The sequence below is a fragment of the Streptomyces tibetensis genome (assembly GCF_007655005.1).
GTDB lineage: Bacteria > Actinomycetota > Actinomycetes > Streptomycetales > Streptomycetaceae > Streptomyces > Streptomyces tibetensis.
In genome coordinates, this window is record NZ_SZVW01000002.1 from 55,839 (window position 1) to 111,521 (window position 55,683).

A 55,683-nucleotide genomic window follows, 5' to 3' on the forward strand; every position below is an offset into this window, starting at 1 on the left:
AGTCCTGCTCGATCGCCGGGAAGGCGACGTTCACGATCATCATGTCGAGGCTGGTCAGCACGAATCCGCAGCACAGGACGGCGAAGACGATCCCCCGGCGGCGGTCGGCCGTCTTGTCCACCGGGGCGGTGGGGGTGGTGGTAGGCGTGTCGGCGCTCATGACAGGTTCTTTCGGTCGCGTACGGACGGGGTGTTCCGGAGCGGCGAGGTCAGCGGATGACGCCCTTGGTCCTCATGAGGTGTTCGGACAGGTAGCCGTCGTGCGGCACCCCGGGTTTCATCCAGGTCGTGGTGTGGGCGCCGAGGTAGACGTTGGCGATGCCCGGTTCGTCGAGCAGCCGCCTGCCGAATTCCATGTCCTCGGTGATCGCGGCGACGACCAGTGAGGAGGCCAGCGGTGCGATCCCGTCGGCCCGGCGGAACGGCGCGACCCAGACGCAGGGGAAGGGCAGTTCCACGCCCAGCACGGGGGCCTCGGCGTCGGCGGCGACCCGGACGACCGGGTGCAGCACCGCCGTTCCGGGCCGGACCGTCTCGACGATGTCGTCCCGGCCGTAGGGGGTGGTGCCCTTCCCGGCCTGCTCGACGTAGTCGGCGAGTTGACGGGCCGTCTGCTCGGGCAGTTCCGTGCGGTGCTTGCCGGCCTCGACCTCGGCGAGCCGGCCGGCGAGGGCGGCGGCGAACGCGTGCGCCGTCGCCAGGTCGCCCTCGACGAGCACCGCGGTGGTGCAGGTGCAGGCGGCGCCGCCGAGGTTCGCCACCGAGGCCGCGATCGTGTCCAGGTGCTCGTGCCAGTCGACGTCGTCGGTCACGACCGTCTTCGAGCGCCCGGGCCCCTGGGTGAGCACGGCCGGATCGGCGGCGTACTTGTCCACGACGGACTGCCCGCCGTAGACCAGCGCCCGGTCGGCCTGCTCGATGAGGACGTCGGCGACGTCGTGGTCGGTGGGCAGCAGGGCGACGTGCGAGGCGAATCCCGCTTCCCGGAACGCGCGCACGAGTCGTTGCGGGGTGAACGGCTCGCGGCTGGACGGCCGGACAGCCACCGCGTAGCCGAGGGCCAAGGCGCTGGGCCACAGGCTGTGCACGCCCGGGGTGTTGCCGGAGGCGTGGACCGCGAGGGTCCGGCCCCGGCGCGCCCAGTACGCCGCGCCGTCCCGGAGCCGGGGGTCGTCGAGGTCGGTGACGGCGCCCCGCGGGATCTCCTGGGCCAGCGTGTCCGGCAGGGCGCGCAGCGTCCGGGCGATGGCGGCGACCGAGGCGTGCGCGATCGCGCGCGGCACTCCGGCGCACAGGCTCACCAGGTCGAGGTAGTCGTCGACCGACTGCCCCTCGAGCACGGCGTTCTCGAACAGGTCGGCCGCTTTGGCGAGCATCTCCAGCCGTGTCGCGTAGGGCAGCACCGGAGCCTGGGCCAGCCGGCCGAACGCGCGGGTGACGTAGAGCCGGGGGACTTCGCTGAGGGCGCCGATCTCCCGGCCGTCCGGCAGACGGAGCGGTTTGCCCGCCCGGGCCCGGTACTCGCCCGCTTCGGTGATCGCGTCGACACGGGCGAACACGGGGGCGCCTTCGGAGGCGGTCATCGTCAGTAGACCCCTTCGGTGACGCGCGTGCCCTCGAAGGTCTGCACCGGCGCGACGTCGGCGACCGCGTCACCGATGTGGCCGTCCTCGGCCGGCACCCGGATCGCGGTGTCGCGTTCCAGGTTGTTGGGGATGAGCGCGAACTTGGTGATGTGGTTCATGACGATCTGCCCGCGCTCTCCGTAGGGGACGGGCCGGCCCGTGTCGGGGTCGACGACCCGGAAGAACACGTACGGGGAGAACGGGTCGAAGGTCGCGAGGCCCGAGGGCTGCTCCTCCTTGCGTTCGACGGCGACGCTCAGGATCGTCGTGCTGCCGTAGCCGCCGACGATCGGGATGCCGGGGAAGACCTCCTCGCGCAGGATGGCGCGGGTGTCCGGGTCCATGTGCGCCCCGCCCCAGGCGATGCGCTTGACCTTGGAGCGGACGAGCTCGACGAGTTCGGGGCGCTCGGCGATCTTCGTCAGGAGGATCGGGATGGTCTGGATCATCCCGATGTCCTGGGTCGCGAGGATGTCGGCGGTCTGGTCGACGAGATGGTCGACGTAGGCGCGCAACTCCTCGGTCTGGCCGCGCTCGATGAGCTTCTTCACCCAGCGTGGGTCGATGTCGATGCTGAACCGCTTGCCGCCCAGGGCGTGCGACTGCCGGACGGTGACCTCGCCGATCATGTGCGGGCCGGACGGTGTCGTGGCGAGGAGGTTGATGCCCGAACCGCCGAGTCCTGACGCGGCCTTGCGGCCCGCCCAGGCCAGGTAACGGGTGAACCAGTCCTCGAACATGAGGAACCGCTTGGGCCGGCCCGTCGTGCCGCCGCTCTCGAAGACGGCCGCGATCTTCGGTGACTCGCCGAGGCCGCGCGGGACGAGGTCCTCGGCGGCGATGTCGCGGAACTCGTCGACGATGTTGGGGAACAGGGCGAGGTCCTCGGCGGACTTCACGTCGGTGAGCGGGTCGAAGCCGAGGGTGGCCCTGCGCTTCAGCCAGAACGGCGACCCCGTCTCGGGCCCGAAGTGCCACTGCATGAGGGTGCGCACGTACGCGTCGGCATCGGTGACGGTCTGCTGCAGCGGATCGACATCCAGGATCGACCAGTCGTGGGCGCCGGGGTCAGACATCGTGGGTCCTTTCAAGGGGGTCGTGCGGGGTGGAGAGGGGTGCGGGGGCCGGGTGCGGGGGCCGGGTGTGTGTGGGGGGCAGGACGCGGGGTCAGGTGCGCGGCGTCGCGGGGCCGAGCTTCTGCACTAGCGCGGCCGACCAGGTGAAACCGCCGCCGCCTCCGACGACGAGGGCGTACTGCCCATCGGCGATGAGGCCGGTGCGCCGCAGATGGTCCAGGTTCGCGAGGAAGTCGCCCGCGCCGAGATGGCCGGTCGTGTCGCGCTCGCAGTGCAGCGTCGGCGTGAGCCGGGGATCGATCGCCTCGGAGTACATGAGGTCGAGCACCTTGGGGCTCAGCCGGGGAAGCATCGTCGCGGCCACGTCGCCGATGCCGACACCGGCCCGGTCGATGACCCCGGCGACGAGTTCGCCGATGGTCTTGACCGCGACGTCGCGGAACTCGGCGGTCCCGCCGGAGCGTTGGAAGAAGGCGCGCTTGGTGGCCTTCACGTCGACGGCCGCCCGCAGGGCGTGGGGCGTGGTGCCGAAGGCGTCGCCCTCGCGGTACATGGCCTCGAACTGCGGCCGGGCGCGCGAGTCCAGGGCGAGTACGCCGAGGGCGGGCCCGGTCGTGCGGTCGGCCCGCGGGGACAGGATCACGCAGGTGGCGCCGTCGCCGTACACGGTGTCGTAGTCGCTGCCCCACCGGTCGAAGCCGTCACCGCCGAAGGTGTCCGCCGTGGTCACCACGCTCAGGGCCGGCGCTCCGGGGACCGTGGAGCGGACCCGCTCGACGGCGATGTCGAGCGCGGCGGCACCGCCGTTGCACATCTGCCCGATCGACATCGGGACGCACGCATCGAACCCGGCCTCGTGTGCGACGAAATGGGCGGGGGACCAGAAGTCGTGCCCCTGGTAGTAGGTGTGGGCGTGCAGCAGGTGCGCGACCTGGTCGGGTGCGGCACCCGCCCTGGTGGCCGCGGCGCGTGCCGCGGCCGCGGCGAGTAACGGCGCCGGCTCGTCGGCGACGTGTACCCGCGTCACGCCCAGCCGCTCGCGCTCCGATTCGGTGATGCGTCCGGACCGTACGGCGTCCTCGGCGGACTCCGTCGCCGGTGGAAGCACGACGGCGCTGCCGATCACGAAGGCGCCCGGCTCAGCCGGTGACGGCATGCGACGGCTCCTGTCGTGCTTGGGTTGTGAAGGTCGTTGTCCCGTTCACCGGACTCGGGCCCCTGCCGGGATCGTCGCGCCGAGCTGGCCGTACAGGTCGAGCTGGTCGTCGCTGAGCCAGTACTCGGCGATGCGCCGGTCCTCGAGCCGCAGGATGTCGACACCGCAGAGGGATACCTCGGTGCCGGGCGGTGCGGTGGCCGTGGCGGGGACGCCCCCCTGCCATGTCCCGGTGAAGCGCCAGCGGGCCACGACGTACTCCTCCCCGACGAGCCAGGGGCCGAGTTCGGCGGCGAACCGTGCGCCCGGGCGGTAGCAGCTCCGGAAACCCTCGATCCAGCGCGTGACGTCGTCCCGGGTGGTCAGCGACGCCGAGGGCGGCATCCCGAAGACCGGCAGGTGCACGGTCACGTCGTCGGTGATGAAATCCGCCGGGTCGGACCCGCCGGTGCCGTTCCACAATCCCGTCCAGAATTCCCAGATCGCCTGCCCGAGGTCGGAGGTTTTATTACCTGCCGAGCCAAGTGTGGGTCGCATCGTTCTTTTCCCCCTGCGCATCGCACGAACGGGTTGAGGGCCGTGGAAGTCATGATGACGCCTTGCGCGTCCGGTGACGGGAAGACGGAATTGCGGGTGAATTGCTCGGGGATTTGGCGCATTCACGCTCATCGGCCATTTCCATCCCCCAGCTCACGCCTCCCGGGAACGCCCTGCCGTGGCCGCGAGGCCCCGGCGGGCGGCGACGGCCTGCCCCCGGCAGCACCGACCATAGCCCAGCCCGACCCTCTCCGCAACCCTTAAGTAAGTAGGTGCATACAACTGACTACCCGGCTGTGACAGGGGGTTGAGACTCTCCTGGGGAAGGTTAGTTAGCGCTAGCATCCAAGCTGCCACCGCTGCCGTCGGCACCACCGGGCCGGGCGCGGAGCCGGCACCGACGTGTCCCACACGCCGAGGAGCCCTTCGCGCGGATGTGACACAATGAACTATGCAAAAAATCCGCATGTCAGCAGCGCAGCGACGAGCTCAGATTCTCGAGATCGCCATGCTGGAGTTCTCCCGTACGGGACTCTTCGGTACCCCTGTCGATGTGATCGCCAAGGCGGCGGGTGTGACGCAGCCGTACGTTTTCCGGCTATTCGGCAGCAAGACGAAACTGTTCACCGAGTGCGTGCGCATTTCATTCGCGCAGTCGACGGCCCGGATGCTCGACGCGGCCGAAGGACTGTCCGGTGTGAACGCGCTGGTGGCGATGGGCAACCAGTACCGGTCGAACCTGGAGAACAATCCCGATGTGCTGATCCAGGTCCAGGCCTTCGCCGCGTGCGCCAACGACGAGGTGCGCGAGGCCGTCCGGGAGTGTTACGGCGACCAGTGGCAGCAGCTGGCCAAGCGGGCCGGCGTGGACCCGGTGCAGATGAAGATCTACATGGCGCTGGGTCTGCTCCTGAACGACCTAACGATGATCGGCGCCAAGCCGGGGGCGGGCATGCACGAGCAGTGGGTGGAGGACGCCTACACCGTCATCGACGCGTCGGTCTTCGCCGCGCTGGAGACGGCGCGCGACCCGGACGCGTGACCGCGCACGGCTTTCGCCACATCGCTGCCCACGCGGGTGTATCCACCGCAGCCTCCGCGGCCTCTGTAGGGAGGCCGGCGGGACGACACCCGGACAGGACGTCCCCCGGTGACCGGACCGCAGAGGGCCGTGAGCGGCCCCGTCTCATCGAGGGAACCGTACGTGGAGAAAACCGTGGTCATGCCGGACAGCCGGCGTCGTGTCGTCATCGTCTCGGGGGGATCGCGCAGCATCGGACGCGCCATCGCCGTCCAGCTCGCCGCGGAAGGGCACGACATCGCCTTCTGCGGCCGCAGTCGTTCCGCCGCCGCGCAGGAGACGGCCGAACTCGTCCGCGCGCAGGGAGCGGCCTGCTTCCACGCGCCGTGCGACGTCGCCGACCACCAGGCCGTGGAGACGTTCGTCAAGCAGGCGGAGCACGAACTCGGGCCCGTGTACGGGCTGGTGAACTCCGCGGGCATCGTCCGGGACAGCCACCTGGTGATGATGCCGGTCGAGGACTGGGGGGCGGTCATCGACACCAATCTCACGGGCACCTTCAACTTCTGCCGCACAGTCGGCTTCGGCATGCTCAAGCGGCGGGCGGGCGTCATCGTCAACATCTCGTCCGTGGCCGGCGTCTACGGCCATGCCACCCAGGCCAACTACTCGGCGTCCAAGGGCGGGGTGAACAGCCTGACCCGCACCCTCGCCAAGGAACTGGCCCGGCAGGGTGTCCGGGTCAACGCCGTGGCCCCGGGGTTCATCGACACCGACATGACCGATGAGATGAGCGACAAGGCACGCAAGGAGGCCGTCGCCGCGGTTCCGCTGCGCCGCTTCGGCACCGCGCAGGAAGTCGCCGACCTCACCGCCTTCCTGATGTCGGACAAGGCCGGCTACATCACCGGGCAGATCCTTCAGGTCGACGGCGGCGTGGCTCTGTGACCCCACCGCGCTCCCGACCGCGGCCCGGCGAGCTGCACGTGTGGTGGCTGCCGGTGCCGCCGGGCGCGTCCCCGGGACAGGCCGGCTCGGTGCTCGACGCCGCCGAGTCCGCGCGCGCCGGACGGTTGCGCGTGCCGGAGAGCCGGAACCGCTTCGTGCTGGCCCACGCCGGACTGCGGCTGCTGTGCGCCCGGTATCTGGGCACCGGGCCCGGCGAGGTGGCCTTCGAGCGTGCGCCGTGTCCGCGCTGCGGGGCCACCGGGCACGGCCGGCCGCGGCTGCGCGGCGGAGCCGGCCCGGAGTTCTCCATGACGCACTCCAAAACCGCCGTCCTGTACGCGTTCGCGGCCGCCCCCGTGGGCGTCGACCTGGAGGCGGCACCGGCTCGACCGGGACTCGAGCGGACCGTCGGCGGGTGGCTGCACCCCGGCGAAGGACGGGTGCTCGACGCGCTCCCCGAGGCCGAACGCCCGGGCGCGTTCCTGCGGACGTGGGTGCGCAAGGAGGCCTATCTGAAGGGGGTCGGCACGGGCATCGCCCACGGCGTGGACGGCCGGCCGGGCTCGGACGACCCCGCGTGGACGCTGCTGGACCTCGACGCTCCCGGCGGGTTCCTCGCCGCGGCGGCCGTCCGGGACGGCGCGCCGGGCCGGTTGCTCAGCAGCACGCTGCCGGTGTCGGTGGTGGCGACGACGACCCGCCGGTGAGGAGGCACGCGATGTGGCACGACGGCGAGTCGGAGCTCTCCGCGGACGAGGAGTGGCTGACGGCGATGGTGCGGCAGGCGGTCGGGGAGGTTCCACGGCGGCTACGGACGGAGGTGGCGAGCTGGCCGGCCCCGGTCGGCACACCGCGGCACACGCCGTGCCCGGGGCCGGAGCCGGAGCCGGACACGGCGAAGCCCTGAGGGGCGAAAGCCGGAACACGGTCGCATCGGTCGCACAGAGGCGGCCGGCCCAGGACGGTATACCTCGGCACAGGCCGCACTCGGAGCCGGAGCCCCGGAACCCTCGGAGATCTGACGGGGTCACACCTCGGCTGCGGCCGCCACGCCCTGGGCGCGAAGCCGGTCGGCGAGCCGGCGCAGGGCGCGGGCTCGCAGCGGTCCCACGGAGCCGCGGGCGATGCCCAGCCGGCGGCTCACCTCGTCGTAGCCGGGCGGGGGGTCCGCGCTGAGCAGGGACAGCAGAGCCCGGTCGCGGGCGGGCAGCCCGGACAGCGCGAGGAGAACCTCGCAGCGGCGCTCCCGCGCGAGCAGGGCGCCCTCGGGCCCGTGTTCCGCGGCGGGGCGGTCGAGAACCGAGCCGTCGCCGACCGGCACGTACCGGCCCGCCTTCCGACCGTGCCTGAGGCTCTCCCGCCGGGCGCAGGTCGTGATCCAGGCGGGGAAGCGGTGCGGGGAGTGCAGCCGGGCCAGGCTCTGGTACACCCGCAGCCAGGTGAGCTGGTACACCTCCTCGCAGTCGTCGGGGTCGAGGCGGTGCGAGCGGGCCACCGTCCACACCAGTGGTGAGTACTGCTCGACGAGCGCCGCCCACGCCCGCTGGCTCCCCGCCAGGCAGTGGGCGACGAGTTCGGCGGGGGAAGCGGGGGCGGTGCGCGGGGCGTCACAGGTACGCGGCACGGGAGCGGTGTTTCCTTCCAGCCGTCGGGCGACGAGGCCGCCTTCGCCGGCACAGGTACGCGGCACGGGAGCGGTGTTCCTTCCCGGTGACGGGCGACGAGTGCGCCTTCGCCGGGCGGCGGGTGCCGTGCCACGGCACGGCGGCACGGCACCCTTCGAGGGATCTGCGGTGCGTCAGGCGAGGACGCCGGACTCCAGGACCGCGCAGCCGACGTTGCCGTCCCGGGCCACGGCGGTGACCAGGGCGAGTTCGCCGGCCGGGGCGGCGGTGTGCCGCCACGCGCCGAGCAGTCCGGCGATCTGCAGCACCCCTGCGGCGCCGAAACACTCGCCGACCGACTCCTTCACCCGGACGCCGCGGCCGGGTGTCCGCCCGCCCAGGGCCGCTCGCACCCCGCGTTCCTCGATGCGCTCCAGGCCCGTGAGGCCCGTGGCGCCGTACGACACCGCGCCGACCTCCTCGGGCCGTCGGCCGCAGCGCTCCAGGGCCGCGGTGACGACCGAGGCCAGCGCGTCGGCGAGCCGGCCCCGAGGGCCGTATCCCGTCTCGCAGGCGAGGATCCGGGCGAGCACCGGACGGCCGGCGTCGAAGGCCGTCGCCTCCTGCTCGACCATCAGCATGGCGGCGCCCTCCCCCACGGGCACGTCGACGCCGAGCGCGCCGGAGAGGTGCCAGCCCCAGGCGCTCTGCGGGCAGAACTCCTCCACGCCGCCGACCAGGATGCGGTCGGCGTGTCCCTGACGCAGGGCGTTACGCGCGTACTTGAGGGACTGGACGCCGGAGAGATGGCCGCCCGCGATCGTGGCGTTCACGCCGTGCAGTCCGTGCCGGATGGCGATCTGGCCGGCCGCGCAGTTCATCACCGTGTTCGGGAAGAGGCTGGGATTGACCAGATACGGCCGCTCCTGACGCAGGGTCTCCATGGAGAACTCGCTGGAGCTGCGGATGCTGCCGGTGCTGGTGCCCAGGACGACTCCCGAGCGTTCTCCGGCCCGGCCGGGGTAGGTGTCGAGCGTCAGCCGGCAGGCCACCAGAGCCAGTTTGGTCGTCCGGTCCAGGTGCCGAGTGCCCTTGCGGCCGATCAGCTCGGCCACCGGCAGATCCGGGACGACCCGCACCGGCCGGGGCGGCAGGCTCTCCTCGCTCAGCCCCGTGGGGTCGGCGTGTCCGGCGATGCCCTCGACGACGGCGCGTCCGAGTGCCTGAAGTCCGATGCCCGCGGCGCTCACCGCGCCGACCGCGGTGACGGCGAGCGGCGTGGCGGACGGCACCGGGCCGGCGGCCGCGGGGGCCGAAAGGGCTGCGGCCGAGGTCATGCGACCCTCCCGAGGATCGTGATGGCGTTGTTGCCGCCGAAGGCGAAGCCGTGGTTCTCGACGATCCGCGGCCGTGCGTCACGTGCCCGGCCGGGTATCGGATCGACGCCCGGGCCGAGGTCGGGGTCGGTGCGCTCCACACCCGCGGTGGGGGGCAGGAAGCCGTCGTACAGCGCCCGGCAGCAGATGAGCGCGCCGAAGCCGCTGGCCGCCCCCATGGTGTGGCCGATCATGGACTTGATGGAGCTGATCGGAGGGATGCGGTCCCCGAACACCTCGCGCACCGCGGCGACTTCGGTGGCGTCGTTGGTGCGGGTGCCGGTGCCGTGGGCGCAGATGTAGTCGATCTGCTCGGGCTCGACCCCGGCGCTGCGGTGGGCCGCGCGGATGCAGGCGGCGATGCTCGTCGGGTCGGGGTGCACCATGTGCTCGGCGTCGCAGTTGACGCTGTAGCCCAGCACCTCGGCGTAGATCCGGGCGCCGCGCGCGACGGCCCGTTCGTAGGGTTCGAGGAGCAGCGCGACCCCGCCCTCGGCGGTGAGGATGCCGCTGCGGTCGGCGTCGAAGGGCCGGCAGACCTCCTCGGCGAGGGCGCCGAGCCGGTAGAACCCGGCGTGTGCCCAGCGGTTGAGCGAGTCCGCGCCGCCCGCCAGCATGTACTCGGCCTCGCCGTCGGCCACCATGTCGAACGCGTAGCCCAGGGCGTAGTTGCTCGCCGAGCAGGCGGTGGCCAGGGTCAGCGCCTCCCCGGTCAGGCCGAGTTCGCTGTTGACGGCGGCCGCGATCCGGCCCGCCGGCACCGAGCCGACCACGTCCGGGGATAGGGACTTGAGGCCGTCGGCGGCCCAGGCGCCGACGAGTTCCTCGATGACGGCGGACTCGCCGCTCGTCGTGCCCATCGCCGAGCCGGCCCGGGTGCGGGCCAGGTCGTCGGCGGCCAGTCCCGCGTCCTGGACCGCGAGCCTGGCGGCCGAGGCCGCGAACTGGCCGCTGCGGCCCCAGTGCGCGGGGTCGATGCGCTCCAGCCACCGGCGGGGCTCGAAGTCGTGGACCTCACCGGCGTGGACGTGCGGGAACCCGCTGGGGTCGAAGGACCGTACGGGGGAGGTGGTGCGTCGCCCGGCCCGGATGGACTCGGTGAACTCGTCCGCGCCGATGCCCGCGCTGCTCACCGCGCCGAGACCGGTGACGACCACCCGGCGTGCGCCGCGCTCAGACATCGCGGGTCTCCTTCAGGCTTCGGGACACCACGGCGCGCACCCCGTCGAGGTTGGTCATCTCGGTCAGGTCGTCCTGGGGGATGGTGACGCCGAGGTCCTTCTCGATGCGGGCGAGGATCTCGATGGCGAGCAGCGAGTCGGCGTCGTGGTCGTCGATGAAGCTGCTGGTGTCGGTGAGCTCCTCGGGCTCCAGCTCCAGGACCTCGATGACGATCGCGCGGAGGACTCCGTCCTGCTCGGCGGTGAGGACGGAAGCGGTGCTGGTCATGATGGCTGCCTTTCGTGACAGGAGCGTGGTGTGGTGCGTGCGGAACGCGTCGTGACGGACCGGGCCAGGGCGGGCCGCGGGCATCAGCGCAGCGGGCCCGCGTCGGCCACCGCCGGGCGGGCGGGAGTGCCGCGGTGGCGGAGGTTGACCGCCGACGCCCGGGCCAGGGCCACCGGGTTGAGGAACCGCAGCGGGCCGATGAGGCGGGAGGCGAACATGTGCATGTGCCGGGCCATGGCCTCGTCGCGGGCCGCGGCCGAGAACATCAGCCGCTCGAAGGGGTTGAACGGACGGGACGTGGCATAGTCGGCCGCGAGGTGCTGGTGGCCGGCCAGGGCCTTGCGGTGCCGGCGCCGGTAGGCGCCGAGGGCGGCGGTGAGGTCTCCGCGTCCGGTCACCGCGTCACCCACCGTCTCGGCGAGCCACTGCCCGGACTGCAGGGCCCAGCCGCAGCCGACGCCCCACAGCGGGTCGCCGCACAGGGCGGCGTCGCCGACGAGGGCGACACCGGGCGCGGTCGGGCGCCTGCTGTGCAGGGGGTAGTTCACCGTGCCGGTGATCTTGGTGATGCGCTGGGCGAGGTCGATCGGCGGCGCCTGCGGCAGGTCCCGGACGAACTGCAGGAAGCTGCCCTCGAGATCGTCGCGGAAGGCGGGGAGGCGTTTCTTGTCGGGGATCACCGCGACGACGGTGACGCCGTCGTCGTTCGGCATGGCATAGGCCATGTCCGGCTCCAGGAACCAGGAGTGGGTGATGCCGTCCTTGAGCGGCAGGTCCCGGAAGTGCGCGAAGTAGCTGAAGCGGCCGTTGGCGTGGGTGCGGCCGGGCACGCCGGCGAGCCGGGCGACGGCCGAGTCCTTACCGTCGGCGCCGACGACGAGCCGGGCGCGGATCTCGCTCTCGCCCTCGTCCCGGTGGGTGACGCGCACGCCCACCGCACGGCCGTCCTCCTTCACCAGGCCGGTCACGGCGTGCCCGAGCAGCAGGTCGACGCCCGGGGTCTCGGCGGCGCGGTGGCGCATCATCGGGTCGAGCGTGCTGCGCCGCACGTTGTAGGCGTACGGCAGCTCCGGGCCGCCGGGGGGCGCCTTGGGCTCGATCCAGCCCCACCGGGTGTACCAGCGGGCCTCGTTGCGCACCGCGCCCGCCTTCTCCAGTTCCCCGATCAAGTCGAGCTCGGCGAGCACCGGGTGGGCGCAGGGCTGCAGGTAGTGGGTGCACAGCACCTTGTGGGCCGCGGGGTCGGAGCGGCGCTCCAGCAGGGCGACCCGGGCTCCGCGCCGGGCCAGCAGGATGGCGGCGGTACTTCCCGCGATGCTGGCTCCGCTGATGACGACGTCGTAGGAACGGTTCTGCAGGGTCATGCGCTGAGGGCCTCCGTGTCGGGCTCGTACAGGCCGAGCCGGCCGAGGAATTCGACGATGTGCGCCGCGACCGCCTCCGGCGCCTGGACCTGGCAGAAGTGCCCGAAGGACGGGTCCTGCGTGGCCTCGGCCGCGGGGAGGCGCCGCAGGAGTTCGCGCACCGCCTCCGGCGGCGCGGACGGGTCGTGCTGACCGCTGACCAGGCGCACCGGGGAGCCGATCCGGTGCAGCGGGAGCTCCGCCACGCGGGCGAGGGTGGCGTAGAACTGCAGGAAGCCGTGCGGTTCCACGCGCTCGCGGACCTTGCCGGTCATCGCCTCGATGATGTCCGCGGGGACGGTGGCGGCGCGCCGTCCGAGCCGGCCGCGCAGCCCCTCGCCGAGCACACCGCGGAAGCGCCGTACGGCCTCCGCGTAGAACTCGGGGTCCAGGGGCCGGTCGTGCGGCCGGTAGACGGGGGCCACGAGGACGGCCGGCGGCTGGTGGAAGGCCGGGCGGCGGGCGAGCAGGTCCAGCAGGGTCGTGGCGCCGAACGAGTGGGCGATGATCGCGTCCGGCCGGCCCGGCACCAGGGCAAGGGCCTTTTCCAGCCAGAGAGCCGGTCCGCCCTCGTCCGCCCAGCGGTGGGACGAACCGGAGGACCAGGGCAGTCGGAGGGCGTACAGACGTAGGTGTGCGGGGAGTCGCCGGGCCAGGGGCGACCAGGTGTCGGGGCCGTCCTCGAAGCCGTGCACCAGCACGAGGACCGCCCCGCCGGGAGAGGCCGCCGGCCGCTCCAGCACGCGTAACGACTCGCCGCCCACCACACGCTCGGTGACCGGCCGCCAAGCCTCACCCTTCGGTGAGCCGTGGTCTGCCAACAACACTCGCATCACTCCTAGAGCGGGTCCCCGGGAGGCGTCCCGGCGGGATCGGACGCGGCCAAAGCTACGAAGTCCGCTCGTGGTGCGGGAGTTGCGTAGCGTGATCGTGGAGCCACGCTTTAGAACGGCTTTGGAACCCCTTGCGGAAGAGGCGGCTCCATTTGGAGGGTGTGCCAGATGGGCGCGGCTTTCCGGGAGTTGGGCCGGCCGCGCCAAGAAGGAGTCAAGGGCGGGGAAACCGGCCCGGGAGGGAAGCGGGCAATGCCGTGGTGCGGCCAGGGTCAAGACTTGGTCACCCGGCCGATCGTCGTTGACAGCAAAGAAGCGGATTTCTAGGCTCGACTAAGTGGTAAGTAACTACTAATCACAACGGGGGACAGCATGGACATTTACATACTCGGACCATTTGACGCGCGCATATCGGGCAGAAGACTCACGCCCACCGCGGCCAAACCCGCCAAGCTGCTCGCCCTGCTGGCCGTCGAGAAGGGCCGCACGGTCGCGCTGGACGACTGCATCCGCGAGCTGTGGCCCGGCCGCGTACCCCGCACGGCCAACGCCGCGATCCACACCTACGTCAGCAAGATCCGCGAAACACTCACCGCCGCCGCACCCGGCACGGACCCCAAGTCGATCCTCAGGACCCGGCCCGGCGGATACATCCTGACCCCGCACTCCTGGAGCAGCGACCAGGAGGAGTTCGGACGGCTGACCGAGCGCGGGCACCGGGCCGCAGCCGCCGGCGACGACGCGGCGGCCTCCGCCCAGTTCCGGCGCGCACTCGGGCTCTGGAAGGGCACGGCACTGTCCAACCTCGAGGCGGGCCCCCTGCTGGAGCTGCGCCGCACCGAGCTGGAGGAACGCCGCAAGGCCGCCTACGAACGCTGCGTCGCAGCGGAGTTGCGCCTGGGCCGGCACTACGAACTGCTGGGCGAGCTGGTCGCCCAGGCCGCGGCCGACCGGACGAACGAACAGCTCCACGCCCACCTGATGCTCGCCCTCTACCGCGTCGGGCGGCGCGTCCAGGCCCTGCGGGTGTACCGCGATCTGCGCCATCAGCTCGTGAAGGAACTCGGCCTGGAGCCCTCCCCCGCCATCCAGGCCCTCCAGCGCGCGATCCTCTCCGCGGACCGCTCCCTCCACCACGCCTGGACTCCCGCGCAGGACCGCAGGACGGCGTAGGCCCACGGCAGACCGCCGCGCCCGGCCGCGGATACGTCCGGACGCGGGCGTATCCGGCGGCGGGTGCGCGGGCCCCGCGTCACGGGAGCAGGGCGTGCCGGGGCGTCCCACGCCGAGCGGACCGACGTCCGCGACCTCGCCGAGCGCGGCGCCGGCCACCTGTCCGGCGGGCAGGTGCAGCGGGTCCGGCTCGCGAGCCGCCTCGCAGGGGCGACATGACACCCTGAACGGCCATAAATGAACAAACCCCCTCGAAGGTGCCTGTTGTATGGACGCACACACAACGGGAGCGAGGGAGCATGGCCAAGGACATCACGGACTCGGGCCCGCCCCCGGAGGCGAGCCTGAAGCCCGACGCCATCGGGTTCGTCGACGCGCTGGTCATCGGGCTCAACGCGACCTCCCCCGCGTACTCCGTGGCGGCGGTGATCGGCCCCGTGGTGGCGTTGGTCGGCATCTACGCCCCGGGCGTGATGCTCGCGTCGTTCGTGCCCATGCTGCTGATCGCCTCGGCGTTCTACTACCTCAACAAGGTCGACCAGGACTGCGGCACGACGTTCTCCTGGGTCACCCGCGCCATGGGGCCGTGGGCGGGCTGGCTCGGCGGCTGGGCCATCACGATGACGGGCGTCCTGGTCGTCGGGTCGCTCGCGGACGTGGCCGTGACGTTCTTCCTGCTCGCCGTCGGCCTGGACAGCTGGGCCGACGACGACGTGGTCCGTCAGGTGCTGACGGTACTGCTCATCCTGGTGATGACGGCCGTCTGCGTGATCGGCACCGAGATCTCGGCCAAGGTGCAGAACGTCCTCATCCTGGCGCAGGTCGCCTGCCTGCTCGCCTTCGCCGTGGTGGCGCTCTACCGCGTCTACGCCGACACCGGCACCCTCGACGCCATCGACCCGGAGTTCGGCTGGCTCGACCCGTTCGGAGCCGGCGGAGCGTCACTGACCGCGTCCCTGCTGCTGGGCGTGTTCATCTACTGGGGGTGGGAGTCCGCGGTCAACCTCACCGAGGAGGTCGAGGACTCGGCCACCGCCCCGGGCAGGGCGGCCGTCTGGTCGACGGTGCTGCTGCTGGTGACCTATGTCGCGGTCGCCTTCGCGGTCGTGGGCTACGCCGGTACGGACTACCTCGCCGAGAACGCGGCGGAGGAGGAGTTCATCTTCGCCCTGCTCGCCGAGGAGGCCATGGGCGGCTGGGACTGGGTGGTGCTGCTGGCGGTCTCGACGTCCGCCCTCGCCTCCACCCAGACGACGATCATCCCCGCGTCCCGCACGGGCCTGTCGATGGCCCGCCGGCATGCCCTGCCCGCGCACTTCGGCCGCATCCACCCGCGCTTCCGCACCCCCGACGTGAGCACCTGGTGGGTCGCGGGCATCGCCATCGTCTGGTACCTCGTCCTGTTCCACATCAGCGAGAACGCGCTCTTCGACTCCCTCACCGCCCTGTCCCTGCTGATCGCGTTCTACTACGCGCTCACGGGGCTCGCCTGCGCGGTCTACTACCGCCGCCAACTGACCCGCAGCGCCCGCAACTTCCTCCTGATCGGCCTCGGGCCGCTGATCGGCGCGGGACTGCTGGCGTGGCTGCTGGTGGAATCCGTGGCGGACATGTCCGACCCCGACAACTCCTACAGCGGCGTCTCGTGGTTCGGGTTCGGCCCGCCGCTCGTCATCGGCATCGGCATCGTCGCCGCGGGCGTGATCCTCATGGTCGTGTGGCGGCTGATGGCGCCCGCCTTCTGGTCGGAACACCCGAGCGTGGTCGACCCGGCGCTCGTCGACGGCAAGGAGTCCTGAAGATGCCGGTGGTCCTCGGCTACGACAAGTCCCCGGGCGCCCTGAGCGCCCTGCGCGTCGCCATCGAGGTGGCGACCGCGTACGACGAACCCCTGGTGATCGTCCACGGCGTCGCCGCCCCCGGCGTCACGGGCGAGGAGTACGGCGCTCATCACGAGGCCGTCCGCGAGGCCGGCAGCACCGCGCTCGCCCATGCGGTCCGGGTGGCCGACGAGGCCGGGGTGCGGACGTCGGTGGAGCTCATCGACGAGCGGCCCGCGCAGGCGCTGATCGAGGCGGCGGCCCGTCATGGTGCCAGGGTCATCGTGGTGGGCACGTGGGGCGAGAGCCCGGTGCGCGGCGCGCTGCTGGGCTCGACCCCGCACAAGCTGCTGCACCTGTCCAGCGTGCCGGTGCTCTGCGTGCCCGCGACGGAGTCCTGACGCTCCCGTCACCCCGGCCGTGTCATGCGGCCCGTGTCATGCGGCCCAGGTCGTGAGCCTTGTTTCGCCGGCCCTGCTTCATGAGCTGCCGGCGGCGCGTTTGGTGAGCGGGCTGAAGACGTACAGGCCGAGGATCTCGGGCACCGGCGCGACGCCGGGGCCGCCCGCCCGCACCCAGGAGACGACGTCCTCGGTGGCGGCCGGGTCGTTGACCAGTCCCAGCCACACCGGACGGCCCCCGGCGGCCCGGCCCTCGGCGGAGGGCTGGACGACGATGACGTTGGCCTGGTCGCAGACGTCGAGGCAGTCGGAGACGCGTACCGGTGCCGCCTCGCGCAGGCGGTCGGTCTGGGCGGCGTGGTCGACGCCTCTGATCTTGCGGGTGCCGCAGCAGCAGTCCCGGCAGACGACGATGCGGCAGGGAAGCCCTGCGTTCGGCGTCGCGGACATACCGTTCCCTCCCTCGCTGCGTGTGGTGATGATCATGTCACGCGGGTGCCGGGCCCGGCGGGTCAGGTCCCTTTCCCGAGCGGGTTGGGCAGGGGCCGGTAGCGGGCGTCGGCACCGTCCGCGCCGGTCCAGCGCAGCAGCAGGTTGGTCTTCGCGGGGAGGGTCGGCGAGGTGAGCAGGGCGGCGACCTCGGGGAGGTCGTGACGGGCGAGTTCGCGACGGGCGGCGGGCCAGGGGTCGAACCCGGGGTGCCGTTCGGTGAGGGCGCCCGCGATCTCGATGAGGTGATTGACGACCAGGCAGTACACGAGCCGCTCCCAGCCGGCCTGCCGCGTCACGTCCGGCAGCAGCTTCACGCCCTCGGCGTCCCGGTACAGCGCCTGCACCGGCAGCCCGTCGGCGTCCACGGCGACCAGCGTGTTCTGCAGATGGGCCTCGATGACGACACCGTGCTCGGCGAACGCCGTCAGCGCCGGGGGCACGACCTGGGCCAGGTACGCCGCCCACCAGGCCCCCGGGTCGGCTGCGCGGTCGAGGGGGCTGCCGTCGAAGCCCTCGACGAGGGCGGCGGCGAGCACCGGGACCGCGCCGGGCAGCAGGCGGTCGGCGAAGCCGTCGCGGACGAGGACGGCCAGGGCCTCGAAGGCGAAGTCGGCGGTGCGGTAGCCGCGGTCGCCGAGCCAGGCCGAGGGCCCGCCGAACGTCTCGAAGGCGGCGTACACGGCCGCGTCCGTCCTGCGCAGGGCGAGCAGGTCGTGGCGCCACAGGCGGCGGATGTCGTTGGTGATGCGCACGTCCAGGCTGAACTTGAGGAAGAGATCCCGCTCGGGCGTGTAGAGCGTGCGGATCGCGGCCGTGGGCCAGGCGTCCCAGGCGGTGGTGCCGAGCCGGATCAGCCTGCCGTCCGCGAAGGCTCCGGTGAGTTCCTGCGCGGCCAGATCGAGCTGCCAGGGGTGGGCCGGGAGCAGCCGGTAGCCGGGCGGGGCCGTGCCGAGGCCATCGAGGGCGGAGGTGTCGCCCTCCTCGACGACGGCGTCCTCGCGCAGCCCCAGCAGGGTGATCGGGAAGCGGGCGTACGCCTCGGGCGCGTACGGCAGCCAGCGGGCTGTGGGGCCGCCCCCGCGCGCCTTGGGCGCCGGGTGGTGGGTGTGGCCGGTCAGGAGGGACTGCTCGGAACGCAGGTAGAGGTCGTCGGGCGGGGTGGCCCGGGCCCGGGCGGCGAGCAGGGCGGCCACGGCGTCGCGGCTGTCCAGCATCTCGGCGGGCAGTTCGTGGTTGGACAGCCCGGTGTGCCGTCGCAGTTCCTCGGCGACGAGCTTGACCAGCTCGGTGTGGCCGACGCGGTGCCAGGCGCCCGCGGCCTCGATCTCCGGCTCGGCGGGCCGCCGCGCTCCGCGCACCCGCAACAGCCGGTCCCCGCCGGGCAGCCGATGAACGCGCCGGTCGCCCTCCCGGCGCACCGGCCGGGCGACCTCCCGCAGCAGGCAGTTCAGCAGGGGCACGGCGGCGTACGCGTCGGCGAGGGCTCCGATGGCCGGGTCACCGCCGTGGGCCGAGTCGTCGTCGGCGGGCGGGGGCATGAGGTCCACGCGTTCCACTCGTCCCTATGGTCGTTCCAGCGTGCCGGGCGGAGATGATCAGTATGTCGGTCGTCGCCGTTCCGCTGTGACGCCCCTATTCGTACCCGAGGAGCCCGCCCGTGCACCGTCCCCCCACCGCCGAGGCCGAGGTCGCCGACGAGCTGTCCGTGGTACGGCCCGGGCTCCTGCCGCGGTACGAGGCCGAACTGCCCGGTGCCCGGTCGGCCGTGCTGTCCCGGCTGTGGCGCGGTCTCGCCCATGAGCCGCTGCCCTGGGTCATGGGCCGGGAGCAGACCCGAGACGGTCTGGCGCTGTCCCTGTCCGACGGCCGCCGGCTGCACGGTCCCCGGCCGGATCCGTACGCGACCGGCGCCTACGTCACCGTCGTACGGCTGGACGGGGCGGCGTACGCGGATCCGGCGCGGCTGATGACGGACCTCGCCGTACCGCACTCCGCTTCCTTCGCCGCCGAACTCGGGCACAGTGTCGCCTCGTTGGCGCTGTCGCGGGCGGGGCAGGAGGGTGACGGGGAGGACTGGCCGGAGAGCGACTGGGAGTGGGAGCAGCGGATCGTCGACGGGCATCCGTTCCATCCGACGTGCCGGTCCCGGCCGGGCTTCTCGGTGGCCGAGCAGCTGGCCTACGGGCCCGAGCACCGGGCGGTCGTGGAGCTGGGGCTGGTGCCGGTGCGGGCGGAGGAGTGCCTGGTGACGGGCGTGTGGCCGGACGAGCTGCGGGACGGGGGGCGGGTGGTGCTGCCGGTGCATCCGTGGCAGGCGGCGCATGTGCTGAAGCGCACCTGTGAGCAGCGGCGGCCCGCGCATCCGCTGATGTCCCTGCGGACGCTGGCCCTGCCCGGCGGGCCGCAGGTGAAGACCTCGCTGAGCGCCCGGCTGACGTCCTCGGTACGGGACATCTCCCTGCCCTCGGTCGCCGCCTCGGCGGTGCTGTCGGACTTCGCGGGGGCGCCGGCGGCGCGAACGGACGGTCTGCTGCACGTCACCCGCACGCTGGGCGCGGCGGCGGCCGGTTCCCCGGACTTCGCGGCCGTCCTGCGGGAGTCGCCGCAGACGTACGCGGGCAGCGGTGAACGCATCCTGCCGGTGGCGGCGCTGGCCACCACCGACCTCCCCCGCTCCCCCGCCTGGCTGGCCGGTTTCGCACGGCTCACGCTCACGGTCGGGCTGCGGCTGCTGGAGCTGGGCGTGGCCCTGGAGGCGCACGGCCAGAACCTCCTGGTGGTCCTCTCGGCGGCGGGCGACCCGCTGCGGCTGGTCTACCGCGATCTGGCCGACATCCGCGTCAGCCCGGCCCGCCTGGCCCGGCACGGCATCACGGTGCCCGAGCTGCCCGCCCGGATGGTCACGGACGACGAACGCGCGCTCCGCCGTAAACTGTTCGGCTCGCTCGTGGCGGGCGCGCTGGCCGGCACGGCCGGGTCGGGCCCGGCGCTCGGAGCGGCGCTGGAGACGGCCGTCCGGGACCTGCCGCGCACCCCCGACCTCGCGGCACTGTGCGCCGATCCGCTGCCCACGAAGGCGCTGACGCTGATGCGGCTCTCGCCGCAGACGCCCGGGGACCAGTGGGCGGAACTTGCCAACCCCTTGCGGTGAAGCCCGTTTTGGAACCGGAGGGGGGTGATCAATAGGATCCGGCGATGATCACAAGAACACGGCTGGCGGCAGGGGTCTGTGCCCTGCTCGCCGCGCTGACGGCCGGGCTCGCCTTCCCGGCCGGGGCGGCCGCCGGTGAACCCACGGGCCAGGACGCCCCCAAGGTCGACCTCGTCCTCGATGTGAGCGGCTCGATGCGGGCCCGGGACATCGACGGCCAGTCGCGGATGGCCGCCGCGAAGCAGGCGTTCAACGAGGTGCTCGACGCGACGCCCGAGGAGGTCGAGCTCGGCATCCGCACCCTCGGCGCCGACTACCCGGGGGACGACCGGAAGACGGGCTGCAAGGACACCGCGCAGCTCTACCCGGTCGGCCCGCTGGACCGCACCGAGGCCAAGACGGCCGTCGCCACCCTCTCCCCGACGGGCTGGACGCCGATCGGCCCGGCCCTGCTGAAGGCGGCCGGCGACCTGGACGGCGGAGACGGTTCCAAGCGCATCGTGCTGATCAGCGACGGCGAGGACACCTGCGCCCCGCTCGACCCGTGCGAGGTGGCCCGCGAGATCGCCGCCAAGGGCATCGGCCTGACCATCGACACCCTGGGCCTGGTCCCGACCGCCAAGCTGAGCCGGCAGCTGAGCTGCATCGCCGAGGCCACCGGCGGCACCTACACCTCGGTCGAGCACCAGGACGAACTCACCGACCGGGTCAACCAGTTGGTGGACCGGGCGGCCGATCCGGTGGTGACGCCGGTGCCGGCGGAGGGTGCCGACCGGTGTGCCGCGGCGCCGACGCTGAAGTCGGGCCTGTACACCGACCGGGAGGAGTTCGGGCAGCAGCGCTGGTACCGGGTGGACGTTCCGCCGGGCAAGGAGCTGCGCGCCTCGGTGAGCGTCGCCGCGGACCGGGCGGTGAACCCCGGCTACGGCGTGCTGATGCAGGCCGTGACGTCGAAGGGCCGCGAGATCGTGCGCGGCGAGGCGGCGGGCAACGGCCGTACGGACGTGATCTCGACGGGTCTGCGCTACCCGAAGGCCGAGAGCGACGACGAGGACGCTCCCGCGGAGGCGGTCTGCCTCGCCGTCTCGCACTCCTTCTCGGCGGCCTCCGGCGTGAAGGCCACGCCCGGTCTGCCGCTGGAGCTGACGGTGGACGTCGTGGACGCCCCGAGCCAGGCGGGCGACGTGGCCGCCTTCGGTCTCGGCCGCGGCTGGTGGCTGCTCGGCGTGCTGATCCTCACCGGCTTCCTCGCCGGTCTCGTCTGGGGCTGGCTTTCGCGCTGGCGGGTCGCGGTCTGGAGGACCAACTGATGCGAGTGGTACGAGCGTTGAGCGCGGCGTTGCTGACCCTCACAGTGGCGGCCGGCCCGGCCGCTGCCGACGCCTCGCCGAGCCCGTCGCAGGACGAGGCGTCGGCCCCCACCCGGGCCGGTACGTCGTTCCGCACGGCGACGGAGATCGAGCAGGGGCAGCGGGCCACGGCGAGCGGCTCCACGGGTGACTACCTGTACTGGTCGTTCCCCGCCGACACCGGGCAGCGCCCCACGGTCGAGGCGACGGTGAAGCTGCCGGAGACCCACGCCTCCCAGACCTGGCAGATCGACGTCTGGGACGGTCTGCGCCGCCGTCAGGCCTGCCGGTACGGGGCGCAGACGCGCACCGCGGAGGCGGACACGTCCTCCATGAAGCTGACCTGTGTGCTGCGCACGGTCCGGGCCTGGTCGGAGCCCTGGGGGAACGACCCCCTGCCGGGCACCTACTACGTCCGGCTGACGGCCACCGGCGTCGCCACCGCCGACCTCGGTCTCCCGGTCGACACCGGGATACGGGTGGACTCCAAGGACATCGGCGGATCCGCGGCGGTGGACGGCTCGCTCGCCGAGCCCCTGGTGCCGGGGATCGCCTCGAAGGCCGAGGAGGAACAGGAGGACGCGGCGGTGCTGGCCGGCCTCGAACCCGAGGACGGCTGGACGTCCGGCTGGTGGTCGGACCGGTGGGTGTGGACCGCCATCGGCGGAATCCTGGCCGCCCTCGCGGGAGTCGGCGGGTACGCACTGACGCGCGGGACGGGCCGGCCGTCCCGTGTGCCGCCGGGCGCCTGACCGGGCCTCGCCCGTTCGCCCCCTGATCGACCCTCATCCGTCTGCCGCACAGAAGGCCCGCCGCCCGCGGGCCTTCTTTCATGCCTCGCGCAGCGCCTTGGCGAGCGTGCCCTCGCCGCTCACCTCGACCCGCCCCTCGCGCACGGCCCGGGCGAGGCTCAACTCCCCGCGCCCGATGCAGGCGCAGGTGCCGCTGTCCAGGGCCAGCCGGGCGTCCGGCTCCCCGGGGGCGGGCCCGTCGCCGTACACGGGCCCGTCCTCGGCACCGACGTGGAGATGGAACAGGCCTTCCTCCAGGCGGACTTCGACAAGTCCCTCGCCGTCCAGCAGGCGCAGCAGAGGCAGTGCGAACCAGTGGGCCCGGACCGCGTCCGTCGCCCGGCGCTCCCCGAGCTCGGCCTGCCCCCACTCCCCCAGCGCCTGCAGCACGGGCAACAACTCGCGTCCACGAGGGGTGACTTCGTACACAGAAGCCGCCCCGGGCGGCGGCAGCCGGCGCCGGGTCGCGAGGCCGTCGCGCTCCATGTCCTTCAGTCGCGAGGCGAGGACGTCGGTGCTGACGCCGGGCAGGTCCGCGTGCAGGTCGGTGTAGCGCCGGGGACCGGCGAGCAGCTCCCGGACGATCAGCAGGGTCCAGCGGTCACCGACGACGTCGAGCGCGCGGGCGGCGGGGCAGTACTGGTCGTAGCTTCGGCGAGGTGGCATGCGACGCAGTCTAGACAAGTTGTTGGACTTTCCAAGCGCGTACTTGGTAAAACCAAGCAACACGATCGGCAGAGGAGAGCGGCGCATGGAGTTCCGGCAGTCGAGCAAGCTCAGCGAGGTCTGTTACGAGATCCGCGGCCCGGTCATCGAGCACGCCAACGCGCTGGAGGAGGCGGGGCACAGCGTGCTGCGCCTGAACACCGGCAATCCGGCGCTCTTCGGGTTCGAGGCGCCGGACGAGATCCTCCAGGACATGATCCGGATGCTGCCGCAGGCGCACGGCTACACCGACTCGCGCGGCATCCTCTCCGCCCGCCGGGCCGTGGCCCAGCGCTACCAGACGCTCGGCCTGGAGGTCGGCGTCGACGACGTCTTCCTCGGCAACGGCGTCTCGGAACTGGTGTCGATGGCCGTCCAGGCGCTCGTCGAGGACGGCGACGAGATCCTCATCCCGGCCCCGGACTTCCCCCTCTGGACGGCGGTGACGACCCTCGCGGGCGGCAAGGCGGTCCACTACCTGTGCGACGAGCAGGCCGACTGGTATCCCGACCTCGACGACATGGCGTCGAAGATCACCGACCGCACCAAGGCAGTCGTGATCATCAACCCGAACAACCCCACCGGCGCCGTCTACCCCAAGGAGATCGTCGAGGGCATCCTCGACCTCGCCCGGCGGCACGGCCTCATGGTCTTCGCCGACGAGATCTACGACCAGATCCTCTACGACGACGCCGTCCACCACTCGGCCGCGGCCCTCGCCCCCGACCTGGTGGTCCTCACCTTCTGCGGGCTGTCCAAGACCTACCGGGTGGCGGGCTTCCGCTCCGGCTGGCTGGTGGTCACCGGGCCGCGCCAGCACGCGAAGGACTACCTGGAGGGCCTCACCATGCTGGCCTCCATGCGGCTGTGCGCCAACGCGCCCGCGCAGTACGCCATCCAGGCCGCGCTCGGCGGCCGGCAGTCCATCCGCGAGCTGACCACACCGGGCGGGCGGCTGCTGGAGCAGCGGGACGTGGCCTGGCGGATGCTCAACGAGATCCCGGGCGTGACGTGCGTGAAGCCGAAGGGCGCGCTGTACGCCTTCCCGCGCCTGGACCCCAAGGTGCACAGGATCCACGACGACGAGCGGTTCGTGCTGGACCTGCTGCTGCGGGAGAAGATCCAGGTGGTCCAGGGCACGGGCTTCAACTGGCCCTCACCGGACCACTTCCGCATCCTGACACTGCCGCACGCGGAGGACCTGGAGGCGGCGATCGGCCGGATCGGGCGGTTCCTCGGCGGGTACCGCCAGTAGAGGGGGGCGGGAAGTCGTCGCCGCGGCCGAGGACGAGCGAGCGTTTCCCGCCGATCCGCGGGGACGACCGGAAAGGGTCTTTGAGCCGGATGGGGGCCGAGCGCAGGGCGTGAGCGCCGCGCAGAAGGGAACGTCGTCTTCGGTCCTTCCCCCAGGCAGGAGCGGAGACGAGTGATGGCCACCAAGCAAGGCGAAGCCCGGATCGGCACCCCAAGACCGGCGGACCTCCGGTTGCCGGGCATCGTGCTCGGGGTCGGGATGGGCGGGTTCGCCGACGGCATCCTGCTGCACCAGTTGCTGCAGTGGCACCACATGCTCTCCAGCACCAATCAGGACCGCATCGGAGTGAAGTACTACGACCCCCACACCGTCTCCGGTCTGGAGATGAACACCCTGTGGGACGACGTCTTCCACACCGTGTGCTGGCTCGCGGTCCTGCTCGGGCTGGCCGTGCTGTACGAGCGGGTCACCCACGACCGGCTGCGGGTGTGGACCTCCCGGGTGCTGTGGGGCTGGATGCTCGTGGGCTGGGGCCTGTTCAACCTCGTGGAGGGCGTACTGGACCACCATGTCCTCGGCATCCACCATGTCCACGCCGGGGAGGGCCAGGTGTGGTGGGACATCGGCTTCCTCGTCCTGGGCGCCCTGCTGGTCACCGGCGGCCATCTGCTCCAGCGCAGCGGCCGGTCCTGCGGCCCCGGTGCGGCCGCCGGCCGGCATCAGGGCCTGCACGGCTGATGGGCCACCATCTGCCCGGACACGGGCACGCCGCGGGCGGCGGCACCCCGGACTGGCTGCCGCCGGCACTCCTGCTGCTCGCCGCCTGCGGTGTCCACCTGCTGCTCGTCCGCCGGGCCTGCCACCGCAATCCGGCCCTCGGCTGGAGCCGGTGGCGGACCGGCTGGTTCCTGGGCGGGATTCTCCTGCTCGGCGTCGCGCTGCTGCCGCCCGTGGCCCCCTTCGCCCACGAGGACTTCCGCGGGCACATGGTCCAGCACCTCCTCATCGGCATGTACGCGCCGCTCGCACTGGTCCTGGCCGCCCCCGTCACGCTCCTGCTGCGCACGCTGCCCGCGTCCGGGGGCCGACGGCTGACCGCGGTGCTGCACAGTCCGCCCGCCCGCGTGCTCGCCCACCCGGCGGTCGCGCTGGCGCTCTCCACGGGCGGCCTCGCGGTGCTGTACTTCACCCCCCTGTACAACGCGACCACGACCGGCCCGGCGGCGCACTGGCTGCTGCACGCGCACTTCCTGCTCTCCGGATGCCTGTTCGCCCACGCCATCGCCGGCCCCGACCCGGCCCCTGCCCGGCCGGGGGTCAGGGGCCGCCTGGTCTACCTGGGCGTCGCGATCGCGGCGCACGCCGTGATCGCGCAGTTGATGTACGGCGGCTTCCGGGTCGACATCCACGCGCCGATCGACCAGGTGCAGGGCGGCGCGGAGGTCATGTACTACGGCGGCGACCTGGCCGAGCTGCTGCTGGCCGCCGCGCTGGTCGCCACGTGGCGGCCCGAGCCCCGGCGTGCAGCGGGCCGCAGCGCGGGGCGGGGAGTTGTCCCGGCCCGGAATGTCAGTGGCGGGTCGTAGCCTTCGAGCAGGTGGGGCTTCGATCAGGTGGCGCGTCGAGCCCCGGGGCCCGTCGCCAGCCTGAGAGGAGCACGCCGTGACCCGACCGCCGACCGCCGCACAGCGGCGTGTCATCGACGCCGCCGACCCCGTCACCGGGCGACTCCGGGGGACGGATTCTCAGCTCACGGCACTGGTGAAGCGGGGTCTCGCCTTCCGCCACCCCCGGCCGCCGCACGATCACTTCCTGACGCCGGAGGGGCACCGGGTGCGGCAGGGCATCACGCAGGCGCCCGAGCCGGAGGGGCCCGGGGAGGCACCCGCCTCGACGGGCGTGTTCGCCGCACGCGTCGGCGGCGAGGAGGCCGCCGCGCACGCCGGTCCCGACCGGCGCCGTGAGGTGCACAGCGCCTGGCAGGGGCTGCTGGAGCTGCGCCGGATGACCAACCCCGGCGGTGACGTGGACCGGCCGTGCGGCTGGGAGCGTACGCATCTGGTGCGGGCCGCGGCGCTGGCGCTCGAGGCGGCCGGTCACACTCCGGCGGGGCAGCAGGGCGGGGGCTATCGCGTACGTCAGACCCCCCAGCCGGAGGCCGTCGCCGTCCACGAGCCGGACGGCGAGGCGCTGCAGGCCTGCGCGGCCACCCTGGAGGGGGCAGGCTGGCAGGTGAGCGAGCACCGCGAGCCGCGCACCGGAAGCCGGTATCTGCTGGCTTCGCCGCGCCGGGCGTGATGGGCATGCCAAGATCGGTGGATCGTTGCGCCATGCACGAGAGTCCGGTGGGAGAGATCCGGTGCGAGAAGGGAAAGCCGTGAGCAAGCCGTTTTCCGTCCCTGTGACCGTTCGTGGATACGAGACGGACGTGCAGGGGCACCTCAACCAGGCGGTCTATCTGAACTACGCGGAGCACGCCCGCTGGTCGTTGCTCCAGGCCGCGGGGATCAGCCAGTCCGCCCTCATCGGCAGCGGCGTGGGTCCGGTCGCCCTGGAGACGACCATCCGCTACAAACGCGAGTTGCTCGCGGGCGACGAGGTCGAGGTGACCTGCGTGTTCGACTGGGGCGGCGGCAAGACGTTCCGGATCGAGCAGACCGTCGTGAAGGCCGACGGCACGGTGGCCGCGGAGATCACGGCGGTCGGCGGCATCCTGGACCTGGAGAAGCGCAGGCTGGTTGCCGATCCCGCCGAGGCCTTCAGGAAGCTGGCATCGGATCCGGGGCTGTTCGGGCTGTCGTAGGACCGTGGTCCGGATGCCCGGCGGACGGCCGTGCGGCGCCGGTCAGTGCACACCGCGTTCTTCCAGGGCCGCCCTGAGGCTGCGCAGGGCGTAGTAGACGCGGGACTTCACCGTGCCCTGGGGGACGCCCAGCGCGGTGGCCGCCTGGTGCGTGGTGCGGTCGGCGAAGAAGGTGGCCTCCAGGGCCTCGCGGTGGGCCGGCGTCAGGGCCCGCAGGGCGTCGTGCAGGACGATGGACGACAGCATGCGTTCGATGTCGTCGGCGTCGGTGCCCAGTTCGGTCAGCCAGTCGGCGCCGCCTATCTCCTGCGGGCGGGCCGTCTTCGTCCGGTGGGCGTCGATCACGATGTTGCGGGCGATGCGGAACATCCAGGGGCGTACGGCCATGCCCTCGCCGTCGGCGAGCGTCTGCTTGTTCCAGCAGCGCAGCAGCGTCTCCTGAAGGACGTCCTCCGTGCGGTGGGTGTCTCCGCCCAGCATGCGCAGCACGTACGCGTAGAGGGCCGGGCCGTGCTCCAGATAGAGGTCCCTCAGCGCCCGTTCCTCGGGCGACACCGCACTCGCGGACCCGATCACCGTCACGTTCATGGTGTGCTCCTGCTCCTGCTCCTTGGGGCGGCCCGCCCAGCCGTGACGGCTGGAACCGGGGCCTTAGGTGGGATGGAGTGTGGTCAGGGGCGTTCCACGCTCGTTTGACGCTCGGTCCACGGCTCGTACACCGCCCGTCCGGTCACACCCGGACCGACAGCGACTCCACCTGGGCGCGCACCCGGCGGGCCAGTCGTTCGTCCGCCGGCGCGAGGCGGCCACCGCCGCGCAACCGGTCCCACATGTGCAGCAGTTCGCCGCCGTGGACGACCACCGCCCTGACGTCCTCCAGGCGCTGCCAGGCGGCCGCCGCCCGCGCGATCGCCGCCGGGGCCCCGGGGTCACCGGCGCCGCACAGGATGCGGGCCACCGAGAGGGCCAGGACGGTCGCCTCCCTGTGGTCTCCGCGCAGGTGCGCCAGGTACGCCTCCATGGCCCGTGCCTCCAGCGCGTCCGGGTGTTCCGTGCCCGCCGACCGCGTCAGTGCCTCGCGCAGGGCGGTCACCGCGGCGGACGCCTCCTCGATCCGGCCCGTGGCCGTCAGCGCGTTGATGTGCGCCACCCGGTCCACGAGTTCCGGCGGCAGGGGGCGGGACGGCTGCGGAGGCGGGGCGGGTGCGGGGCGTGCCGCCGCTGCGGCCCGGGCCCGGGCGACCGCCGCGGCGACGGCCGAGACGGGCGCGGTGGCGGGGGCGGGAGCGGGGGCGGGAGCCGGCGGCGGTGGTGCGGGGGCTTGGTCCGTCGCCTCCGTCCGGTCCGCCGCATCGACGAGGCGGCTGGAGCCGTCGGGTGCCACCTGAAGCACGAAGTGGGCCCCTGCGAGGCCGTCGTTCACCGTGGCCTCGACCGTGGCGGCGCGTTCCTGCGCGTGACGCTGCAGGCGGTCCAGCACGGCCTCGTGCACGGACCCACCCTCCTCGACGACCAGGAGCTCGCCGTTGATCTCGGCGAGTCCCTCACCCGGGATGCGCACCGCGAAGCGGGTCATGACTGCGAGTCCTCCTGATGATCAAGCGCCGGAAGCGGCGGAAGCGGCGGAAGCGGACGGGGAAGCCGTGGGATCCGGGTCCGTTCCCGGTGTGACGCCCGGAGTGACTCCAGGGGTGGCGCCGGGAGGCGGGGCGGCCACCCCCGCGTACTTGGCGAACTGGGCCCGGACGGCGAGGACGTAGCCCTGCGCCTCGTTCGTCTGCGGCACCCCCTTGGCCGCGCGCACGGCGTCCATCCCCACGTGGTAGCCGGCCAGCGCGAGGTCCAGGACGCTGCCGGTGGCCTCGTTCGCGTCGATCATCCGCTGGGCCTGACCGGCCAGATCGCACAGATGACGGCCCTGGGCCATGATCGAGTCCTCGGCGTCGAACGCCGAGGTCTCGTCGTTGCCGTCGTCGTCCTCGCCGTACTTCTCGAAGACCGCGGGCGGCAGTTGGGAGATGCCCTCCTCGCCGTTCTCGCCGACCAGTTCCCTGTTGAAGCCGGACTCCCGCTCGATCTGCGAGGCGATGACGACCGGGCCGACCGCCCCGCACAGATCACCGGCCTGCTCGATCGGCTCCACCAGATCCTCGGGCACGGTCGAGGTGTCCAGCTCGCCGCCGCCGTCGCCGTTGAAGACGGCGATCACCTCGTCCGCGTCGTCCGCACCGGCGGAACCGTCGCCGCCGCCGCCCGAGAACAGCAGGATCAGCGCGATGAGCGGCGCCAGCAGGACCCCGAAGCCGCCGATGATGATGATCACGACCAGGGTGCCGAGCAGTGCGAGCGGCGACACCAGGCAGCCGCAGCCGGTGCCGGCGGCGATGGTGTTCCGGACGGCGGTGGAGGTCCCGCCCTCCCCGCTTTCTCCCGTGCCCGCGCTCATGTGGGCCCGCCTTCTTCCTCTTGCCTTGAACCGCGACGGCTGGACGGCCCGTTGTGCTGTCGACGGGCTCGGGAGATCGAAACGGGCCCGGGAGCAATTCAGTTCAAACCAGTGGACATCAGATGATCCAGCACAGCCGAAGCGCGAGCGGAGAAGGAGGGCTGACCGCACATGAGCACTCCTGAGGCGACGCCGTCGAACCCGCAGTCATGGGTCCGGGGGCCGAAGCCCGGACGGCCGGCGGCCCCCGGTGCCGGTACCTCCGGCACGGGCACCGCGACGGACGCGGGGCCAGGCCCGGCCCCCTCGACGGGACGTGCCACCAGGACGACTCCGAACGCCGCGCGGACCCCCCGCCCTGATCCCGCGTCGGGCCCCGGCTCGTTGCCGCGGCCTGGTACGGGCCGGGGGCAGGCCACCCGCGGGGGCTCGGCCCTCTCCCCCCTGCGGACGCCCTCCCCGGCCCCCGGTGGCGGCGAGGCCCCCTGGGGCGAGCCGGTGCGGCGTACCCCGGTGCGCGGGAGGTCACGGGAGGAGATCGGGTGGGTCAAGGCCCACGGCGGGGCCGGCGCCACCTCGCTCACCGAGGCGCTCGGCGGGGTCGACGTGGGCGCGCGCTGGCCGGAGCCCGCGCGGGGCGAGCCGCGCCGGATCATGCTGGTCGGCCGGACGAGCGCGCGCGGACTGCGCGCCGTGTCACGGGCGTTGGGCGCGCTGCGGGACGGCAAGGCCCCTCAAGGGCTCGACCTGCTGGGTGTCGTCCTCGTCGCCGACGCCCCCGGGCGGCTCCCGCTCGGCCTGCTGCGGCGCATCCGGGTCGTCCGCTCGGTCGCCCCCGTGCAGCGCGTGCCGTGGATCCCGGCCTGGCGCGTGGGCGGTCAGCCCGCGCGCCTGCCCCGGCAACTCAGCGTGCTCGCCGACCTGGTGGGCGCCGACGGTGAAGGACCCGAAGCATGACCTCCCCCCTCACGACCCTCGCCCTGCCCTTCGGCGGGCGGCTCGCCGCCTACACCCCGACCCCCGACGCGGGCGCCATCCTCGGTGTCCTCGCCTGGTGCGCCTCGGCCGCGGGGGTCGCCGGCCTGCTCATCGTCGGCATGCAGATGGCGATCCAGCTGCGGCGCGGCGAACCGGGCGAGGGCGGCGCGTACTTCCGCGGCTTCTTCTTCGTCACCCTCGCCTGCCTGCTCGCCACGACGGCCGGTCCGATCGTCGCGTTCCTCGGTGATCTGTCCCTCCACTGAGGGCCGGGCACCTCCTCCGCACCACCGACCTCACCCGCTCCCCGCGCCCGTCGCTCACGCCGGGCGCCGACCACCCGGAGATCCCATGTCCCTGCTCCACGAAACCACCAGCCTGCTCGCCGCGGGTGTGCCCCAGCCGCAGAGCAACGCCCCCGGCGAACTCACCAGCAAGGTCAACACCGTGCTCGGCATAGCCGCCTGGGCGGGCACCGCCGCCGGCGTCGCCGGGGTGCTGATCACCGGCACGATGATGGCCATCTCGCTCAAGCGCGGTGAGAGCTCCGAGCACATGAGCCGTCTCGGCATGGTGCTCGGCGGCTGCGTCCTGGTCGCCACGGCGGGCCCGCTGGTCCGGTTCGTCTTCAACTGAGCGCGAACGACGGGACGATCGAATGTTCACGCGCAGGGAGTACCGGGAGCCACGCCGATACCGGTCCGATCCGTCGGAGCCGTACTGGAAGCAGCGCGGCTGGCAGGTGTCGGCGGCGTTCCTCGGCGTCGTCGTCCTGCTGAGCGGGATCGTCGCCCTGACGGCGGGCCGGGGCACCGCGGACGACGGCGCGAGCACCCCGCCGTCGGAGGGGCCGCTGTCCGGCTCCCCGGCCATGAAGGACGGCCGGCCCGACGGGTGCCGCACCGACGACGGCCACGGCGACGTCATGCCCACGTCCCCGCCGGACGACGTCGACTGGCGCGCCCTCGGCGTCACGCGCGTGCCCGTCTCGGCGTCGGCCGGCCCGACCCTGACCCAGGGCCCCGTGTGGTGGTGCTTCGCGCACACGCCGGCCGGGGCCGTACTGGCCGCCCACATCATTCCCTCGCACATGAGCGGACCCGACTGGCGGACGATCGCGCAGGAGCAGGTGGTGGCCGGCCAGGGCCGGGATCTGTTCGTCTTCAAGCGGTCCACCGTCCGGGGCGACACCCCGGGCAGCACGCGGGACACCGGCTCCGCCTCCGGCCCCCGCCCGGACGCCGGGTCCGGCGGCTCGTCCGCCGCCTCCTACGCCGGATTCTCGGTGCCCGCGTACTCCGGCGAGGCGGCGACAGTCGAGCTGCTGCTCAAGACCGGCCAGGGCTACGCCACGACCTCCGTCGCCCTGCGCTGGAGCGGCGGCGACTGGAAGGTCCAGCCCTCCGACAACGGTGCCCTGCACACCCCGGTGAAGGCGGTTCAGGGGACCAACGGCCATCTTCTCTGGGGGGTTTGACGTGGCATGCCCGACCGGTAATCCCATCGTCGACATCGCGGTCGGATTCTTCAGTTTCCTCGGCGACCCCATCGGGACCATCGTCGAAGGCGTGGCCAACGCCGTACTCGCGGGCGCCGTCGCGGTGTTCGGGGCGCTGACCACCGGCATCCCGACCCTCTCGGGGACCACCACCGCCCAGGACATCAACAGCCAGACCCAGTGGATCGTGGTGTATCTGGCGGTCGGCTCACTGCTGTTCGCGTCCGCCCGGATGGCGATCGAGCGGCGCGGGGCGGCCGGCACGACCGCGCTGAAGGGCATCATGCGGGTCGTCCTGGTCTCGGGTGCCGCCACCACCGTGGTCACGGCCGCCGCCGCCCTCTCGGACGACTACTCCACCTACCTCTTCAACGCGGGTGCGGAGAAGCAGCTGAGCGCCGTGGGCGCCTGCTCCGACGGCAACGGCATCGAGTCCTTCCTGCTGCTGGTCCTCGCCTTCCTGCTGCTGATCGCCGGGATCATCCACACGATCCTGCTCTACATCCGCCTCGGCGTCATGATCCTGCTGCTGGGCACCCTTCCGCTGGCCGCCGCCGCCTCGATGACGGACTGGGGCGGCGGCTGGTGGCGCAAGCACCTCGGCTGGATGATCGCCTGGCTGTTGTACAAACCGGCGGCCGGGCTGGTGCTGTACGCGGGTTCGGCCATGATCAGCTCGGGTCAGGACGGCGGCAGCGACATCAACGAACGCATCGCCGGTATCGGCGTGATGCTGTTGTCCGCCGTCGCCCTGCCCGCTCTGCTGAAGCTCGTCGTGCCCGCCACCGCCGCGCTCGGCGGGGCGTCCGCGATGTCCGGGGCGATGTCCACGGTCGGCGGGTCCCTGGCGTCCGGAGCCCGTTCGCTCGGCACCAGCGGCGGCAGCGGCGGGCAGAGCGGTCCGCGCGGCGCGTCGGGGGCGTCCGGTTCGGGCGGCTCGGGCGGTTGGAAAGGCTCCTCCGGAGCCTCCGGCGCGCCGGGCGCGCCAGGCTCCGGCGGCGCGGCACGCCCAGGCGGCGCGGGGGCGGGCGCGGGCGGCGGTGCCGGCGGGGCGGCCGCGGGCGCGGGCCGAGCCGCCGCGGCGGCGGGCGGTCCGGTCGGTGTCGCCGTCGGGGCGGCGGTGACGGCGGCGCAGATCGCCGGCCGTACCGCCTCCGGCTCGCTGGAGGGCGCCGACCCGGACAAGGGGCACAACACCTGACCCCTGCGGCCCGGACGGTCCGGCGTCCCTGCCGGACCGTCCGTCCCGTCGCACCCCGAACGGCCGCCGGGCTCCCGACCCCCCGCGGAGCCCGGCACTCCCCCTCCCTCCTCCGCCCCGGCCCGCCGTCCCACCACTCCAGCGCACTTCACGAAGGGAAAACGGACCCTCATGTCCACGGAAGCCGTCACCCATCCGACCTACGGGAACTGGCGCCGCCCCCGGCGCCCCGGGCTCGGCCCGCTCGGTCTCATCGGCACCTTCGGTGTCTTCGGCGGGCTCGTGCTCACGCTGCTCGCGTCACTGATCTCGGTGTACGCGGCCATGGTGGTGTTCACCCCCATCGCGGTGCTCCTGGTGCCGCTCGCCATCCGCACCCAGGACGGCCGCAACGTCTACCAGCTGATGGCCCTGCGCATCGGCTGGCGGCGGCGCAAGGCCAAGGGGACACACCTGTACGTCTCCGGGCCGCTCTCCGCCCGCCCCGGCGGCCGGTTCCGTCCGCCGGGGCTGCTCAACAAGGTGACCGTGACCGAGGGCCGGGACGCCTACGACCGGCCCTTCGGCGTGCTGCACCATCCCCACCGCAACCTCTACACGATCGTGCTCGGCTGCGACCCCGACGGCGGTGCGCTCGTCGACCCCGACCAGGTGGACGTCTGGGTCGCGCTGTGGGGCGAGTGGCTGGCCCGGCTGGCCCACGAGCCCGGCCTGCGCGGCGCGTCCGTGATCGTGGAGACGGCCCCCGACCCCGGCACCCGGCTCGCCCACGAGGTACTGCCCCGCATCCGGGCGAACGCGCCGGCGGCGGCCCGGGCCGTGATGGAGGAGGTCGTCGAGCGGTATCCCACCGCGTCCTCCGAGATGCACACGTACATCAGCCTCACCTACGGCGTGCCCGCCAGCCAGCGGCGGAAGAAGGAGGACGTGATCACCGACCTCGCCATCCGCATCCCCGGCCTGCTCAGCGGCCTGGTGGCGGCGGGCGGCGGAGCGGCCTGCCCGCTGTCGGCGGAACGGATCGCGGAGGTCGTCCGGGTGGCCTACGACCCGGCGGTCGCCGCCGACGTCCTCGATGCCCGGGCCCGGCACGGCGGTACGGGCCTGGAGTGGGAGGACGCGGGGCCCGCAGCCGCCGTCGAGACCGTGGGCAGCTACCAGCACGACTCCGGGGTCTCCCGGACCTGGCTGATGACGCTGGCGCCGCGCGGCACGGTCCGGTCCTCGGTGCTCCGGGGCATGCTGGAGGCGGCGCCCGGCACCCGGCGCAAGCGGGTCGCCCTCGTGTACCGGCCGATCGACCCGGCCACCTCGGCCCGGATCGTCGAGGCGGACCGGCGCAGCGCCCAGTTCATGGCGACGTCCGGCCGCGGCATGGTGCAGGCCCGCGCGGCCTCGGAGATGCGGGCGGCGGAACAGACCGCGGCCGAGGAGGCGTCGGGCGCGGGGCTCGTGGAGTTCTCGCTCATGCTGACCGTCACCGTCGACACCATGGAGCAGCTCGCCGACGCGAGTGTCACCGTGCGCAACATGTCGGCCGCCTCCCGGGTGCTGATGCGACCCGCGGACCGGATGCAGGCGGCGGCGTTCAGCTGCACGCTGCCCGCCGGGATCCTGCCGTGGGAGCAGACCCTGATCCCCCACGAACTGCAGGAGGCACTGTGAGCCGCCGCGAGGAGAAGCGGGCCGAACGGGCCGACCGGCTGGCCGAGTTGCGGGCGCGCGAGGAACTGGGCGCGCTGCGCGCCGGAGCGGGGGCCGCACGGACGGTCGCGCCCGAGCCGGGCAAGGCGTCCGGCGAGGACGGCGGCCGGCGCAGCGGGGGCCGCACGGGCCGGGGGGACCGGAAGAACCGGAAGGACCAGAAGGGGGGCGGTGGTTCCCGGACGCGCGAGCTCTTCGTGCCGCCGCGTGGCTGGTACGGGCCCGGGGGCGGGCGGGTCGGCTATCTGGACCCACCGACCATGTGGCGGGCCACCACCGTGCAGGCGTGCGGCATGTGGCCGTTCGCCGCGGGGTCCGGCTCGCCCATGACGGGTGTACCGCTGGGACAGCACCTGTTCACCGGGGCCACGGTCTGCGGCGATCCGCTGAACTGGTTCACCCGGGCCCGCTACATCTCCAACCCTTCGCTGTTCATGCTCGGCATGCCGGGCCTGGGCAAGTCCACGCTCGTCAACCGCATGCTGATCGGTCTCTCCGCGACCGGCGTCGTCCCGCTGGTCCTCGGTGACCTCAAGCCCGACTACGCCGACACGGTCCGTGCCCTGGGCGGCCAGGTGATCTCCATCGGCCGCGGCCGGGGTGGCATCAACGTCCTCGATCCGGGCGCCATGGGCGCGGCGGCGGCCCGGATCGGCGGCGAGGCGGGCGAGGTGCTGAAGGCCGAGACGCACGGCCGGGTGCTGAACATGGTGGCCGCGCTGATCACCATCGTGCGTGGCCGGCCGATGGACGACCACGAGCAGTCCGTGCTCTCCGCCGTTCTGCACCACCTGCGCGAACGTACCCCGCAGGGCCGCACGGTGCTGCTGCCGGACGTGCTCAGGGTGCTCACCGAGGGCCCCGACCGGGTGCGCGCGGTCACTCTCGACCGGGGGGACGACGCCCGCTACCGGGACGCCGTAGACCCGCTGCACCGCTCCCTGCTGGGCATCCTCGACGGTCCGCTGGGCGACACGTTCGCCTCCGAGACCTCCACGCGCATCGACCCGGCCGCCCCGGCCGTGTGCATCGACATCTCCGGCATCGGTGAGGCCGACACCCAGCTGACCGCCGCCGCGATGCTCGCCGCCTGGTCGGACGGGCTGGGCACGGTGGCCGCCTCGCACGCTCTCGCGGACGCCGGTCTCGAGCCGCGGCGCTGGTTCTTCACGGTGCTCGACGAGTTGTGGCGCCCGCTGCGCGCCGCCTCCGGCATCGTCGACCGCATCGACGCGCTGACGCGACTGAACCGCTCCCTCGGCCTGGGGGACGCCAAGATCACCCACACGCTCAAGGACGCAGAGGCCCTCGGCACCGACGCCGACCGGGCCAAGGCCCGCGGGTTCGTGGAGCGGGCGGGGATGGTGGTGTGCGCGGGGCTGCCGAAGGCGGAGATGGAGGACCTCGGCAAGGTGGTGGGGTTGTCCCGGCGCGAGATCGAGCTCGTGTCGTCGTGGTCCTCCCCGCCTGGCTGGGGGGTCTCCGGGGAGCACGAGGAGCCGCCCGGCCGGGGCCGTTTCCTCATCAAGGTCGGCGGGCGCCCCGGCATCCCGATCAAGGTCGCGATCACCGACGCCGAACGCAGGCTGCACGACACCAACACCCGGTGGACGCCGCACGAGAAGGCCGTCGAGCGGGCCGTCGACCAGGAACTCGCCCACACCGCCGCGCAGGTGGCCCGGGCCGCCCAGGAAGGGGCGTACGCGCTGCCCGGCTCGCCCGAGGGCCCGGCGCCCGGGAGCGACGCGGGGAGGTGGACCGCGTGAGGGCTCCGGGCACCGGCGGCGCCCACGAGCAGCTGCCGTGGGCGATCGTGGCGCTCGCCGGGACCGGTGTGGTCATGTTCACCGTCGTCTGGTCCGGCGGGACCCTCGGGTCGGGGCTGACCGGCAACGGCTGGCACGGCCCACCGTTCGCCCTGTCCACCGTGACGCGACTGGTCACCGGCGGGCCCCGCGGCCTGTGGCCCGGGACACCGGCCGCGGCACTCTACGGCGGCATGCTCGGTCTGCTGGCGCTCGTCGCCCTGCCCGTGGCCCTGCTGATGCGTCACCTGCTGGGCCGGGCCGGCCGCACCAAGGGCCTGGCCGGGCGGCGCGAACTCGCCGCGATGTGCCCCAAGGGCATCGAGGACCGGGCCCGCGAACTGCGCCCCACCCTGGAGGGCCGTGACCGGCTCCACCCGGACGAGACCGGCAACCTCCTGGGCGACCTCATGCCGAACGGGCCGGAGTTGCGCAGCAGTCACGAGGACGTGGAGCTCGACCTGATGGCGCCGCGGGCCGGCAAGTCCACCGGCATCGCGGTCCCCCGGGTGCTGCGTGCCCAGGGCGCGGTCCTGCTCACGTCCAACAAGTCGGACGTGTACGCCGTCACCCGCGCCGAACGCGAGAAGGCGGGCACGGTCTGGACGTTCGACCCGCAGGGCATCGCCCACACCCCGCGCGCCCTGTGGTGGGACCTGCTCGGCGAGTGCCACACCATCGAGGGTTCCCGCCGCATGGCCGGTCACTTCGTGGCGTCCGTCAACGACGACACGGCGAAGAAGGACTTCTGGATCTCGGCCGCCCAGAACACCCTCACGGCTCTCTTCCTGGCGGCGGCCCGCAGCGGGACCCCCCTGCCCGAACTGCTCGGCTGGCTCGCCGACCCCGCCGACCGCACCCCGGTCGACCTGCTGCGCGACGCCGGGCTCGTGGCGATGGCCGAGCAGTTGCAGGGCACCGTCCGCGGTGCGGTCGAGACCCGGGACGGCATCTACGAGACCGCCCGCCAGACCGTGTCCTGCCTGCTCGACCCGGAGATCCTCGCCTGGGTCTCGCCCGACCCGCGGCTCCCGGAGTTCCGCCCCGACCGCCATGTCCTCGGCCGGGACACGCTCTACCTGCTCTCCAAGGACGGCGGCGGTTCCGCGGCCGGCGTCATCGCCGGGCTCGCCGACGCGACGATGCGGGCCGGTGTGGTCGCCGCCGAGCGCATGGGCGGCAGGCTGGATCCGCCGCTGACCGCGGTCCTCGACGAGGCCGCAAACGTCTGCCGCATCTCCGACCTGCCGGACCTGTACTCGCACTTCGGCTCCCGGGGCATCAACGTCGTCACGCTGCTGCAGAGTTACCGCCAGGGCGCCCGGGTCTGGGGCGAGGTGGGCATGGACGCGCTGTGGAGCGCGGCGACGGTCAAACTCCTCGGCGCCGGTCTGGACGACGCCGACTTCGTGCAGAAGATCTCCACGCTCGTGGGCCAGCACGACGTCCGCACTCCCACCGTCTCGCGCGGCAAGGAGGGCACGTCCCGGTCGTACTCCTACCGCCAGGAGGCCGTGCTGCCGCCGGACCGCATCCGTGCCCTGCCCAAGGGCACGGCCCTGCTGCTCGCCACCGGCGTCAAGCCCGCTCTGATCCGGCTGCGCCCCTGGTACAAGGAGCCCGGCGCGGCGGCGATCTCGGCGGCGGCGAAGGCGGAGACGGCGGCCATCACGGAGCGGGCCGCACGCCGTCTTTTCCCGGGTCCGCGCTCCGTCGCGGGCCTGCCCGGTCCGCAGGGGGTGCCGCTGTCCAAGCGGGCTTCGTGACCGTCCGCGGCAAGCCTGCGGGGCACCGGCCCAGCGTCACGGCGCGCAGCGCCCGCTCGGCCGGCCCGTACCGCGTGCGCGCCGACAGCCGTGCGCCGAGCGCGAGCTGGGCGGCGTAGAGCAGGACGCACCCGGCCAGCACGGCGACCGTACCGGCCCGGTCGTACAGCCTCAGCCCGTACCCGGAGAAGACCCAGGCGAGGACGAGAGACTGGGTGAGGTAGTGGCTGAGCGCCATGCGCCCGGCGGCGGCGAGCACACCGGCCGCCGCCGGGACGCGGGCCGTGGTGCGGCGCGTGAGCAGCAGAAGCAGACCGCAGGCGTACGACGTGGTGAGCGCCGGGGCGGTCAGGACGGTGGCCGCCTGCCCGACGAAGAACCAGCGGCCGTCCAGCGGCCCGCTCGCGCAGCAGGCGGCGATCACGCCCCCGCCGAGGCCGAGCGGCAGCCACCGCAGGGCCGTCCGGCGCAGCCACGCACGGTCCCGGCCGCGCCGCTCGGCCAGTCGGCACTTCGCGGCCGCCAGCCCGCCCAGGAAAGCGGCCAGCATGGCGGGCGCGTACAGCAGGTCGGTGCCGAGCGCGGCCGGCAGGTCCCGCAGGTGGGTGCCGAGCACGGAGGCGGCGTCGCCCCGGTAGGCGGCGGCGCGCTCGGCGGCATGGGGCGCGTACGCGGTGCCGGTGATTGGCTCGGTGAGGGCGACGGTCAGCAGCCCGTACCCGAGCAGCAGCGCCGCCAGGAGCAGCAGCAGGGCGGCCGCCACCCGCAGCAGTGCCCGGACGCCGAGCCCGCTCAGCCCGTACAGCACCAGCGCGAGGACGGCGTACGTCATCAGGACGTCCCCGGGGTACAGCAGGACCGCGTGTGCCGCGCCCAGCACGAACAGGCCCGCCGTGCGCCGCAGATGGCGCGGGGCGAAGGCGGCACCGGCCCGGCGCGCCGACCGGGCCTGGAGGACGAAGCTGTAGCCGAAGAGGAAGGAGAACAGGACGTAGAACTTGGCGGTGACCAGCGCGGTCACCGCCCACGCGGCGACACGGTCCGCCCCCGACGCCCCGGGCCCGCCGCCGAAGACCGTGGACGGGCCCGCCATCAGCAGGGCGTTGACCACCAGGATGCCGAACAGGGCGAACCCGCGCAGCACATCGAGCTCGCCGATCCGCCGGGCGCGGGGCCGGCTCACCTCGCCGTCACGACCCCGGTGCCGAACGCCACGGTGGCGGACAGGAACCACCCGAACGACGGCGCCAGGAGATGCCGGGACGTCCACAGTCGGGCTTGGGTGGGGCGCTCGCGCGCGTGGACGACCGGCACGCGGGCGCCGACCGGTGGCACTCCCCAGAACGGCCCGAGCGGTCCGGGGTCCAGGACGAGGTCCCTTCCCAGGTGGTCGGAGAACACGACCAGCCCGCCGCGCCGCGGGTCGGTCGCCGCGCGGGCCGTCACCCGCCCCATCACCCGCCGACCGCGCGCCCACAGGGCGGCGGCCGTCGCCAGCGCCCGGACCGCGGCCAGCAGACTTCCGAGGCCGAGCCCCGTACACAGCGCGAGCAGCACCACCTGTGCGTTCACATCATCCCCTTCGCCGGACGCCCCGGGGGCACAACGGGCCGCGGGGGCGCCCCGGTTCACACCGTCCTTGAACCTCCGCGGGGCACGGGTCCGTTGTGCGGGTGCCCAGATGACCACGAAGGAGCCACGAACCGCATGAGACAGATCCCGGGCGCGCACGGCCGCCGGACGGCGGCCGTCGTCACGCTGGCCCTGACCCTGACGGCGACGCTCCACCAGCCCGCCGGTGCCGAACCGCAGTCCCTCCCCGAGGTGCGCGCCGAACTCGACCGCCTCTACCACCAGGCCGAGGTCGCCACGGAGAAGTACAACGCCCTGGACGGCAAGGTCACCCGGCAGGAGAAGCGCCTCGGCACGCTCCGGACCCAAGTGGCCTCTGCCGAACGGAAGCTGAGCCGTCTGACCGGAGCGGCCGGGGCTGCGGCCCGCTCCCAGTACCGCGGGGGCGCCGTCCCCGCCGAGGTGCAGTTCGCCCTCGCCGGCGATCCCGAACGCGCCCTGGACAACGCGTCGTTGGCTCGTCAGGCGCAGCTGGCCACACATCGGAGGATCAAGGCCCTGGCCCTGGCGGAGGAGGAGCTGCTCACCCGCGGCGACGAAGCGGCCGACGAGCTGAAGCGGCTGCGCCGCAACCGCGGTTACCTGGACTCCCACCGCAGGACGATCCGGACCCGGATCGACGCGGCGCGACGCGTCGAGTCGCGGCTGGAGCAGAAGCAGCGCCGAGAACTGGCCGCGCTCGAACGCAGGACGGCCGACGAGGCCCAGGCGGAGTGGGTGCGGTCGGGCGTCCTCGACAGCGCGGGCACCGAGGGCACTACCGCGGGCCGCGAGGCCGTCGCCTTCGCGACCAGGGAACTCGGCAAGCCGTACGTCTGGGGCGCCGAGGGCCCCGACTCCTACGACTGCTCCGGTCTCACCTCGCAGGCCTGGCTGGCGGCGGGTGTGGTCATCCCGCGCACCTCGCAGGAGCAGTGGCGCCTGCTGCACCGCGTCCCGGTGACGAAGATGCGCCCCGGTGACCTGATCATCTACAACGCCGACGCCAGTCACGTCTCCCTCTACATCGGCGACGGCCGGATGATCCACGCCCCTCGCCCGGGGCGTGACGTGACGGAGGCGCCGGCCGGGTCGATGGAGATCCTCGGGGTGGTGCGACCCGACGCCTGACCTCCCGGACACGGCTCCACCGGGCACGCGACGCCCCCGGAGCACCGGTCCTCCAGCCGCCACCCCACGCCACTCCAGGTGCCACGCACGAGCAGGAGAGCGCCATGTCCACCAGCCAGTCGACGCCCCCCTCGGTCTCCGGGGCGGCGCCACCCCAGGGCGCCCCGGCCGACGGGTCCGCCCCGGCACCCGGTGGGGAGCCGCCCACGCCGCCGCGCTTCATCCTCTACCTGGACGGGCCCGCGTACGCGCAGACGCTGCGCCAGCTGACCCTGTGGACGCACCACGTGCTGCTGCCGGTCTACGGCAGGGAGGTCACCTCACAGTCCCCGTGGTGCCCCGTGTGGTGGGAACACCCCGAGGCGGTCGCCCGGTTGCACGGCCTGTGGCTCGCCTGGGGCGATCTCACCGGGCCCGGCTCGGACATGACCGGACCGGCCGTCTGGCACCGCGACCACCTGTCGTCGGTCATGGACACCCTGCGGGACCCGCAGGGCCCGTTCGCGGGCTGCAAGCCCGGCATGCACCGCCCCAAGGAGAAACCCACCGTCGAGACGATGGACCCCTTCGGGCCGCCGCCCCCTCCCCCGCCGCCGTCCCCGTGGTCGTGAGCCGGCCGCCGGGTGGACGCCCCGGCGAGCGGCACGTGCGGGCGGAAGGGGATGAACCCTCCACCCCCGCCGCCGCGTTGTGGTTCCCGATCGGTACAGCCATCCGGTCGGCGGTGCCGGACCCGGCACCGTCACAGGCTCCGTGCGCAGCGCCGTACGGAGTGCTCACCTCCCGGAAGGAAGGGTGACATGGCAGGATCCCAACACTCGGACGACAGCGCCAACAGCAACGCCAGTTCCTACTCGTCCGTCAGGGTCTCCGACGACGGAAGGCGGGCGCAGGCCCGGGCCTCCAGCGCGCCGGTCCCGGACGACGCGCCCCCGCTGTTCGCCAATGCGGGGACCGGCGTGTACGACCAGAACGCCCGGCAGTTCTACGCGGTCAACCCGGCCCAGCCGAAGGGCCAGCAGGTCGCGCGGTGGAGCAGGAGCGCCGCCGCCTGGGTTTCGGAGAACAAGTCCCGCGTCGTGAAGGCACTGGTCGACGTCACGCCGACGGTCATCCAGGGCGCCGCGGGGTTCACGTCCGGCCGGGCCAAAACAATTTTGAGCGGCGTCGGCATAGCCGCGCAGGCCGGGGCGGCCGGCTACGAGCTCTACGGCCAGGCCAAGCAGAGCTTCGCGGGCGGCCACGTGGACCGGGTCCAGGTCAGCACGAGCGCCGGCAGGCTCGCGTCCGCGGCGCTGAACACGTACGCCGCCGTGGCCGACCAGGAAGCTGCGGTCACCTCGGCGGTCGGCGGAACGGGTACCTGGTTGGCCGGAGCCGCCACGATGACCGACATCGTGCACCACGCCCACACCGACCCGGGACGGGTGGCGGCCGACCCCGGCTATGAGATGTACGGGATGCACCGCAACCCGGCGCTCGGCAACCAGCCCGGGCAGTACCCGCCCGGGTTCACCCCCACACCGGCACCGCCGTCCTCCACCTCGTCCCTGTCGGCGCCGGCCGGCAACACCCCGGCCAACAGCACCCCGGCCGGGAACTTCAGCCCGGCCGGCACCTCCAGCGGACGCGTCAGCAGTCAGCAGCCGGCACAGGCGCAGCTGTCGCAGAAGGCCCAGGGCAAGAAGCCGGTCGGCCGCCGCTGAGGGACACCGCACCGCCGTACCGGCGCGGGCGTGCCGGGGCTGAACCAGCGGCCCCGGCACGCCCGCTGTCCCCCCCTTGTCCGCACCTTCCGACCTGAGAGAGGGCCACCGTGGCGGATGACAACGCGGCCTCCCCGAACCGGAACCGGCCGGCCAAGGAGCGTCCCGAGGCTGCACTGGCGCGTCAGCTGCTCGCGACCGAGTACCGCCTGCGGGAAGGGCGCCGCGGCGCCGGACGCGACGCGGCGGACACGCCGGGCGCCTGGAGCGGTCTGGCGGAGCGCCTGCGCAGGCTCGTCGACCGGCTGTCCGAGCGGTACCGGGCCGATGCCGGCGGCCCGGACGCGGGCGCGGCCGGGTCCGGGCAGCCGGTCCCGGCGCAGACGACCGCCCCCGCCCGGACCGGTGTCGACGGGCCGTCCCCGGAGGGTGCCGGACCGTCGGCGCACCCGGACGTGGTGCGCCTGGAACGGCGGATCGGCCGGCTGCCGACGCTTCGGCACGAGGCCTTCGAGGACGCGGTGCTCCACCTGCTGCGGACCGACGAGCGGTTCAGGAAGGCGTACGAGCGGTCCCCGGAGAGCATGCCGACGGTCGCCCGGTACGCGGCCAACGCCCACACGCGGGAGGCGCTGCGGGAGTCGTCCGCGGGCGCGGACCCACAGGAGCGCGCGTCGCCGGGGGCCGGGCCGTCCCGGACCGCGTCGGTCGCGCGCACGAACGCCACCACCGACAGCGCTGCGCAGACGGAGACCGAGACGGGAACGCGCACCGCCGCCGAGGCGCTGGACGCCGCCCGCGACCGGATCATGGCAGCCGACGCACGGCAGTTCGCGGCGCTGCGCGCACGCTGGGAGCGTGCGGCCGGCCGGGAGCGGCCGGACACCGCACCGTTCCCGGCGCGGGACCGGAGCGGATTCGAGGGCCCCCAGCAGGACGAGATGGCCGACGGGCAGGCCTTCCGTGCGGCCCAGCGGGCGCAGTGGGAGCGGCTCGGCACCGGCGCCACCGCCTCCCCCGAGGCCCTGGACGGGGAGGGCTACCGGGCCGCCGTCGAAGCCCGGCGGGAGCAACTGGGCACCGGCCCCACCGCCGTTCCGCGCTCCACCGACGCCTTCGACGGCCAGGCCTTCCTCGCGGCCGAGCGAGCCGCTCAGGGAACCGGGCGGGACCCGGACCCCGCCGGGCCGCCGACGGACGCCGCCAGGAGCGCGCCCCTGCCGCCCCTGCTCAGCAGCGAGGGACACGCGGCCGTACGCAGCTCCCTCGACACCCTCCGGCCCTTCCTCACCTCCACGGCCGCGGGCACCCCGGACACGCCGACGCGTCCGCACCGCCCCGCGCCGGTCCACAAACCCACCACCCCCACCACCCCCACCACCCCCCAGAAGAGAGGACGGACATGACGTACGTCGCCCCGGAGGGAGGCGAGGTCCGTGCGTAGACCGCTCCTGCGCCGCCGCACCTCGTTCCTGCTCGCACTGCTCCTGGTCGTGGCCGGTGTCACCGGGACCGCGGCTCTGATGCAGAACCAGCGCTCGGACGGTGTGAGCATCGCGGGGACACCGGCCGCCGGCACCGGCTCCCCCGAGCACACCATCACCTTCCGCAACACGACGGACCACCGCATCTGGATCGGCAGCACGGTCAACGCCGACGGGTCGGCACCGCTCACCGGGCTGCCCACGCTGGACCCGGGCCGGTCGGCCACCGTCACCGTCCCCGAGCAATCCGGCGCCGGGCACTGGCGCGGCAAGTTCTTCGCCCGCGAGGGCTGCACCGGCGAGGAGGGGAGCACGTTCCACTGCGCCGTCGGCGACTGCGGCCCCTACGCCGACCGGTGCTCGACCGGTGAACAGCCGACCGGCCTGGCCGAGTTCAACTTCGACCCGAAGGACGGCGCGGCGCCCTGGTACAACGTCAGCTACGTCAACGCCGTCGCCGCGCCGATCACCATCACGCCCGACGGCGTGGCACCGCCCGAGACGGGCGAGTGCGCGCCGGCCGGATGTGCCACGGATCTGCTCGCCGCCTGCCCGGCGGACGACCTGGTCCGGGACGAGGCCACCGGCCGGCCCCTGGTCTGCGTCAACCCGAACCGGGACGCCACGACGCCCTACAGTGACGCGCTCGCCGCGAAGTGCCCGACCGCGTACAGCTGGTCCAAGCACGACACCGAGCAGGGCAACCAGGTCGTGTACCAGTGCCGGGAGTGCACGGGCCTGACCGTCACCTTCCACGGCACCGGTGACGGCGCCGCCGCGCCCGAGCCCGGTCCCGCGGTCACCGAGCGGCCCGGCGGCGACGGCACCCCGGCGGCCTCCCGCAAGGGCGTCGCCCTGAACCAGGTGGCGGGCGCCTCCGAGGCCCTGGCCGACTCCGGTTCGTCCTGGTACTACAACTGGGCCTCCTCCGCCGGCGGCGTCACCGGTACCACCGGTGCCGAGTACGTCCCGATGGTCTGGGGGCCCGGGTCCGTCACCGACGCCGAGCTGGGGCAGGCCGCCCGCGAAGGGAAGGCGCTTCTGGGCTTCAACGAGCCGGATCATCCGGACCAAGCCGATATGTCCCCCGAGCAGGCCCTCGATCTGTGGCCCCGGCTGGAGTCCACCGGCCTGCGGCTGGGCGCGCCCGCGGTGGCCTCCGGCGCGGACGTGCCGGGCGGCTGGCTGGACCGGTTCATGACCGGGGCCGAACAGCGGGGCCTGCGGGTCGACTTCATCCCCGTGCACTGGTACGGCGCCGACTTCGGGCCCGGCGCGACCGACCGGTTGCGCGGCTATCTGCAAGCCGTCCACGACCGCTACAAGAAGCCGGTCTGGCTCACCGAGTACGCCCTGACCGACTTCTCCCGGGGTGCCCCGCGCTACCCGAGCGAGCAGGAGCAGACCGCCTTCGTCCGGTCCTCCACCGAGATGCTGGACAAGCTGGACTTCGTCGAGCGGTACGCGTGGTTCGCGCTGTCGAAGGAGACCAGCCCGACGGGTCTGTACGACGGGGCGGTGCCCAACGCGAGCGGGCGGATCTACCGCGAGGCGCGCTGAGGCACCGCCGGCGGTGAGGGCGGCTCGCCGGAGTTGAACCGTCCTCACCCCCGCACGCGTTGTGCGGGTGCCTGCCGGCGCATCGCCGGCTGGCCTCACCCACGAAGGAGAGCCATGTCAGGCGGTCCGTCTCGGCGCGGCCTCCCGGACGCGCGCGTCGGCCGGGCCGTCCGGCAGGCGGTCGAGCCGCTCACGGACCTGCTCGGCGTCCGGGTGGCCGAACTCCGCGAAGATCGCGAGGGCGTGCCGCCAGCTCGCCCGGGCCGCCTCGAGCTCTCCGCCGTCGAGGTGGACGTCCCCGAGATGGCCCAGTGTGTGGCCCTCGCCCCAGCGGTTGCCGATGTCCCGGTGGGTCGCGAGCGCCCGGCGGTAGTGACCGACGGACTCGCCGTGGCGGCCGAGCCGGTGGTGGATCGTGCCGAGGATGTCGAGGGTGACGCCCTCGACCCAGCGGTTGCCGCCCGCCCGCAGGACGACCAGCGCCCGCTGCAGGCAGTCGAGGGCCTCGTCGTAGCGTCCCATCCGCTGGTAGGCGTCGCCCAGGTTGCTCAGGGCGATGCCCTCGCCCCAGACGTTGCCATCGATGCGGTCGAGGGCCAGCGCGCGGCGGGCGTACTCGACGGCTTCGCGGAGCCGGCCCGCGTGCAGGTACGCGTCGCCCAGATTGGCGATCACCGATGCCCGGGCCAACCTGTCCCCCGATTCCCGGCTCAGCGCCAGCGCCTGGTGCAGGTGCTCGACGGCCTCGTCGTACCGGCCGGCGTTGCGCAGCGCGGCGGCCGTGTCGGACAGGCTCTGGGCCTCCCCCTCCCGGTCCCCGGCATCGCGGGCGGCGGTCAGCCCCGTCCGTGCGGTGTCCAGCCAGTCGTGCACGTGGCTGCGGAGGTAGAAGAACCCCCACAGGACGGCGGGCAGTCGCCACGCGGTGCCGGTGTGCCCGGCCTGGGCGGCCTGGTGCACGGCGACGATCAGGTTGGGCCGTTCGGTCTCGCACCAGTCCAGTGCACGCTCGTGCGTGGTGAACTCCAGCGGGCGGCAGTCCTCCGGCCGCGGTTCCAGCGGGATGCGACGGCGGCTGGGGGTGATGTGCGGGTAGGCCGCGTCGGCGGTGTGCAGGTACCAGGTCAGCAGCCGCTGGAGCGCCAGATCCCGCTCCTGTGGGGTCTCCTCCACGCCTACGCGTTCGGCGGCGTACACGCGGAGCAGGTCGTGCAGGGTGTAGCGACCCGGGAAGTGCTCGGTGAGCAGATGGGCACGGGTCAGCTCGGCGAGGAGCCCCCGCGCCTCACGCGGGGCGAGTCCGGCGAGGGCGGCCGCCGCCGGCGCGGAGATGTCGGGCCCCGCGTGCAGCCCCAGGAGCCGGAACAGACGCGCGGCCGGAGCGGACAGCGCCTTGTAGGACCAGGAGAAGACGGCCCGTACGTCGGTGGTGATGTCGTCGCCGCCGGTGAAGGCGTCCAGGCTGCCGTGACTTTCGTTCACCTCGTCGGCGATGGCGCTGAGCGGGAACCCGGGGTGGGCGCAGGCGTGCGCGGCGACGATGGCGAGGGCCAGCGGCAGGCGGCCGCACCGCGCGACGATCTCGTCCGCGGCCCGGGGTTCCGCGGCCAGCCGGTCGCCGCCGAGACGCCGGGCCAGCAGATCGTGCGCCTCGGCCGGGGAGAGCTGGTCCAGCGTCAGGGGGTGCGCCCCCTCGCCGGCGACCAGACCCGTGAGCCGGTTGCGGCTGGTGACGATGACCAGGCAGCCCGGGGACCCGGGCAGCAGCGGGCGCACCTGTTCGGTGTCGCGGGCGTTGTCGAGCAGGATCAGCACCCTGCGGCGGGCCAGCAGGCTGCGGTACAGCGCGACCTGGGCGTCGAGGCCGGCGGGTATCCGCATCGGCGGTACGCCGAGCGCGTCGAGGAAGCCGCGTACCGCTTCGTCCGGTGTCAGCGCGGAGCCGGTCGGGTCGAAGCCGCGCAGATTGACGTAGAGCTGACCGCCGGGGAACCGGTCCGCGACGCGGTGGGCCCAGTGGACGGCCAGGGTCGACTTGCCGATCCCGCCCATGCCGCCGATCGCACTGATCACCACGGTCGACGGGGGGCTGCCGTCACGGGGCAGCAGGTTGCCGATCCGGTCGAGTTCGGGGTCGCGCCCGGCGAACGTCGGCAGGTCCGCCGGCAGTTGCGCGGGGCGGGCCGGCTGGAACGCCGTGCCGTTCGGGTCGGCGGGGCCGAAGCGGGCCGCGTCGTCCGGCGCCGTCCGCCCCGCCGTCGCGCCGTCGGCCGTCGTCCCGTCCTCCGGTGCCGCGCCGGACGGTGCCGCCCGTACGGACGGCCCGGCCTGCCCGGGCACCGCCGGAGCCGAAGTCCGGGCCGGGTGCGGCATCAGGGCCGGGTCGGCGGCCAGGATGCGGTCGTGCAGGTCCCGGAGCGACAGCCCGGGTTCGACGCCCAGTTCCGCCACCAGGGCGGCGCGTGTCCCGCGGTACGCGGCCAGTGCCTCGGCCTGCCGTCCCGACCGGTACAGGGCGAGCATGAGCAGGCGGCACAGCTCCTCACGCAGGGGGTGTCCGGCGGTGAGCGGGAACAGCTCGGCGATCACCTCGTGGTGGCGTCCGAGCTCGATGTCGGCGTCCAGCCGGGCCTCCAGCGCGGCCAGCCACTCCTCGTCCAGCCAGGAGCGCGACGTCTCGGCGAGCGGGCCGGGGAGTCCGGTCAGCGCGGCGCCCCGCCAGCCGTCGAGCGCGGCGTGCAGCAGGTCCGCGGCGCCGGAGACGTCGCCCGCGGCGCGCGCCTTCTTCGCCTGCGCGACCCGGGACTGGAACACGGCGAGGTCCAGGCCGTCGTCCGGAACGCGCAGCAGGTATCCGTCACCGACGGAGACGAGCACCCGGGGCTGCCCGTCCGGGCCGCGGTCGGGTTCCAGCACCTTGCGCAGGCGCGACACGTAGGTCCGCAGTACGGACACGGCGGCAGCGGGCGGCTCCTCTCCCCAGACGGCGTCGATGAGTTCGCCGAGCGGCAGGGGGCGCCCGCGTCGTAAGAGGAGCGCCGCCAGCACCACCCTCTGCTGCGGCGAGCCGAGGTCGAGTTCCCGCTCCCCGCGCCACGCCCGGACCGGCCCCAGCACAGCAAAACGGAAGGTATTCACGTAGTCCACGTTCGGACTCTAGTGCGCACCCGCTCCGGCTCGCGCACTTCAGCGGAACATGCCGTTCCGTCACCTGTCACCGCTGACGTGCCGCTCCTCCCCCTTTTCACCGGCGAGTTGAACCGTGGACGGCCGGCGTCCGTTGCGTACGCGGGCACCGCCGACACCGCCCCGGCCGCGCGACCGGCCGGGAACAGCAGAGAGGAACGCCGATGAGCCCGGGCCAAGAGGAAGCGGACGAGCAGGTCACCGTGGGCGAACACGCCGCGCAGCGGGGCCCGTCCGAGCCGTCCCCGCACTTCACGGTGGTCATCTCCGGCGACGGATCGGCCGCCGTCGACGGTGAACCGGTGCCGGTCGCGGAGGGTACGACGGTCGACGCCGCGATCCTCGACCTGCTGCATGGACACGCCCGCGAGCTGGACACCGCCGTCACGGCGGCGATCTCCGACCCCGGCGCCGGGTACGTGGCACACGTCGAGGTCTTCCCGGACGGATCGAGCGCGCTGCGGCAGCAAGAGGAGGAGGCGGCGGAGGAGGATCCGGCGCCGTCGGCCGTCCACCAGGCCGTCGCCCCCGCCGGGGCAGACCGGGACGCTCCTGACGACGTCGACGAGGCGGCCTACACGCTGCCCGAGCCCGAAGGCCCCCCAGCCACCCGCCCCGGACCACAGCCCGCGCCCGCGCCCGCGCCCGCTCGCCGGCCCGGGTCCCGCCAGTCGGACGACGAGTTCGCCGGGCCCGGCCTGCTCGGCAGGCCCCTGGTGGTCGGGCCGGTGGCGCTCGGAGTGGCCGCGCTGGTCGTCGTGCCGCTGGTGATCCTTGGCAGCGGCGGTTCCGGCGACGGCGGAAAGCGGGAGGAGACCGCCGCGCGTGCGGGCGGTTCGTCGTCGGCCTCGCCCTCACCGGCCCTCTCCCCGTCCTCGCTGCCGATCCCGCCCCCGTCCGCCTCCCCCTCGGCCGAGGACAAGGGCAAGGGCAAGGACAAGGACAAGGAGCGGAGCGGCAAGAAGCCGAAACCGAAGGACACCTCGGGGGCGAAGGGCGCTGGCAAGGTCACCGTCACCGTCACGGCCAGGCCCCCGGCCGCCACCACCACCGTCACCGCCGAGCCCCCGCAGGACACCGCGGCCAGTGCCGTGAAGCGGCTCGCCGCGAGCGACCCCTCCGGACGGCACATCTGCTACCGCGCGTACGTCTTTGGGCAGGGCTGGCAGAAGCCGGTGTGCGACGGCACGATGGCCGGCACATCGGGCCGGAACCGGCCGATCAAGGCCCTCAACATCGCGGTGCACGGCGTCGGCGGATCCGCCGCCAACGCCTTCCGGCACGCGGCGAAGCCGGTCGACGGCCGCGGCGAGTGGCAGCCCAGCTGGACGGCCGTCACCGGCGACGGCCGGAACTTCACCATCGGCAGCGCGAAGCGGAACGCGCCGAACATGCTGGGCTTCGCGATGAACGTCGGCACCGGCGAGATCTGCAACACCGTCCGTCTGCGCGGCCATGACTGGGGCGGACGGGCATGCAGCAAGCCCCGCCCCGACTTCACCTTCGGCGGCACCCTGGACAACGACGTCTGGCTGGAGGCCGTGAAGCTCACCGTGTGACCGCGCAGGTAAGACCAGGGCACGACGGGGGAAGTGATGCGGTTCCCCTCCGAATCAATGATCGAGGAGGGCGAGCGCGGATCACGACAGCGCTCGCCCTGATGGTCCGTCGACTGTTGAGTGATCCGAGGGGAAGCCGCACCGGAGCCCTGCCGTCAGGACACGGCCGGCGCCTTCGGTACGTCCGTCAGCTCCTCGCCCGCCTCCATCGGGTGGGTCACGTCGTGGGCGTCGTGGCCGCCGCGGCCCAGGTGGTTGAAGACCAGGTTGAGCAGCACGGCCGCCACACAGCCCGTCGAGATGCCGGAATCCAGGACGATCCTCGCCGTCTCCGGGAAGGCGTGGTAGAACTCCGGGGCCGTGATGGGGATGATGCCGACGGCCAGGGAGACGGCCACGATCAGGACGTTGTTGTCCTTGTCCAGGGCTGCCCGGACCAGGGTCTGGATGCCGCTGGCGGCGACCGAGCCGAACAGGACCACGCCCGCCCCGCCGAGCACCGGGCGCGGTACGACGGCGATCAGCGAGGCCGCCATCGGGCACAGGCCCATCAGCACCAGGAATCCGCCGCCCGCGGCGACGACGTACCGGCTGCGGATCTTCGTCATGGCGACCAGGCCGATGTTCTGCGCGAAGGCGCTGCACATGAAGCCGTTGAAGAGGGGGCTGATCGCCGAGCCGAGGGTGTCGGCGCGCAGGCCGGCCGCGATGGTCCTCTCATCGGCCGGGCGCTCGACGATCTCGCCCAGCGCCAGCATGTCGGCGGTCGACTCGGTCATCGACACCACCATCACCACGCACATCGAGATGATCGCGGCGAGCTGGAACTGCGGTGCCCCGAAGTGGAACGGGGTGGGGAAGCCGATGACGGCCGCGTCCGCGACGGGGGCGAAGTCCGTGGCGCCGAACGGGATCGCGATCAGCGTGCCGATCACCAGGCCGAGCAGCACGGCGATCTGCTTGACGAAGCCCCTGGTGAAGCGACGCAGCACCAGCACGATCAGCAAGGTGACGGCGGCCAGTGCGAGGTTGGTCGCCGAGCCGTAGTCGTGCGCCGTCGGATCGGGGCCCTGCGCCCAGCCGAAGGCGACCGGGAGCAGCGATATGCCGATCAGGGTGATGACCGTTCCGGTCACGACGGGCGGGAAGAAGCGGATCGCCTTGCAGAAGACGGGGGCCGCCAGGAAGCCCAGCAGGCCTGCGACGATCACCGCGCCGAAGATGACGGGCAGGGCGTCGGACTTGTCCTCGGTCGAGGCGACGATGGCGGTCATCGGGGCGACACCGGCGAAGGTGACGCCATTGACGAACGGCAGCCGGGCGCCGATCTTCCAGATGCCGAGGGTCTGCAGGAAGGTGGCGAGGCCCGCGGTGAACAGGCAGGCGCCGGTGAGGAAGGTCAGGTCGGTGGCGGTGAGGCCGATGGCCGCGCCGACGATCAGGGGCGGGGCGACGACTCCGGCGTACATGGCGGCCACGTGCTGCAGGCCGGTCGTCGCCATCTTGAGCGCGGGGAGTTTTTCGTCAACGGGGTGGTCGGCCACGGCGGCGTCCCTCCGGTCGGGTACACGGCTGGGCACGAGGGCCGCCGTGGGTGTCAGGGAGGTGGTGCGGGTGGTCATGGGGGGTACCTCCCTGCTCGAGCGAAGCCGAGAGCTTGGGAGGGACCGGACATGCGGCGGACGGTGGTGGCCGTTCCGGGGCGCGCGCGTGGACGCGCACCCCGGAGACGACCGCCGTGGACCCCGCTCGGGTCCACGGCCACCGGCCGGGAGCCGTCCCTCCCGGCCGGAGTCATCCGGGTGGTCAGGCCTCGGCGGCGATCCTCGCCAGCCGCTGGGCCTCGTCGCGCGTGGCGCGGGCGATGGCGTCCTCGTCGGCCGTGAGCAGCCGCCCGTCCTCGACGATCTGCCGGCCGTTCACGAAGGAGGCGGTGACCGGGGCGGCCGCGCCGAAGACCAGGGCGGTCACCGGGTCGGCGATGGAGGCGTGGGCGAGCGTGTCCAGCTTCCACAGCACCAGGTCGGCGAGCTTGCCGGGCTCGAGGGAGCCGGTCTCCGCGGCCCGGCCGAGGACCTGGGCGCCGCCGTACGTCCCGAGACGCAGGGCCTGACGGGCGTTCAGCGCTGACTCCTTGTGGCCGCCGAGGCGGTTGATGAGGAGGGCGTTGCGCAGCTCGGTGTGGAGTTCGCCGGACTCGTTGGAGGCGGTGCCGTCGACGCCGAGGCCCACGGGGACGCCGGCCGCGAGCATGTCGGGGACCCGGGCGATCCCGGCGGCGAGGCGGGCGTTGGAGGACGGGCAGTGCGCGACGCCGGTGCGGGACCGGGCGAAGGCGGCGATGTCGGAGTCGTTCATGTGGACGCAGTGCGCCATCCACACGTCCTCGCCGAGCCAGCCGGTGGACTCGAAGTAGTCGGTCGGGCCCATGCCGAACAGTTCGTGGCAGAACTTCTCCTCCTCCACGGTCTCCGAGCCGTGGGTGTGCAGCCGGACCCCGAGGCGGCGGGCCAACTGGGCACCGTCGCGGAGCAGTTCCGTGGAGACGGAGAAGGGCGAGCAGGGCGCGACGGCGACCTGGGTCATGGCGTCGAAGGAGGAGTCGTGGTGCTGCCGCACGGTCTCCTCGGTGGCGGCCAGCGCACCGTCGAGGGTCTCCACGGCGAAGTCCGGGGGCAGGCCGCCGTCCTTCTCGCTGCGGTCCATGGAGCCGCGGGCGAGGGTGAAGCGGACGCCCATGTCGCGGGCGGCGCCGATGATCGCGCCGGAGAGGTCGCCGGAGCCCCGCGGGAAGACGTAGTGGTGGTCCATGGCGGTGGTGACGCCGCCGCGGGCCATCATCGCGAGGGAGCCCTGGGCGGCCGCGCGGACCATGGGCTCGTCGATGCGCGCCCAGGTCGGGTACAGCGCGACGAGCCAGTCGAAGAGGTTGTGGTCCGTGGCCAGGCCGCGGGTGATCCACTGGTAGAAGTGGTGGTGGGTGTTGATCAGGCCGGGCGTCACGAGGTGGCCGGAGGCGTCGATACGGCGTACGACGTTCTCCAGGCCCTCGGGGGCCGCGCCCGCGCCGAGCGACTCGATGCGGTTGCCGGCGAGGACGACGTGCCCGGAGGCGTACTCGGTGTCGTGTCCGTCGACGGTCGCGATCGCGCAGTTCTCGATGACGATGCGCCGGTCTGCTGCCATGGTTCGTCCCTTTTCACGAGGTGTGCTGAATCAGAGAGGGCACGGCAGGACCCCGGGAGATTTGAGTGCCGTGGCCGGGAGAAGGGTTCCCCGGCCACGGGTGCCGAAAGAGGGAACCTCAGAGGTCCGTGAGGTCCACGGGGATCCGCGCCTCGCATCCGTCCCGCAGGATCGTCGCCTCGATCAGGCCGTAGGGGCGGTCGGCGGCGTAGTACACCTCATTGTCGTTCTTCAGCCCGAACGGCTCCAGGTCCACCAGGAAGTGGTGCTTGTTGGGGAGGGAGAAGCGGACCTCGTCGATCTCGCTGCGGTTGTCGATGATCCGCGAACCCATCTGGTACAGGGTCTGCTGGAGCGAGAGCGAGTACGTCTCGGCGAAGGCCTGGAGCATGTGCTTCTTCACCTGCTCGTAGGACTTCTCCCAGTTGGGCATGCGCTGCTCGTCGTCGGTCCAGTTGAACCGCCAGCGACCGGAGACCTCGGTGGCCAGGATGCGGTCGTAGGCCTCCTTCAGGGTCGTGTACTTGTCCTTGACGTAGCCCCAGAACTCGGAGTTGGTCGAGTTCATCACGACCAGGTCCTTCAGGCCGGAGACGACCTCCCACGACGAGCCGTCGTAGGTGATCTGGGTGAGCCGCGTCTCCTGGCCCTTGCGGACGAAGGAGTGCTTGGCCTCGTCGGCGCCGATGGACTGCGAGGTGGCGTCGGAGGCCTCGATCCGCTCCCAGGCGTACTCCTCGATGCGGATCCGGGCCCGGTGGATCGGCTCCTGGCCGGTGACGAAGTGCCGGGCGAGGTGGATGCCGAACTGCTCGGCGGACTCGATGCCGTGTTCCTTGGCGAACGCGTACACCGTGTTCTTGGTGGTGTCGGTCGGCAGGACGTTGGCGTTCGAGCCGGAGTAGTGGACCTCGTCCATGTCGCCGCTCAGCGAGACGGAGACGTTGAGGTCCTTGATGTGGTGGGTGGCGCCGTCCCGCGTGATCTTGACGACTCGGTTCTCGGCCTTGCCGTACTGGTTCTGTCCCAGAATGGTGGGCATCTGTAGCTAGCTCCCTCGGTATACGGAGTAGCCGAACGGGTTGAGCAGCAGCGGTACGTGGTAGTGCTCGCCCGGTACGACGGCGAACGTGATCGCCACCTCCGGGAAGAACACACCGGCGCCGCTGTCCCGATTCGCGGGGGCGTCCTGCTGCGCATCGGCTTGCTGGTCGGTGAAGTAGGGCTCCACGGCGAAGTCGAGCCGTACGTGGGTCGTTCCCTCCGGCAGGGCCGGCAGATCCTTGCACCGCCCGTCCGCGTCGGTCGCCGAGCCGCCGAGCTCCTGCCAGTCCGCGGTCCGGCCGGTGCGGGCGGACAGCCGGACGGCGACGCCCTCGGCGGGGCGGCCGACGCTGGTGTCCAGGATGTGCGTGGACACGGACGCGGTGGTGCTGGTGCTCATGGGGTCAGGCTTCCTCTTCGACGAGTCGGGCCAGGCGGATGCGGTTGATCTTCCCCAGTTCGGTGCGGACGATCTCCCGCTCCCGCTCCGGTGTGTTGCCGAGCCGTTCCCTGACCGCGTCGCGCATCTGCTCGCCGGTCCGGCCGGTGGCGCAGATCAGGAAGACATGGCCGAACCTCTCCTGGTAGGCGAGGTTCAGTTCCAGCATCTCCGCCCTGAGTGCGTCGGAGGCGCCGGCCATGCCGCGCTGCTCCCGGGCCGAGGTGGGGTCACCGGGCTTGGGACGGCCGATGGGCGGGTGGCCGGCCATCGCCTCGTCGAGGTCGGCGGCCGTCAGCTCCGCCATGGCGGCGTCGCTCGCGGCGTACAGGTCCTCGCAGGTGGCGTAGGGGCGGGCGGCCAGCAGGCGCTTCGCCCACGCCGTGGCGGCGCACGCCTCGTGGAGGGCGG

Annotated in this window: 55 protein-coding genes (2 of these 55 running past the window's edge); 30 read left to right on the top strand and 25 right to left on the bottom strand. The window is 73.1% G+C overall.

All coding sequences use genetic code 11. The features are described from left to right. The 5 genes from FDO69_RS02715 to FDO69_RS02735 form a co-directional block, all read right to left on the bottom strand. Positions 1-160, bottom strand: the 5' end (the start) of a protein-coding gene (locus tag FDO69_RS02715) for an MFS transporter (protein ID WP_104777975.1). It extends 1,271 nt beyond the left edge of the window; only the first 160 of its 1,431 coding nucleotides appear in the window; the start codon lies at positions 158-160; its stop codon lies off the left edge, out of view. 49 nt (positions 161-209) lie between these two features. Further along, positions 210-1,583 carry an aldehyde dehydrogenase family protein gene (locus tag FDO69_RS02720; RefSeq protein ID WP_104777976.1) on the bottom strand — a complete coding sequence of 458 codons (1,374 nt, stop codon included), beginning with the start codon at positions 1,581-1,583 and terminating at the stop codon, positions 210-212. A gap of 2 nt (positions 1,584-1,585) precedes the next feature. Beyond that, entirely contained in the window at positions 1,586-2,701 is a 1,116-nt protein-coding gene (locus FDO69_RS02725; protein WP_104777977.1) for an AMP-binding protein, read from the bottom strand. Positions 2,702-2,792: 91 nt separating this feature from the next. Next, positions 2,793-3,857: a 3-oxoacyl-[acyl-carrier-protein] synthase III C-terminal domain-containing protein gene (locus FDO69_RS02730; protein WP_104777978.1), complete on the bottom strand. Its 1,065-nt coding sequence runs from the start codon at positions 3,855-3,857 to the stop codon at positions 2,793-2,795. Positions 3,858-3,902: 45 nt separating this feature from the next. Beyond that, the gene (locus FDO69_RS02735; RefSeq protein ID WP_159030584.1) at positions 3,903-4,394 is read right to left on the bottom strand and encodes an ester cyclase; all 492 of its coding nucleotides are present in this window, start codon (positions 4,392-4,394) and stop codon (positions 3,903-3,905) included. 466 nt (positions 4,395-4,860) lie between these two features. Here FDO69_RS02735 and FDO69_RS02740 point away from each other — a divergent pair, with 466 nt between their 5' ends. The 4 genes from FDO69_RS02740 to FDO69_RS02755 all read left to right on the top strand — a co-directional run bounded on the left by FDO69_RS02740 (position 4,861) and on the right by FDO69_RS02755 (position 7,270). Continuing rightward, on the top strand, positions 4,861-5,436 hold the full coding sequence (locus tag FDO69_RS02740; RefSeq protein WP_159030585.1) for a TetR/AcrR family transcriptional regulator: 576 nt from the start codon (positions 4,861-4,863) through the stop codon (positions 5,434-5,436). A gap of 180 nt (positions 5,437-5,616) precedes the next feature. Continuing rightward, complete coding sequence (fabG, locus tag FDO69_RS02745) at positions 5,617-6,363, top strand: 3-oxoacyl-ACP reductase FabG (protein ID WP_104778467.1); 747 nt, start codon at positions 5,617-5,619, stop codon at positions 6,361-6,363. Then, positions 6,360-7,070 (top strand): 4'-phosphopantetheinyl transferase family protein, encoded by a 711-nt coding sequence (locus FDO69_RS02750; protein WP_138430036.1) that lies wholly within the window; start codon positions 6,360-6,362, stop codon positions 7,068-7,070. Before fabG ends, FDO69_RS02750 begins: the two co-directional genes overlap by 4 nt. Before the next feature lie 11 nt (positions 7,071-7,081). Beyond that, positions 7,082-7,270, top strand: a complete 189-nt coding sequence (locus FDO69_RS02755) for a hypothetical protein (RefSeq protein WP_104777982.1) — start codon at positions 7,082-7,084, stop codon at positions 7,268-7,270. A gap of 120 nt (positions 7,271-7,390) precedes the next feature. Here FDO69_RS02755 and FDO69_RS02760 read toward each other — a convergent pair whose 3' ends face one another. The 6 genes from FDO69_RS02760 to FDO69_RS02785 all read right to left on the bottom strand — a co-directional run bounded on the left by FDO69_RS02760 (position 7,391) and on the right by FDO69_RS02785 (position 13,022). After that, complete coding sequence (locus FDO69_RS02760) at positions 7,391-7,987, bottom strand: RNA polymerase sigma factor (protein WP_104778468.1); 597 nt, start codon at positions 7,985-7,987, stop codon at positions 7,391-7,393. A gap of 174 nt (positions 7,988-8,161) precedes the next feature. Next, a complete protein-coding gene (locus FDO69_RS02765; RefSeq protein ID WP_104777983.1) occupies positions 8,162-9,304 on the bottom strand; it encodes a beta-ketoacyl synthase N-terminal-like domain-containing protein in 1,143 nt (380 codons plus the stop codon). Beyond that, on the bottom strand, positions 9,301-10,524 hold the full coding sequence (locus FDO69_RS02770) for a beta-ketoacyl-[acyl-carrier-protein] synthase family protein (RefSeq protein ID WP_104777984.1): 1,224 nt from the start codon (positions 10,522-10,524) through the stop codon (positions 9,301-9,303). The genes FDO69_RS02765 and FDO69_RS02770 overlap by 4 nt, the downstream gene beginning before the upstream one ends. Continuing rightward, on the bottom strand, positions 10,517-10,792 hold the full coding sequence (locus FDO69_RS02775; RefSeq protein WP_104777985.1) for an acyl carrier protein: 276 nt from the start codon (positions 10,790-10,792) through the stop codon (positions 10,517-10,519). Before FDO69_RS02775 ends, FDO69_RS02770 begins: the two co-directional genes overlap by 8 nt. Positions 10,793-10,875: 83 nt before the next feature. Beyond that, entirely contained in the window at positions 10,876-12,156 is a 1,281-nt protein-coding gene (locus FDO69_RS02780) for an NAD(P)/FAD-dependent oxidoreductase (protein ID WP_104777986.1), read from the bottom strand. After that, the gene (locus tag FDO69_RS02785; protein WP_159030586.1) at positions 12,153-13,022 is read right to left on the bottom strand and encodes an alpha/beta fold hydrolase; all 870 of its coding nucleotides are present in this window, start codon (positions 13,020-13,022) and stop codon (positions 12,153-12,155) included. The genes FDO69_RS02780 and FDO69_RS02785 overlap by 4 nt, the downstream gene beginning before the upstream one ends. A gap of 378 nt (positions 13,023-13,400) precedes the next feature. Here FDO69_RS02785 and FDO69_RS02790 point away from each other — a divergent pair, with 378 nt between their 5' ends. From FDO69_RS02790 to FDO69_RS02805, 4 genes are all read left to right on the top strand, one after another. Next, positions 13,401-14,201: an AfsR/SARP family transcriptional regulator gene (locus tag FDO69_RS02790; RefSeq protein WP_104777988.1), complete on the top strand. Its 801-nt coding sequence runs from the start codon at positions 13,401-13,403 to the stop codon at positions 14,199-14,201. A 63-nt stretch (positions 14,202-14,264) separates the two neighbouring features. Further along, positions 14,265-14,420, top strand: a complete 156-nt coding sequence (locus FDO69_RS42975; protein WP_420878481.1) for a hypothetical protein — start codon at positions 14,265-14,267, stop codon at positions 14,418-14,420. Between the two features lie 80 nt (positions 14,421-14,500). Then, positions 14,501-16,000 (top strand): APC family permease, encoded by a 1,500-nt coding sequence (locus tag FDO69_RS02800; protein WP_104777989.1) that lies wholly within the window; start codon positions 14,501-14,503, stop codon positions 15,998-16,000. Positions 16,001-16,002: 2 nt separating this feature from the next. Beyond that, on the top strand, positions 16,003-16,422 hold the full coding sequence (locus FDO69_RS02805; protein ID WP_104777990.1) for a universal stress protein: 420 nt from the start codon (positions 16,003-16,005) through the stop codon (positions 16,420-16,422). 78 nt (positions 16,423-16,500) lie between these two features. Here FDO69_RS02805 and FDO69_RS02810 read toward each other — a convergent pair whose 3' ends face one another. Both FDO69_RS02810 and FDO69_RS02815 read right to left on the bottom strand, forming a co-directional pair. Further along, positions 16,501-16,872 (bottom strand): hypothetical protein, encoded by a 372-nt coding sequence (locus FDO69_RS02810; protein ID WP_104777991.1) that lies wholly within the window; start codon positions 16,870-16,872, stop codon positions 16,501-16,503. Between the two features lie 62 nt (positions 16,873-16,934). Further along, on the bottom strand, positions 16,935-18,470 hold the full coding sequence (locus FDO69_RS02815; RefSeq protein WP_420878482.1) for an IucA/IucC family protein: 1,536 nt from the start codon (positions 18,468-18,470) through the stop codon (positions 16,935-16,937). A 101-nt stretch (positions 18,471-18,571) separates the two neighbouring features. Between FDO69_RS02815 and FDO69_RS02820 the strand changes: the two genes are divergently transcribed. The 3 genes from FDO69_RS02820 to FDO69_RS02830 are packed head-to-tail and all read left to right on the top strand — an operon-like array spanning position 18,572 to position 22,166. Then, a complete protein-coding gene (locus tag FDO69_RS02820) occupies positions 18,572-20,065 on the top strand; it encodes an IucA/IucC family protein (RefSeq protein WP_104777992.1) in 1,494 nt (497 codons plus the stop codon). Positions 20,066-20,109: 44 nt separating this feature from the next. Continuing rightward, complete coding sequence (locus tag FDO69_RS02825) at positions 20,110-21,375, top strand: VWA domain-containing protein (protein WP_104777993.1); 1,266 nt, start codon at positions 20,110-20,112, stop codon at positions 21,373-21,375. Continuing rightward, the gene (locus FDO69_RS02830; protein WP_104777994.1) at positions 21,375-22,166 is read left to right on the top strand and encodes a hypothetical protein; all 792 of its coding nucleotides are present in this window, start codon (positions 21,375-21,377) and stop codon (positions 22,164-22,166) included. The genes FDO69_RS02825 and FDO69_RS02830 overlap by 1 nt, the downstream gene beginning before the upstream one ends. Positions 22,167-22,244: 78 nt before the next feature. On the opposite strand, the gene FDO69_RS02835 is transcribed toward FDO69_RS02830, so the two are convergent. Continuing rightward, complete coding sequence (locus FDO69_RS02835; protein ID WP_104777995.1) at positions 22,245-22,871, bottom strand: winged helix-turn-helix transcriptional regulator; 627 nt, start codon at positions 22,869-22,871, stop codon at positions 22,245-22,247. 85 nt (positions 22,872-22,956) lie between these two features. Between FDO69_RS02835 and FDO69_RS02840 the strand changes: the two genes are divergently transcribed. The 5 genes from FDO69_RS02840 (at position 22,957) to FDO69_RS02860 (ending at position 26,968) form a co-directional block, all read left to right on the top strand. After that, a complete protein-coding gene (locus tag FDO69_RS02840; RefSeq protein WP_104777996.1) occupies positions 22,957-24,165 on the top strand; it encodes a pyridoxal phosphate-dependent aminotransferase in 1,209 nt (402 codons plus the stop codon). Between the two features lie 174 nt (positions 24,166-24,339). Beyond that, complete coding sequence (locus tag FDO69_RS02845; RefSeq protein WP_104777997.1) at positions 24,340-24,903, top strand: DUF2243 domain-containing protein; 564 nt, start codon at positions 24,340-24,342, stop codon at positions 24,901-24,903. Continuing rightward, a complete protein-coding gene (locus tag FDO69_RS02850; RefSeq protein ID WP_104777998.1) occupies positions 24,903-25,751 on the top strand; it encodes a cytochrome c oxidase assembly protein in 849 nt (282 codons plus the stop codon). The genes FDO69_RS02845 and FDO69_RS02850 overlap by 1 nt, the downstream gene beginning before the upstream one ends. Positions 25,752-25,827: 76 nt before the next feature. After that, on the top strand, positions 25,828-26,463 hold the full coding sequence (locus FDO69_RS02855) for a hypothetical protein (protein WP_104777999.1): 636 nt from the start codon (positions 25,828-25,830) through the stop codon (positions 26,461-26,463). A gap of 79 nt (positions 26,464-26,542) precedes the next feature. Next, a complete protein-coding gene (locus FDO69_RS02860) occupies positions 26,543-26,968 on the top strand; it encodes an acyl-CoA thioesterase (protein ID WP_104778000.1) in 426 nt (141 codons plus the stop codon). A 42-nt stretch (positions 26,969-27,010) separates the two neighbouring features. Here the strand turns inward: FDO69_RS02860 and FDO69_RS02865 are convergent, their stop codons facing one another. The 3 genes from FDO69_RS02865 to FDO69_RS02875 form a co-directional block, all read right to left on the bottom strand. Next, entirely contained in the window at positions 27,011-27,556 is a 546-nt protein-coding gene (locus FDO69_RS02865) for a sigma-70 family RNA polymerase sigma factor (protein ID WP_104778001.1), read from the bottom strand. Between the two features lie 142 nt (positions 27,557-27,698). After that, positions 27,699-28,544, bottom strand: coding sequence for a hypothetical protein (locus FDO69_RS02870; protein WP_104778002.1), 846 nt, complete (start codon positions 28,542-28,544; stop codon positions 27,699-27,701). 21 nt (positions 28,545-28,565) lie between these two features. Continuing rightward, on the bottom strand, positions 28,566-29,414 hold the full coding sequence (locus FDO69_RS02875) for a transglycosylase SLT domain-containing protein (protein WP_104778003.1): 849 nt from the start codon (positions 29,412-29,414) through the stop codon (positions 28,566-28,568). Positions 29,415-29,912: 498 nt separating this feature from the next. Between FDO69_RS02875 and FDO69_RS02880 the strand changes: the two genes are divergently transcribed. The 8 genes from FDO69_RS02880 to FDO69_RS02915 all read left to right on the top strand — a co-directional run bounded on the left by FDO69_RS02880 (position 29,913) and on the right by FDO69_RS02915 (position 38,366). Then, positions 29,913-30,371: a DUF6668 family protein gene (locus tag FDO69_RS02880; RefSeq protein ID WP_104778004.1), complete on the top strand. Its 459-nt coding sequence runs from the start codon at positions 29,913-29,915 to the stop codon at positions 30,369-30,371. Beyond that, on the top strand, positions 30,368-30,658 hold the full coding sequence (locus tag FDO69_RS02885; RefSeq protein WP_104778005.1) for a hypothetical protein: 291 nt from the start codon (positions 30,368-30,370) through the stop codon (positions 30,656-30,658). Before FDO69_RS02880 ends, FDO69_RS02885 begins: the two co-directional genes overlap by 4 nt. An 85-nt stretch (positions 30,659-30,743) precedes the next feature. Further along, positions 30,744-31,028 (top strand): hypothetical protein, encoded by a 285-nt coding sequence (locus FDO69_RS02890; protein ID WP_104778006.1) that lies wholly within the window; start codon positions 30,744-30,746, stop codon positions 31,026-31,028. 22 nt (positions 31,029-31,050) lie between these two features. Beyond that, positions 31,051-31,869: a DUF8175 domain-containg protein gene (locus FDO69_RS02895; protein ID WP_104778007.1), complete on the top strand. Its 819-nt coding sequence runs from the start codon at positions 31,051-31,053 to the stop codon at positions 31,867-31,869. A gap of 1 nt (position 31,870) precedes the next feature. After that, a complete protein-coding gene (locus tag FDO69_RS02900) occupies positions 31,871-33,091 on the top strand; it encodes a hypothetical protein (protein ID WP_104778008.1) in 1,221 nt (406 codons plus the stop codon). Between the two features lie 171 nt (positions 33,092-33,262). Further along, complete coding sequence (locus FDO69_RS02905; RefSeq protein ID WP_104778009.1) at positions 33,263-34,756, top strand: SCO6880 family protein; 1,494 nt, start codon at positions 33,263-33,265, stop codon at positions 34,754-34,756. Between the two features lie 236 nt (positions 34,757-34,992). Continuing rightward, positions 34,993-36,561, top strand: a complete 1,569-nt coding sequence (locus tag FDO69_RS02910) for an ATP/GTP-binding protein (protein ID WP_389826722.1) — start codon at positions 34,993-34,995, stop codon at positions 36,559-36,561. A 74-nt stretch (positions 36,562-36,635) separates the two neighbouring features. Then, a complete protein-coding gene (locus tag FDO69_RS02915; RefSeq protein ID WP_104778470.1) occupies positions 36,636-38,366 on the top strand; it encodes a type IV secretory system conjugative DNA transfer family protein in 1,731 nt (576 codons plus the stop codon). On the opposite strand, the gene FDO69_RS02920 is transcribed toward FDO69_RS02915, so the two are convergent. Both FDO69_RS02920 and FDO69_RS02925 read right to left on the bottom strand, forming a co-directional pair. Beyond that, positions 38,269-39,549 (bottom strand): DUF418 domain-containing protein, encoded by a 1,281-nt coding sequence (locus FDO69_RS02920; protein WP_234387822.1) that lies wholly within the window; start codon positions 39,547-39,549, stop codon positions 38,269-38,271. The two genes, FDO69_RS02915 and FDO69_RS02920, sit on opposite strands and share 98 nt — an antisense overlap. After that, a complete protein-coding gene (locus FDO69_RS02925; RefSeq protein ID WP_104778011.1) occupies positions 39,546-39,938 on the bottom strand; it encodes a hypothetical protein in 393 nt (130 codons plus the stop codon). The genes FDO69_RS02920 and FDO69_RS02925 overlap by 4 nt, the downstream gene beginning before the upstream one ends. A 135-nt stretch (positions 39,939-40,073) precedes the next feature. On the opposite strand from FDO69_RS02925, the gene FDO69_RS02930 reads away from it, so the two are divergent. The 5 genes from FDO69_RS02930 to FDO69_RS02950 all read left to right on the top strand — a co-directional run bounded on the left by FDO69_RS02930 (position 40,074) and on the right by FDO69_RS02950 (position 45,858). After that, on the top strand, positions 40,074-41,108 hold the full coding sequence (locus FDO69_RS02930) for a C40 family peptidase (protein WP_104778012.1): 1,035 nt from the start codon (positions 40,074-40,076) through the stop codon (positions 41,106-41,108). 104 nt (positions 41,109-41,212) lie between these two features. Beyond that, positions 41,213-41,719: a DUF4913 domain-containing protein gene (locus FDO69_RS02935; protein ID WP_104778013.1), complete on the top strand. Its 507-nt coding sequence runs from the start codon at positions 41,213-41,215 to the stop codon at positions 41,717-41,719. A 189-nt stretch (positions 41,720-41,908) separates the two neighbouring features. Continuing rightward, a complete protein-coding gene (locus FDO69_RS02940; RefSeq protein WP_104778014.1) occupies positions 41,909-42,814 on the top strand; it encodes a hypothetical protein in 906 nt (301 codons plus the stop codon). Positions 42,815-42,924: 110 nt separating this feature from the next. Continuing rightward, complete coding sequence (locus tag FDO69_RS02945) at positions 42,925-44,220, top strand: hypothetical protein (RefSeq protein WP_104778015.1); 1,296 nt, start codon at positions 42,925-42,927, stop codon at positions 44,218-44,220. A 30-nt stretch (positions 44,221-44,250) separates the two neighbouring features. Then, a complete protein-coding gene (locus FDO69_RS02950) occupies positions 44,251-45,858 on the top strand; it encodes a glycosyl hydrolase (RefSeq protein WP_170320828.1) in 1,608 nt (535 codons plus the stop codon). A gap of 117 nt (positions 45,859-45,975) precedes the next feature. Here the strand turns inward: FDO69_RS02950 and FDO69_RS02955 are convergent, their stop codons facing one another. After that, complete coding sequence (locus FDO69_RS02955; protein WP_234387823.1) at positions 45,976-49,005, bottom strand: AfsR/SARP family transcriptional regulator; 3,030 nt, start codon at positions 49,003-49,005, stop codon at positions 45,976-45,978. 203 nt (positions 49,006-49,208) lie between these two features. Here FDO69_RS02955 and FDO69_RS02960 point away from each other — a divergent pair, with 203 nt between their 5' ends. Further along, a complete protein-coding gene (locus FDO69_RS02960; RefSeq protein WP_104778017.1) occupies positions 49,209-50,603 on the top strand; it encodes a hypothetical protein in 1,395 nt (464 codons plus the stop codon). Positions 50,604-50,758: 155 nt separating this feature from the next. Here the strand turns inward: FDO69_RS02960 and FDO69_RS02965 are convergent, their stop codons facing one another. The 5 genes from FDO69_RS02965 to uraD all read right to left on the bottom strand — a co-directional run. Then, positions 50,759-52,147, bottom strand: a complete 1,389-nt coding sequence (locus tag FDO69_RS02965) for a nucleobase:cation symporter-2 family protein (RefSeq protein WP_104778473.1) — start codon at positions 52,145-52,147, stop codon at positions 50,759-50,761. A 262-nt stretch (positions 52,148-52,409) separates the two neighbouring features. Beyond that, positions 52,410-53,789 carry an 8-oxoguanine deaminase gene (locus tag FDO69_RS02970; protein WP_104778018.1) on the bottom strand — a complete coding sequence of 460 codons (1,380 nt, stop codon included), beginning with the start codon at positions 53,787-53,789 and terminating at the stop codon, positions 52,410-52,412. 118 nt (positions 53,790-53,907) lie between these two features. Next, positions 53,908-54,831 carry a factor-independent urate hydroxylase gene (gene pucL, locus FDO69_RS02975; RefSeq protein WP_104778019.1) on the bottom strand — a complete coding sequence of 308 codons (924 nt, stop codon included), beginning with the start codon at positions 54,829-54,831 and terminating at the stop codon, positions 53,908-53,910. Between the two features lie 6 nt (positions 54,832-54,837). Then, on the bottom strand, positions 54,838-55,233 hold the full coding sequence (uraH, locus tag FDO69_RS02980) for a hydroxyisourate hydrolase (protein WP_104778020.1): 396 nt from the start codon (positions 55,231-55,233) through the stop codon (positions 54,838-54,840). Positions 55,234-55,237: 4 nt separating this feature from the next. Beyond that, a protein-coding gene (uraD, locus tag FDO69_RS02985) for a 2-oxo-4-hydroxy-4-carboxy-5-ureidoimidazoline decarboxylase (RefSeq protein WP_104778021.1) crosses the window boundary here: on the bottom strand, positions 55,238-55,683 show its 3' portion. The gene runs 67 nt beyond the window's last position; the window shows 446 of its 513 coding nt (coding positions 68-513); its start codon lies beyond the right edge, outside the window — the gene reads right to left on this strand; the stop codon is at positions 55,238-55,240.

What these genes read in the sequence shown, in the direction of transcription:
- FDO69_RS02720 (WP_104777976.1), bottom strand. Translation starts at nt 1,583, where the DNA reads ATGACCGCCTCCGAAGGCGCCCCCGTGTTCGCCCGTGTCGACGCGATC.
- FDO69_RS02725 (WP_104777977.1), bottom strand. Translation starts at nt 2,701, where the DNA reads ATGTCTGACCCCGGCGCCCACGACTGGTCGATCCTGGATGTCGATCCG.
- FDO69_RS02730 (WP_104777978.1), bottom strand. Translation starts at nt 3,857, where the DNA reads ATGCCGTCACCGGCTGAGCCGGGCGCCTTCGTGATCGGCAGCGCCGTC.
- FDO69_RS02735 (WP_159030584.1), bottom strand. Translation starts at nt 4,394, where the DNA reads ATGCGACCCACACTTGGCTCGGCAGGTAATAAAACCTCCGACCTCGGG.
- FDO69_RS02740 (WP_159030585.1), top strand. Translation starts at nt 4,861, where the DNA reads ATGTCAGCAGCGCAGCGACGAGCTCAGATTCTCGAGATCGCCATGCTG.
- fabG (WP_104778467.1), top strand. Translation starts at nt 5,617, where the DNA reads ATGCCGGACAGCCGGCGTCGTGTCGTCATCGTCTCGGGGGGATCGCGC.
- FDO69_RS02755 (WP_104777982.1), top strand. Translation starts at nt 7,082, where the DNA reads ATGTGGCACGACGGCGAGTCGGAGCTCTCCGCGGACGAGGAGTGGCTG.
- FDO69_RS02765 (WP_104777983.1), bottom strand. Translation starts at nt 9,304, where the DNA reads ATGACCTCGGCCGCAGCCCTTTCGGCCCCCGCGGCCGCCGGCCCGGTG.
- FDO69_RS02770 (WP_104777984.1), bottom strand. Translation starts at nt 10,524, where the DNA reads ATGTCTGAGCGCGGCGCACGCCGGGTGGTCGTCACCGGTCTCGGCGCG.
- FDO69_RS02775 (WP_104777985.1), bottom strand. Translation starts at nt 10,792, where the DNA reads ATGACCAGCACCGCTTCCGTCCTCACCGCCGAGCAGGACGGAGTCCTC.
- FDO69_RS02780 (WP_104777986.1), bottom strand. Translation starts at nt 12,156, where the DNA reads ATGACCCTGCAGAACCGTTCCTACGACGTCGTCATCAGCGGAGCCAGC.
- FDO69_RS02790 (WP_104777988.1), top strand. Translation starts at nt 13,401, where the DNA reads ATGGACATTTACATACTCGGACCATTTGACGCGCGCATATCGGGCAGA.
- FDO69_RS02800 (WP_104777989.1), top strand. Translation starts at nt 14,501, where the DNA reads ATGGCCAAGGACATCACGGACTCGGGCCCGCCCCCGGAGGCGAGCCTG.
- FDO69_RS02805 (WP_104777990.1), top strand. Translation starts at nt 16,003, where the DNA reads ATGCCGGTGGTCCTCGGCTACGACAAGTCCCCGGGCGCCCTGAGCGCC.
- FDO69_RS02810 (WP_104777991.1), bottom strand. Translation starts at nt 16,872, where the DNA reads ATGTCCGCGACGCCGAACGCAGGGCTTCCCTGCCGCATCGTCGTCTGC.
- FDO69_RS02825 (WP_104777993.1), top strand. Translation starts at nt 20,110, where the DNA reads ATGATCACAAGAACACGGCTGGCGGCAGGGGTCTGTGCCCTGCTCGCC.
- FDO69_RS02830 (WP_104777994.1), top strand. Translation starts at nt 21,375, where the DNA reads ATGCGAGTGGTACGAGCGTTGAGCGCGGCGTTGCTGACCCTCACAGTG.
- FDO69_RS02835 (WP_104777995.1), bottom strand. Translation starts at nt 22,871, where the DNA reads ATGCCACCTCGCCGAAGCTACGACCAGTACTGCCCCGCCGCCCGCGCG.
- FDO69_RS02840 (WP_104777996.1), top strand. Translation starts at nt 22,957, where the DNA reads ATGGAGTTCCGGCAGTCGAGCAAGCTCAGCGAGGTCTGTTACGAGATC.
- FDO69_RS02845 (WP_104777997.1), top strand. Translation starts at nt 24,340, where the DNA reads ATGGCCACCAAGCAAGGCGAAGCCCGGATCGGCACCCCAAGACCGGCG.
- FDO69_RS02850 (WP_104777998.1), top strand. Translation starts at nt 24,903, where the DNA reads ATGGGCCACCATCTGCCCGGACACGGGCACGCCGCGGGCGGCGGCACC.
- FDO69_RS02865 (WP_104778001.1), bottom strand. Translation starts at nt 27,556, where the DNA reads ATGAACGTGACGGTGATCGGGTCCGCGAGTGCGGTGTCGCCCGAGGAA.
- FDO69_RS02870 (WP_104778002.1), bottom strand. Translation starts at nt 28,544, where the DNA reads ATGACCCGCTTCGCGGTGCGCATCCCGGGTGAGGGACTCGCCGAGATC.
- FDO69_RS02875 (WP_104778003.1), bottom strand. Translation starts at nt 29,414, where the DNA reads ATGAGCGCGGGCACGGGAGAAAGCGGGGAGGGCGGGACCTCCACCGCC.
- FDO69_RS02885 (WP_104778005.1), top strand. Translation starts at nt 30,368, where the DNA reads ATGACCTCCCCCCTCACGACCCTCGCCCTGCCCTTCGGCGGGCGGCTC.
- FDO69_RS02890 (WP_104778006.1), top strand. Translation starts at nt 30,744, where the DNA reads ATGTCCCTGCTCCACGAAACCACCAGCCTGCTCGCCGCGGGTGTGCCC.
- FDO69_RS02895 (WP_104778007.1), top strand. Translation starts at nt 31,051, where the DNA reads ATGTTCACGCGCAGGGAGTACCGGGAGCCACGCCGATACCGGTCCGAT.
- FDO69_RS02905 (WP_104778009.1), top strand. Translation starts at nt 33,263, where the DNA reads ATGTCCACGGAAGCCGTCACCCATCCGACCTACGGGAACTGGCGCCGC.
- FDO69_RS02915 (WP_104778470.1), top strand. Translation starts at nt 36,636, where the DNA reads ATGTTCACCGTCGTCTGGTCCGGCGGGACCCTCGGGTCGGGGCTGACC.
- FDO69_RS02930 (WP_104778012.1), top strand. Translation starts at nt 40,074, where the DNA reads ATGAGACAGATCCCGGGCGCGCACGGCCGCCGGACGGCGGCCGTCGTC.
- FDO69_RS02935 (WP_104778013.1), top strand. Translation starts at nt 41,213, where the DNA reads ATGTCCACCAGCCAGTCGACGCCCCCCTCGGTCTCCGGGGCGGCGCCA.
- FDO69_RS02940 (WP_104778014.1), top strand. Translation starts at nt 41,909, where the DNA reads ATGGCAGGATCCCAACACTCGGACGACAGCGCCAACAGCAACGCCAGT.
- FDO69_RS02960 (WP_104778017.1), top strand. Translation starts at nt 49,209, where the DNA reads ATGAGCCCGGGCCAAGAGGAAGCGGACGAGCAGGTCACCGTGGGCGAA.
- FDO69_RS02970 (WP_104778018.1), bottom strand. Translation starts at nt 53,789, where the DNA reads ATGGCAGCAGACCGGCGCATCGTCATCGAGAACTGCGCGATCGCGACC.
- pucL (WP_104778019.1), bottom strand. Translation starts at nt 54,831, where the DNA reads ATGCCCACCATTCTGGGACAGAACCAGTACGGCAAGGCCGAGAACCGA.
- uraH (WP_104778020.1), bottom strand. Translation starts at nt 55,233, where the DNA reads ATGAGCACCAGCACCACCGCGTCCGTGTCCACGCACATCCTGGACACC.